At 59.5% G+C, this 57671-nt stretch carries 44 protein-coding genes, 3 tRNA genes and 1 riboswitch (2 of these 48 cut by a window edge); of the genes, 25 read left to right on the top strand and 22 right to left on the bottom strand.

The window, feature by feature from the left end; genetic code table 11:
* The 9 genes from CFBP1590_RS18615 to CFBP1590_RS18575 all read right to left on the bottom strand — a co-directional run.
* Positions 1-804: the 5' portion of an exonuclease SbcCD subunit D C-terminal domain-containing protein gene (locus tag CFBP1590_RS18615; protein ID WP_058430589.1), read on the bottom strand. 441 nt of this gene lie to the left of the window's left edge; the window shows 804 of its 1245 coding nt (coding positions 1-804); its start codon is at positions 802-804; its stop codon lies off the left edge, out of view.
* 39 nt (positions 805-843) lie between these two features.
* A complete protein-coding gene (locus CFBP1590_RS18610; RefSeq protein ID WP_088235704.1) occupies positions 844-2502 on the bottom strand; it encodes a BatD family protein in 1659 nt (552 codons plus the stop codon).
* A complete protein-coding gene (locus CFBP1590_RS18605; protein WP_088235703.1) occupies positions 2499-4217 on the bottom strand; it encodes a VWA domain-containing protein in 1719 nt (572 codons plus the stop codon). Before CFBP1590_RS18605 ends, CFBP1590_RS18610 begins: the two co-directional genes overlap by 4 nt.
* Positions 4214-5272 carry a vWA domain-containing protein gene (locus CFBP1590_RS18600; RefSeq protein ID WP_029243395.1) on the bottom strand — a complete coding sequence of 353 codons (1059 nt, stop codon included), beginning with the start codon at positions 5270-5272 and terminating at the stop codon, positions 4214-4216. Before CFBP1590_RS18600 ends, CFBP1590_RS18605 begins: the two co-directional genes overlap by 4 nt.
* Positions 5265-5759 carry a DUF4381 domain-containing protein gene (locus tag CFBP1590_RS18595; protein ID WP_088235702.1) on the bottom strand — a complete coding sequence of 165 codons (495 nt, stop codon included), beginning with the start codon at positions 5757-5759 and terminating at the stop codon, positions 5265-5267. The genes CFBP1590_RS18600 and CFBP1590_RS18595 overlap by 8 nt, the downstream gene beginning before the upstream one ends.
* Entirely contained in the window at positions 5756-6700 is a 945-nt protein-coding gene (locus tag CFBP1590_RS18590) for a DUF58 domain-containing protein (RefSeq protein WP_004883863.1), read from the bottom strand. The genes CFBP1590_RS18595 and CFBP1590_RS18590 overlap by 4 nt, the downstream gene beginning before the upstream one ends.
* A gap of 4 nt (positions 6701-6704) precedes the next feature.
* Positions 6705-7664 carry an AAA family ATPase gene (locus CFBP1590_RS18585; RefSeq protein ID WP_004883864.1) on the bottom strand — a complete coding sequence of 320 codons (960 nt, stop codon included), beginning with the start codon at positions 7662-7664 and terminating at the stop codon, positions 6705-6707.
* Positions 7665-8081: 417 nt separating this feature from the next.
* On the bottom strand, positions 8082-8843 hold the full coding sequence (locus CFBP1590_RS18580) for an amidohydrolase family protein (RefSeq protein WP_029243394.1): 762 nt from the start codon (positions 8841-8843) through the stop codon (positions 8082-8084).
* A gap of 37 nt (positions 8844-8880) precedes the next feature.
* Positions 8881-9240: a hypothetical protein gene (locus tag CFBP1590_RS18575; RefSeq protein ID WP_004883866.1), complete on the bottom strand. Its 360-nt coding sequence runs from the start codon at positions 9238-9240 to the stop codon at positions 8881-8883.
* Between the two features lie 382 nt (positions 9241-9622).
* Here CFBP1590_RS18575 and CFBP1590_RS18570 point away from each other — a divergent pair, with 382 nt between their 5' ends.
* On the top strand, positions 9623-14479 hold the full coding sequence (locus CFBP1590_RS18570) for an NAD-glutamate dehydrogenase (protein ID WP_088235701.1): 4857 nt from the start codon (positions 9623-9625) through the stop codon (positions 14477-14479).
* Between the two features lie 108 nt (positions 14480-14587).
* On the opposite strand, the gene mntP is transcribed toward CFBP1590_RS18570, so the two are convergent.
* Positions 14588-15154 (bottom strand): manganese efflux pump MntP, encoded by a 567-nt coding sequence (gene mntP / locus CFBP1590_RS18565; protein ID WP_088235700.1) that lies wholly within the window; start codon positions 15152-15154, stop codon positions 14588-14590.
* 4 nt (positions 15155-15158) lie between these two features.
* Positions 15159-15327: riboswitch (yybP-ykoY riboswitch) on the bottom strand.
* A gap of 256 nt (positions 15328-15583) precedes the next feature.
* On the opposite strand from mntP, the gene CFBP1590_RS18560 reads away from it, so the two are divergent.
* The gene (locus tag CFBP1590_RS18560) at positions 15584-16129 is read left to right on the top strand and encodes a DsbA family protein (protein ID WP_088235699.1); all 546 of its coding nucleotides are present in this window, start codon (positions 15584-15586) and stop codon (positions 16127-16129) included.
* An 8-nt stretch (positions 16130-16137) separates the two neighbouring features.
* On the opposite strand, the gene CFBP1590_RS18555 is transcribed toward CFBP1590_RS18560, so the two are convergent.
* Entirely contained in the window at positions 16138-17043 is a 906-nt protein-coding gene (locus CFBP1590_RS18555) for a DMT family transporter (protein WP_029243391.1), read from the bottom strand.
* A 93-nt stretch (positions 17044-17136) separates the two neighbouring features.
* Here CFBP1590_RS18555 and CFBP1590_RS18550 point away from each other — a divergent pair, with 93 nt between their 5' ends.
* A complete protein-coding gene (locus CFBP1590_RS18550) occupies positions 17137-18468 on the top strand; it encodes an aminotransferase-like domain-containing protein (RefSeq protein ID WP_088235698.1) in 1332 nt (443 codons plus the stop codon).
* Between the two features lie 245 nt (positions 18469-18713).
* Here the strand turns inward: CFBP1590_RS18550 and acnB are convergent, their stop codons facing one another.
* On the bottom strand, positions 18714-21314 hold the full coding sequence (acnB, locus tag CFBP1590_RS18545; RefSeq protein WP_004883871.1) for a bifunctional aconitate hydratase 2/2-methylisocitrate dehydratase: 2601 nt from the start codon (positions 21312-21314) through the stop codon (positions 18714-18716).
* Positions 21315-21715: 401 nt separating this feature from the next.
* Here acnB and CFBP1590_RS18540 point away from each other — a divergent pair, with 401 nt between their 5' ends.
* From CFBP1590_RS18540 to CFBP1590_RS18520, 5 genes are all read left to right on the top strand, one after another.
* Positions 21716-22186 carry a DUF1289 domain-containing protein gene (locus tag CFBP1590_RS18540; protein ID WP_004883872.1) on the top strand — a complete coding sequence of 157 codons (471 nt, stop codon included), beginning with the start codon at positions 21716-21718 and terminating at the stop codon, positions 22184-22186.
* Positions 22187-22268: 82 nt separating this feature from the next.
* Entirely contained in the window at positions 22269-22880 is a 612-nt protein-coding gene (locus CFBP1590_RS18535) for a MiaE family protein (protein ID WP_088235697.1), read from the top strand.
* A gap of 158 nt (positions 22881-23038) precedes the next feature.
* The gene (locus tag CFBP1590_RS18530; protein WP_057408000.1) at positions 23039-23524 is read left to right on the top strand and encodes a MarR family winged helix-turn-helix transcriptional regulator; all 486 of its coding nucleotides are present in this window, start codon (positions 23039-23041) and stop codon (positions 23522-23524) included.
* Positions 23525-23599: 75 nt separating this feature from the next.
* Positions 23600-24817, top strand: coding sequence for an HlyD family secretion protein (locus CFBP1590_RS18525; RefSeq protein WP_088235696.1), 1218 nt, complete (start codon positions 23600-23602; stop codon positions 24815-24817).
* 63 nt (positions 24818-24880) lie between these two features.
* On the top strand, positions 24881-26419 hold the full coding sequence (locus tag CFBP1590_RS18520; RefSeq protein ID WP_088235695.1) for a DHA2 family efflux MFS transporter permease subunit: 1539 nt from the start codon (positions 24881-24883) through the stop codon (positions 26417-26419).
* Between the two features lie 140 nt (positions 26420-26559).
* Here CFBP1590_RS18520 and lpxH read toward each other — a convergent pair whose 3' ends face one another.
* Both lpxH and CFBP1590_RS18510 read right to left on the bottom strand, forming a co-directional pair.
* A complete protein-coding gene (gene lpxH / locus CFBP1590_RS18515; protein WP_043302822.1) occupies positions 26560-27321 on the bottom strand; it encodes a UDP-2,3-diacylglucosamine diphosphatase in 762 nt (253 codons plus the stop codon).
* Positions 27318-27821 carry a peptidylprolyl isomerase gene (locus CFBP1590_RS18510; protein WP_025996875.1) on the bottom strand — a complete coding sequence of 168 codons (504 nt, stop codon included), beginning with the start codon at positions 27819-27821 and terminating at the stop codon, positions 27318-27320. The genes lpxH and CFBP1590_RS18510 overlap by 4 nt, the downstream gene beginning before the upstream one ends.
* A gap of 208 nt (positions 27822-28029) precedes the next feature.
* Here CFBP1590_RS18510 and CFBP1590_RS18505 point away from each other — a divergent pair, with 208 nt between their 5' ends.
* Positions 28030-29724: a glutamine--tRNA ligase/YqeY domain fusion protein gene (locus tag CFBP1590_RS18505; RefSeq protein WP_088235694.1), complete on the top strand. Its 1695-nt coding sequence runs from the start codon at positions 28030-28032 to the stop codon at positions 29722-29724.
* Positions 29725-29744: 20 nt separating this feature from the next.
* Complete coding sequence (gene cysS, locus CFBP1590_RS18500; RefSeq protein WP_088235693.1) at positions 29745-31127, top strand: cysteine--tRNA ligase; 1383 nt, start codon at positions 29745-29747, stop codon at positions 31125-31127.
* A 196-nt stretch (positions 31128-31323) separates the two neighbouring features.
* On the opposite strand, the gene CFBP1590_RS18495 is transcribed toward cysS, so the two are convergent.
* Entirely contained in the window at positions 31324-33183 is a 1860-nt protein-coding gene (locus CFBP1590_RS18495) for a sigma-54-dependent Fis family transcriptional regulator (protein WP_029241483.1), read from the bottom strand.
* Between the two features lie 295 nt (positions 33184-33478).
* Between CFBP1590_RS18495 and CFBP1590_RS18490 the strand changes: the two genes are divergently transcribed.
* From CFBP1590_RS18490 to CFBP1590_RS18465, 6 genes are all read left to right on the top strand, one after another.
* The gene (locus CFBP1590_RS18490; RefSeq protein ID WP_004883892.1) at positions 33479-34573 is read left to right on the top strand and encodes an ABC transporter ATP-binding protein; all 1095 of its coding nucleotides are present in this window, start codon (positions 33479-33481) and stop codon (positions 34571-34573) included.
* Positions 34573-35682 carry an ABC transporter ATP-binding protein gene (locus CFBP1590_RS18485; protein WP_029241484.1) on the top strand — a complete coding sequence of 370 codons (1110 nt, stop codon included), beginning with the start codon at positions 34573-34575 and terminating at the stop codon, positions 35680-35682. Before CFBP1590_RS18490 ends, CFBP1590_RS18485 begins: the two co-directional genes overlap by 1 nt.
* On the top strand, positions 35679-36548 hold the full coding sequence (locus CFBP1590_RS18480) for a carbohydrate ABC transporter permease (protein WP_004883896.1): 870 nt from the start codon (positions 35679-35681) through the stop codon (positions 36546-36548). The genes CFBP1590_RS18485 and CFBP1590_RS18480 overlap by 4 nt, the downstream gene beginning before the upstream one ends.
* Before the next feature lie 10 nt (positions 36549-36558).
* The gene (locus CFBP1590_RS18475; RefSeq protein ID WP_004883897.1) at positions 36559-37359 is read left to right on the top strand and encodes a carbohydrate ABC transporter permease; all 801 of its coding nucleotides are present in this window, start codon (positions 36559-36561) and stop codon (positions 37357-37359) included.
* Positions 37360-37370: 11 nt separating this feature from the next.
* Positions 37371-37643, top strand: coding sequence for a DUF2160 domain-containing protein (locus CFBP1590_RS18470; protein WP_004883898.1), 273 nt, complete (start codon positions 37371-37373; stop codon positions 37641-37643).
* Positions 37644-37727: 84 nt separating this feature from the next.
* Positions 37728-39500, top strand: coding sequence for an ABC transporter substrate-binding protein (locus CFBP1590_RS18465; protein WP_029241485.1), 1773 nt, complete (start codon positions 37728-37730; stop codon positions 39498-39500).
* 65 nt (positions 39501-39565) lie between these two features.
* Here CFBP1590_RS18465 and folD read toward each other — a convergent pair whose 3' ends face one another.
* Entirely contained in the window at positions 39566-40420 is an 855-nt protein-coding gene (folD, locus tag CFBP1590_RS18460) for a bifunctional methylenetetrahydrofolate dehydrogenase/methenyltetrahydrofolate cyclohydrolase FolD (RefSeq protein WP_029241486.1), read from the bottom strand.
* 295 nt (positions 40421-40715) lie between these two features.
* On the opposite strand from folD, the gene CFBP1590_RS18455 reads away from it, so the two are divergent.
* The 9 genes from CFBP1590_RS18455 to CFBP1590_RS18415 all read left to right on the top strand — a co-directional run bounded on the left by CFBP1590_RS18455 (position 40716) and on the right by CFBP1590_RS18415 (position 49979).
* Positions 40716-40792: transfer RNA gene (locus CFBP1590_RS18455), tRNA-Arg, on the top strand.
* Between the two features lie 52 nt (positions 40793-40844).
* A tRNA-His gene (locus tag CFBP1590_RS18450) sits at positions 40845-40920 on the top strand.
* A 56-nt stretch (positions 40921-40976) separates the two neighbouring features.
* Positions 40977-41061, top strand: a tRNA-Leu gene (locus CFBP1590_RS18445).
* Positions 41062-41434: 373 nt separating this feature from the next.
* On the top strand, positions 41435-42745 hold the full coding sequence (gene tig, locus CFBP1590_RS18440) for a trigger factor (protein WP_004883903.1): 1311 nt from the start codon (positions 41435-41437) through the stop codon (positions 42743-42745).
* A 91-nt stretch (positions 42746-42836) separates the two neighbouring features.
* Positions 42837-43478 (top strand): ATP-dependent Clp endopeptidase proteolytic subunit ClpP, encoded by a 642-nt coding sequence (clpP, locus tag CFBP1590_RS18435; protein WP_002552734.1) that lies wholly within the window; start codon positions 42837-42839, stop codon positions 43476-43478.
* A gap of 107 nt (positions 43479-43585) precedes the next feature.
* Entirely contained in the window at positions 43586-44869 is a 1284-nt protein-coding gene (gene clpX / locus CFBP1590_RS18430; RefSeq protein WP_088235692.1) for an ATP-dependent Clp protease ATP-binding subunit ClpX, read from the top strand.
* A gap of 207 nt (positions 44870-45076) precedes the next feature.
* Positions 45077-47473 (top strand): endopeptidase La, encoded by a 2397-nt coding sequence (gene lon, locus CFBP1590_RS18425; protein WP_025995947.1) that lies wholly within the window; start codon positions 45077-45079, stop codon positions 47471-47473.
* A gap of 144 nt (positions 47474-47617) precedes the next feature.
* Positions 47618-47890, top strand: a complete 273-nt coding sequence (locus tag CFBP1590_RS18420) for an HU family DNA-binding protein (RefSeq protein ID WP_004883906.1) — start codon at positions 47618-47620, stop codon at positions 47888-47890.
* Between the two features lie 205 nt (positions 47891-48095).
* Positions 48096-49979, top strand: coding sequence for a SurA N-terminal domain-containing protein (locus CFBP1590_RS18415; RefSeq protein WP_088235691.1), 1884 nt, complete (start codon positions 48096-48098; stop codon positions 49977-49979).
* Positions 49980-50110: 131 nt separating this feature from the next.
* Here CFBP1590_RS18415 and fabI read toward each other — a convergent pair whose 3' ends face one another.
* The 6 genes in view from fabI to CFBP1590_RS18385 are tightly spaced (at most 18 nt apart) and all read right to left on the bottom strand, a layout consistent with a single transcriptional unit that may run on beyond the window.
* Entirely contained in the window at positions 50111-50905 is a 795-nt protein-coding gene (gene fabI / locus CFBP1590_RS18410) for an enoyl-ACP reductase FabI (protein WP_024687900.1), read from the bottom strand.
* Between the two features lie 18 nt (positions 50906-50923).
* The gene (locus CFBP1590_RS18405) at positions 50924-52534 is read right to left on the bottom strand and encodes an ABC transporter ATP-binding protein (protein WP_029241488.1); all 1611 of its coding nucleotides are present in this window, start codon (positions 52532-52534) and stop codon (positions 50924-50926) included.
* A 1-nt stretch (position 52535) separates the two neighbouring features.
* Positions 52536-53555, bottom strand: coding sequence for an ABC transporter permease (locus CFBP1590_RS18400; RefSeq protein ID WP_029241489.1), 1020 nt, complete (start codon positions 53553-53555; stop codon positions 52536-52538).
* A 1-nt stretch (position 53556) separates the two neighbouring features.
* Positions 53557-54630: a microcin C ABC transporter permease YejB gene (locus tag CFBP1590_RS18395; protein ID WP_004883916.1), complete on the bottom strand. Its 1074-nt coding sequence runs from the start codon at positions 54628-54630 to the stop codon at positions 53557-53559.
* 1 nt (position 54631) lies between these two features.
* Positions 54632-56488 carry an extracellular solute-binding protein gene (locus CFBP1590_RS18390; RefSeq protein WP_004883917.1) on the bottom strand — a complete coding sequence of 619 codons (1857 nt, stop codon included), beginning with the start codon at positions 56486-56488 and terminating at the stop codon, positions 54632-54634.
* Positions 56485-57671 carry the 3' portion of an extracellular solute-binding protein gene (locus CFBP1590_RS18385; protein WP_088235690.1) on the bottom strand. It continues 643 nt past the right edge of the window, so only the last 1187 of its 1830 coding nucleotides appear in the window; the start codon falls outside the window, past its right edge — the gene reads right to left on this strand; its stop codon occupies positions 56485-56487. Before CFBP1590_RS18385 ends, CFBP1590_RS18390 begins: the two co-directional genes overlap by 4 nt.

The following is a 57671-nucleotide window of genomic DNA, read 5'->3' as shown; positions in this document are numbered from 1 at the left end:
ACCGTCGCAGTTGATTTCCAGAATCTGGTGCTGATAGCCGATTTCCGAGAATGACAATGGGATCGGCGAGCCACTGTAGCGAATGCGCTCTTCACCGTTGACCCGTTGCGGCTTGTGCAGATGGCCGAGGGCGACGTAGGTGATGCTCGGCCCGAACAGGCTGGCGGGCAGGGCTTCGGCGTTGCCGATGATCAGGCTGCGCTCGGAGTCTTCGGACACCGAACCACCGGCCATGTGCGCATGACTCACGGCGATCAGCGCCTGACCTGGCTGGCGTTTGAGGTTGGCGGCTTCGATCAGGCGCTCGTGAACTCTGGCGATACCTTTCAGGTAATCGTCGCCCAGCGTCGGGCCGGTGACTTCGGCGGGGCGCAGGAACGGCAACGCCAGGCACCACGCTCGGACCTGACCTTCCGCATCGGGCAGTGGCAATAGCAGCCGCTCGGCGTCCAGCACGCCTTCATCCAGCCATAACACACGGCCGAGCGCGTGGGTGCGCAGACGACGCATCAGCGGCGCGGGCAGTTCGATGCGCGAGCCTGAGTCGTGGTTTCCGGCGATCATGACGATGGTCAGCAGCGGGTTCTGTTCGTGGGCATTGACGATGAAGTCGTACAGCCGCTCCTGGGCTTTGACCGGCGGGTTGACGGTGTCGAAGATGTCGCCCGCGATCAACAGCACATCAGGCTGGCGCTCGGCCAGACGGGCCAGCAGCCAGGTCAGAAAGCAGGCGTGTTCGAAATCGCGCTCCTGACCGTGAAGGTTCTGACCCAGATGCCAGTCGGAGGTGTGAAACAGACGCATTGAATTACCTTGTCATCAAAAGGGTGGCCGACTGCATCCTCACTTGGGATACAGCGGCGGCAACCCGGCATCGCCTGCCGGGTCCTGAATGTGTTCGGCGGCTGGCAGGGTGCGGATCGCACGCCACAGGTCCTCGCCCAGCCAGAGTTTACCGGTCTCACTGTAGAGTGCGCCGTTCAGGCCATCCAGTGCATCGGACAGCGGCACGAAACGGGCCGCCATGTCGGCCAGGGTTTCCGGTTGTTGGCGCGCCCAGGCATCCAGGGCCTGGCGCGTGGCCTGCGGGTCGTTGGCCAGACAGGCGCGCTTGAGGTCGTCCAGCACAGTACGCGGGCTGGGGCCTGCCTGCACGGTTTTGGCGATTGCCGGCTGGCCGCGCGCGCGCCACCAGAGCAGGCAGGCCAGCAAGGTCGTGAAGGCGAAGAACAGCGTGCTCATCTGCCACGGCCAGACCGGTGGGCCGATGACGGTCAGGCCACTCATTTCGTTGCTGACCGGTGTGTCAACGCCCAGTCCGGGGTTGCCGCTAATCTGCAAGGTGCGGGCGGGCAGGCTTGTGTGCTCCAGGTGGTCTTCACGGGTGTTCCACCAGGTGACTTCCACCGCAGGCAGATCAATTGCGCCGGCACGGGTGGGCACCAGCGCTTCGCGTTCTTCACGGGTGCCGATCAGGCCTCGTTCGCTGGGCAGGTTGCGCAGTTGCGGCTGGTCCGGATAACGGCGCAGGCCGGGTACTTCGGTGGCAGGCAAGGGCGGTAATTGCGCACCGGCCAAACCTTCGGCCTTGAGAATGAGGGTGCGTGTCAGTGAATCGCCGACCTGAGTCTTGCCCGGTTCCGGGCTCCAGCTCTCTTCAAGGCTGACGGTGCGGGCCGGGAGCCATGGCACCTGAGTCGGGTAGTCCGCAGGTACCGCTCTGACGTTCAGCGGGATCTCGGCGGAACTGACGCGCATCACCTTGCCCGGTTGCGGGCCGAACGGGTTGGCGTCCTGATTCGCTGCACTGCTGGCCTGAGGCTGCACCTGCGTCGCGCTGAACACCTGAGGCGGAATGGTCAAGACTCCGCTGTGCTGGGGATAGAGCGCATAGCGCATCTCGATGACCCCGTGGCGCACGCTGTTGATCAGCTTTTCGTAGGTACGCGAATCGCCCAGCTTCTCGATGCGGGCGTCCGGCACCTGCAGCGGGCTGAGGCTGCTGTCGTCGAACAACTGCACGGAGTGGTAGATGCGCAGGGTCAGCACGACCTGAGCCTGAACGTAGACGCTGTCCTGATCCAGCGTCGCCTCGATGAACACCGGTGCCAGTTGCCGATCCTGTTCCCTGGCTTCGTTCTGAATCACTTGCAGAGTCAGTGGCTGGCTTTTCAGGTCGCCCAGTTGCAGGGAAGGAATCGTGACGCTGCCGGTTTGCCGTGGCAGCAGGGTGACGATCCAGCGCGTGGTTGCCTGATTGTTGGTGCCCAGGGTCGTCAGTCGGTTGACCTGACGGGTGTCGCGCACCTCGAAGTCGCTGTCCAGCACGGTCAGGTCGGGCTTGCCGAACTGCGTGACGTCGTCGGTTTCCAGCGTCAGCTCGAAGGTTTCCCCGGCGTTCAGCCGTGTGCGGTCGACGCTGGCCGTCAGTTCGGCCGCGTGTGACGACAGGACAGACAGGCTCAGCAGCAGGCCGGTCAATAAGGGGTACGCGCGACTCATCGGGTCTTTTCCTGATGTTGCTGTTCGTAGCGGAATTTGCGCCGCAGCAGTTCGCCCGGATCGTCCGGAATCTGTCTCAGCCACTGCTCCAGTTCCTGACGTCGTTCGCTGGTGACGGGACGGTCGGCAGGCTGCAGGGGCGGGCGAGTGGTCTGTTCATCGTCTGTCGATGGGCCGGAAGACTGCAGGCCGGACGTGTCCGGAGGCAGGCTTTCGCTGCTGTTGTCCTCACTTGGCCGGGCAGTGTCCTGTTCGGAGGGCGAATGGTTGCTGGTCTGGTCCTGCGTGCCATTCTGGCCTGCTTCATCCTGCTCGGGTTTTTCCGGTTTGTCCTGTTCGGGTTGAGCCGCATTGGCCTGATCCAGAAGATTCTGAACCAGTGCACGGTTGTTCACCGCTGCGGGGAAGTCCGGCTGCCGTTCGAGCGCCTGTTCATAGGCGTCCAGTGCCGCTTCCAGTTCGCCACTGCGGGCCAGCGCATTGCCACGGTTGTAATGATCGGCGGCTGTGTTTCCTTCAGCAAAGCGTTGCGCTGCGCTGGCGTAATCCCCGGCTTCGTAGAAGGCGATACCTTTCCACTGTGGGTCTTCAAAGCGTTGTGCGGCTTCTGCCGGCCGGCGCTGTTCCAGCAGACGCTGACCCTGCTGATCCGGGCGCAGCCACAGGTCCTGAAATTCGAACGCCTGACTGTTCTGCGGAAACATGAACAGCAGCGGCAGGCAGAACAGCCAGCCGCGGCGACCCGCACAGGCGGCGATCAACAGCAGCGGCAGCAGAAACCAGTGACCCTGATCGGCCCAGGTGTCGAGCTGCACGATCTGCCCGTCGCTGCGCAGGCGTTGCGGGCTGGCGAGCAGGCCGAGACTGCGCAGGTCCTCTTCATCAGCCCGCGCCTGACGGTAGCTGCCGCCGACCTGCTCGGCAAAGTCATTGAGGCTGGTGCTGTCCAGACGCGGCACCATGATCGCGCCCTGATCGTCCTTGAGCAGGCTGCCGTTTTCCTGAGTCACTGGAGCACCTTCGGCAGTTCCAATACCCAGTATCAACAAGGGCGGCGACTGGCCGCGCAGGGCCTGACGGATGCCGTCGCGCTCCTGTTCACTCAAGGACGAGCCGATCAGCAGAATCCTGCCCTGGCCCAGCGCACCCTGCTTCAGCAGGTTCAGCGCCTTGACGACCGCCAGATCGGCACGCTGGCCCGGCACCGGCATGATCGACGGCCTGATCGCCTCCAGCAGGTTATGGCTGGTGACCAGATCGTCGGACAGCGGCACCAGCGTGTGGGCGCTGCCCGCGTAGACCACGATGGCGGTCTGTGAGTCGCTGCGCAGTTGCAACAGATCGAGCAGTTTGCGTCGCGCCTGTTCCAGACGTGTCGGGGCAATGTCGGTGGCGAGCATCTGCGGGGTGAGTTCCAGCACCACCACCAGCGGATCGACCGGCTTCTGGCTGATCTGCTCGACACGCTGCCAGCTGGGACCAAGCAGCGCGGCCAGCGCCAGCAGCCAGGCCAGCGCCAGTACCACCCACGGCAGTTTGCTGTTGCTGCCGCGACTGCCGTTCAGCAACACGGCATGAAAGGCGGCGGGCAGGATGATCTGCCAGCGTCCGGCGCGTTTCTGCCGATGCCAGAGTTGCCAGATCAACAGCGCCAGCAAGGGCACGATCAGCAGCCACCATGGACGGAACCAGTGTGGCCAGAGGGAGGCGATCATCGCGACCTCCACAGACGTTCGACGCGCTCACGCCAGCCGAAAGCGCGCAGGCTGACGAGTGCCCGTTGCACGGCGTTGTTGGGCCACAGGCTGCGGATCACCAGCAACACGCTCAGCAGCAGCGCCAATGACAAGGGCCACTGATACAGCACTTGCGCCGGGCGGGCCTGGGTGGGTTGCTGGGCGACCGGTTCGAGCGAGTCGAGGGTGGCGCGGATCTTTTCCAGTTGCTCGCCATCGCGGGCGCGGAAGTATTGGCCGCCGCTAAGGCTGGCAATGTCCTTGAGGGTCGGCTCATCCAGGTCCAGGCTCGGGTTCAGGCCCAGCAGTCCCTGTATGCCGCTCTTGTCAGGGTCTGAGCCGATACCGATGGTGTAGATCCGAACGCCTTCGTTTGCTGCCAGCCGTGCCGCCGTGATCGGGTCGATCTGCCCGCCGTTGTTGGCGCCATCGGTGACCAGCACCAGAACGCGGCTATTGGCCGGACGCAGGCGCAGGCGTTTGAGCGCAAGACCGATGGCGTCGCCGATGGCTGTGTTTTTGCCCGCGATGCCGATTTTCGCCTCGTCCAGCCAGATACGCACGGTGCGGCGGTCGAACGTCAGCGGGGCCTGAACGAAGGCCTGACTGCCGAACAGGATCAGGCCGACCCGATCACCCTGACGGCCCTCGAGAAAATCGCCCAACAGATGCTGAACCAACACCAGTCGGCTGACTTCGTCGCTCTGCCATTGCATGTCCGGGTAATCCATGGAGCCGGAAACATCCACGGCCACCAGCAGGTCGCGGCCGCTGGCAGCCACGGGAAGCGGCTCGCCAAGCCATTGCGGGCGGGCGGCGGCGATCAGCAGAAACAGCCAGATGAGCAGGAACGGCGAGCGCTGTCGCCACGCGGGCAGGTTGGCCTTGGCGCGCCGACCGCTCAAACCTTCGAGTTCGTTGAGGAAGCTGACCTTGAGCGCGGCTTCGCCGCTGTCGGCCATCGGCAACACGAAGCGCATCAGCCAGGGCAGCGGCAGCAGGGCGAAGACCCAGGGCCAGACGAACTCAAACATGTTTGCGAATCCAGATATCGACGGCCTGGGTCAGGCCGCTGATGGCCTTGTCATCGAGTTTGCATTCGGGTTTGTAAGCACCTTCAACAAGGATCATCCAGCGCGTCAGGCCTGCGGCCGGGCAGCGGTTATCGAGAAACGCCAGCCATTTACGACCGTTGAGGGTATGGCTCTGGCTGTGTGGATAGTGGTTGCGGCACAGGCGCTTGAGCAGGCCGTTGATCTGTTGCAGCCAGGCACCGGCGGGGGCGCCGTCATAGGGTTTGGGCAGGCTGGCCAGTTCAGCCAGCGCCGCGACCCGCACGGGATCAAGCGGCTGCTCGCTGCGGCTTTTGCTGACCTTGACCGGCAACAGCGTGCGCAGCCGCCAGATGCCCCAGCCCAGCGCGGGGATCAACAGCAACAGCAGCCACCAACCCGGCGCAGGAGGCCAGAAGCCGATGGTTTCAGGGGCGATCAGGGGTTGCAACTGATCCAGTGGATTCATTTGCGCTTCACCGGACGCTGGGCGTTGAGGTATTCACGCAATTGCTCGACCAGTTCGAACTGGGTGCTCAACGGCATCAGCAGCACGCGCAGTTTCTGCGCAAGCAGTTCCCAGCGCGCCGAGCGCTCCTCACCCTGAACGCGATAGGCGCGACGCAGTTCGGGATCAAGGGTGTCGAGTTCCAGTTGTGCACCGCGCTCGGCAAATCGCAACAGACCTGCCGCAGGCAGCGCGCGGTCCAGCGGGTCGGACAGCGGCAATAACAACAGGTCGCTGTGGCGCGCCAGCAGGGTGAGTTGCTGCTCAGCGGCATCGGACAGGGCACGCTCGTCACAAAGCACGATGACCAGACTGCCGGGACGCAGCACCTCACGGGCACGCCGCAGGGCGGTACCGAACGCATCACGGTCGGCGGGGATTTCGGTGTGCAACGACTGATTGACCCGCACCAGCCGGTTGAGCAGCTGTAAAAGGCTCTGTTTACTGCGCCGGGGTTTGATCTCGTAATGCTCGTTGTCGCCGAACACCAGCCCGCCCACCCGGTCATTGTGTTCCAGTGCGGCCCAGCCGATCAGCGCCGCGGCCTGTGCAGCCAGTACCGACTTGAACATCTGTCCGGAGCCGAAGAACAGGCGACGGCTCTGTTCCACCAGAATGAAAATCGGCCTCTCGCGTTCTTCATGGAAAAGCTTGGTGTGCGGCTCCTGCGTGCGGGCAGTCACGCGCCAGTCGATGCTGCGCACATCGTCGCCTGCCTGATAGACCCGGACCTGATCGAAGTCCACCCCACGGCCACGCAGCTTGGAGTGGTGCAGGCCGATCAGCGGGCTGCGCTGGCTCGGCGTCGAAAAAAGCTGCACTTCCCGCACGCGATGACGCATCTCGATCAGCTCGCTGAGCGTGACGCGAATGCCCGGTTGTGGGATCAGGTAGGGTTGCATGGGGTCAGGCGACGGCCACGACGTCGAGGATCCGCTGAATCACGCGGTCCTGATCGATGCCCGCAGCTTCGGCCTCGAACGACAGGATAATGCGGTGGCGCAGCACGTCGAACAGCACCGCCTGAATGTCCTCGGGGCTGACGAAGTCGCGTCCCGCCAGCCAGGCGTGGGCCCGTGCGCAGCGGTCCAGCGAGATAGAGCCACGCGGGCTGGCGCCATAGGCAATCCACTCGGCCAGTTCCTGATCGAACTTGGCCGGTGTGCGAGTGGCCATGACCAGTTGCACCAGGTATTCCTCAACCGCGTCGGCCATGTACAGACCGAGGATTTCCTTGCGGGCTGCAAAGATCGCCTGCTGGCTGACGCGCCGCTCCGGCTTGGTTTCGCCATTCAGCGCTTCGCCGCGGGCCTGCTGCAGGATCTTGCGTTCGACGGCGGCATCCGGGAAGCCGATCTTGACATGCATCAGGAAGCGGTCGAGCTGTGCTTCGGGCAGGGGATAAGTGCCTTCCTGCTCGATGGGGTTCTGGGTCGCCATGACCAGAAACAGCGGCGAAAGATCATAGGTGCTGCGCCCGACACTGACCTGACGCTCGGCCATGGCCTCGAGCAGAGCCGACTGGACCTTGGCTGGCGCGCGGTTGATTTCGTCCGCAAGCACCAGATTGTGAAAGATCGGACCCTGCTGGAACACGAAACTGCCGGTTTCCGGACGATAGATCTCGGTGCCGGTGATGTCGGCAGGCAACAGGTCGGGGGTGAATTGAATGCGATGAAACTGTGCTTCGATGCCTTCTGCCAGTTCCTTGATGGCCTTGGTCTTGGCAAGGCCCGGTGCGCCTTCGACGAGCATGTGGCCGTCGGCAAGCAGGGCGATGAGCAGGCGTTCGATCAGCTTTTCCTGGCCGAGGATTTGCGTTGAAAGAAATGTTCGCAGCGCAATCAGCGCCTCACGATGTTCCATCGGTGACTGTTCCTGGCAGGGTAATCAGCCGCGTCGGGCGACAGCAGGCTGGGGGCGATACTTTAATTCATTCGGGCAGGTATCGACTAACGACTCTGGGGTTTTTTATGAAGTTTAGAGATAGTTCATACGTTTAGATGGGAATTGTCCTACATGTTTTGTCTGCTCTTTGTAGGAAGTTACAGGCGAGAGCTACTTTCAACAGTAATTGCCTCATGTCTGACCGGCCGCAGACTTGCAGCTGACAAATGACTTTGGGAGGCCTCACTGGTCCTTCGGCGTAGCGCTTTCGCGCAGCAAACACGCACCGTGGGAGGCGGCTTGCCGGCGATGCAGTCGATGCGGTATGTCAGGAAAATCGCGTCATCGTTCATCGCCGGCAAGCCGCCTCCCACGTAAACGTTTTCATTCAGCAGATTACGTATTGTTTGATGACACCCGATAAAACGCCGCAGCATTGCCCCACAACACGTTTTGCGCAGCCGCCTCACCCAGCGCCTCCACTACCAGATCGATATCACCCGGCTCGAACGGCCGGGGTGCGCGGGTCGAGGGCAGGTCGGTGCCGAACATCAGGGCGTCGGGGTTGGCTGCGTGGATGTCCTTCAAAATCGCTGGCACAGCAAAGTCGACCCGCCCGAAGCCGCAGGCCTTGATCCGTACGCCATGCTCGGCCAAACGTAGCAACACAGGCAGGCCTTCGGCACTCAGCCCCAGATGATCGATGCTCACGGCAGGCAGCCTGAGCAGGCGGGTTTCGATGTCGGCCAACTCGCGTGAGTCGATATACAGCTCCGAATGCCAGCCGACCAGATCGTGAACCCTTAGTGCCAGGGCTTCCAGTTGATCGAGCTGTTCAGACCCGCCCCGCTTCAGATTGAAACGCAGGGCCCGTACGCCAGACGCGTTGAGCATTTCCAGCTCTGCATCCGTGACACTGGACGGTAACTGAGTCACGCCTGCGAAATTCGGTCCCAGCCGTTTCAGTGCGGCCAGCAGGTAAGTCTGATCAAAGCCTTGAAACGAGCCCGAAACCACGGCACCACCCCTGACACCCAAGGGTTCGACCTGCGCCAGATAGTCGCTCACCCGGAACGGCTCCGGCAGGAAACCATTGTTGGCCTGAAGCGGATAACCGGGGTCGATGATGTGGCAGTGGGCGTCGAAAATGGCGGGCATGACGGGCTCCTTGTGGTCCGAACGGCAGTAGATGTGATCAGGCGAGTTCGCTTACATAGCTGCCCACGTCTTTCAGAATGATCTGCAGGGTTTCCTCGACTTCGTGCAGTTCGCCTGCCGAGGTGCTGTGCAGGATTTCGTAACGCTCATGGCCGTCCAGTTGCTTGCCGTCCGCGGGATCGATTTCCAGCAGCAGGCGTTCGGCACTAAAGGTCACTTTCAGCGTCGAGACCGTATGCGTCCTGTCGTCCCGAACGGTGATTTCCACTTCGTTTTCATCGGGAAAACGACTCAGCGAGAACAACTCGCCGTTCTCGCTGTGGCAGCAGAGCAGCGCCATGTTGTCGTATTCGTCATCGCAGGGATTGACGATAAGGCTGGCAGTCTTGATGAGCATGTCGGGTTCCGGTTTTTCGAAAGTGGGCGGGCAGGACGGATTTTGCCAGTCCCCGAGACATTTTGTCGGCCATTAATTGGCACTTTCGTGCCGGTTGACCGGCTTGGCGATGACCGAATATGTCGCAGCCTCGTAAGTAGTGTCCGGTCCGCTGTCGTTAAGCTGCACCAAAGACGTGCGCGCACGAAGCCCTCAGGTTTCCTGCTTCTTTTTTTCATGACATGCACTGCGACATTCAAATGTGACTACCCTGACACGACAGGCGTTAGTACTTTAGCTTTACACTCGATCAGGTGGTGTCCATACAACCGGACGCCGGTACACCCGGATCACAACACCTTCTTCAAGCCTCCCCAATAAAAGCCAAAGCGGAGTACCACAGATGGCGTTCTTCACCGCAGCCAGCAAGTCCGATTTCCAGCATCAACTGCAATCGGCACTGGCTCAGCACATCAGCGAGCAGGCACTGCCACAAGTGGCGCTGTTCGCTGAACAGTTCTTCGGCATCATTTCACTGGATGAACTCACACAGCGTCGACTGTCCGACCTCGCGGGCTGCACACTGTCCGCCTGGCGCCTGCTCGAGCGTTTCGAACACGCCCATCCTCAGGTCCGCGTCTACAACCCCGATTACGAGCGTCACGGATGGCAGTCGACTCACAGCGCCGTCGAAGTGCTGCATCATGACCTTCCGTTTCTCGTCGATTCCGTACGCACCGAGCTGAACCGTCGCGGTTACAGCATCCACACCCTGCAAACCACCGTCCTGAGCGTGCGACGCGGCCCGAATGGCCAGTTGCTCGAACTGCTGCCAAAAGGCACCACCGGCGACGACGTATTGCAGGAATCGCTGATGTACCTGGAGATCGACCGCTGCGCCAACGCCAGCGAGTTGAACGTGCTGGCCCGCGAACTGGAGCAGGTGCTCGGCGAAGTCCGCGCCGCTGTCGAAGATTTCGAGCCGATGAAAGCGCGCCTGCGTGACCTGCTTGTCAGCATCGACGCCAACGAATCCAACACCGACGTCGAAGAAAAGGCCGAGATCAAGGTTTTCCTTGAATGGCTGGTGGATAACCATTTCACCTTTCTGGGCTATGAAGAATTCCAGGTCAGCAACGACGCCGATGGCGGGCAACTGATCTACGACGAATCCTCGTTCCTGGGCCTGACCAAGCTGCTGCGTCCGGGCCTGAGCCGCGAAGAACTGCACATCGAAGACTACGCAGTGAAATACCTGCAAGAGCCGATGCTGCTGTCGTTCGCCAAGGCTGCCGTGCCAAGCCGCGTGCATCGTCCGGCCTATCCTGACTTCGTCTCGATCCGTCAGATCGACGCGTCGGGCAAGGTCATCAAGGAATGCCGCTTCATGGGCCTCTACACCTCGTCGGTGTACGGCGAGAGTGTCAGGCAAATTCCTTACATCCGTCGCAAGGTCGCAGAAGTCGAACGTCGTTCAGGTTTCGATGCCAAGGCGCACCTGGGCAAGGAACTGGCGCAGGTGGTCGAAGTGTTGCCCCGCGACGATCTGTTCCAGACGCCGGTCGACGAGCTGTTCAGCACCGTCATGTCCATCGTGCAGATCCAGGAGCGCAACAAGATTCGCGTGTTCCTGCGCAAGGACCCGTACGGCCGTTTCTGCTACTGCCTGGCCTACGTGCCGCGTGACGTGTACTCCACCGAGGTAAGGCAGAAGATCCAGCAGGTGCTGATGGATCGTCTGAAAGCCAGCGATTGCGAATTCTGGACGTTCTTCTCCGAATCCGTGCTGGCCCGCGTACAGCTGATCCTGCGCGTGGACCCGAAGGTCAATCTGGAAATCGACGTCGCCCAGCTGGAAAACGAGGTCATTCAGGCCTGCCGTTCCTGGAAGGACGACTACGCAAGTCTGGTGGTCGAAAGCTTCGGCGAAGCCCACGGCACCAATGTGCTCGCCGACTTCCCGAAAGGCTTCCCGGCAGGCTACCGCGAGCGTTTCGCAGCGCATTCGGCCGTGGTCGACATGCAGCATGTGCTGAGCCTCAGCGAAAGCAATCCGTTGGTGATGAGCTTCTACCAGCCACTGGCCGGTGGTCGTCAGCAACTGCACTGCAAGCTGTACCACGCCGATACGCCGCTGGCGCTGTCTGACGTACTGCCGATTCTGGAGAACCTCGGCCTGCGTGTGCTGGGTGAATTCCCGTATCGCCTGCACCACGCCAACGGTCGCGAATTCTGGATTCACGACTTCGCCTTTACCTACGGCGAAGGCCTGAACCTCGATATTCAGCAGCTCAACGACACGTTGCAGGACGCTTTCGTGCACATCGTCAGCGGCGATGCCGAGAACGATGCGTTCAACCGTCTGGTGCTGACTGCCGGTCTGCCATGGCGCGACGTGGCGCTGCTGCGCGCCTATGCCCGTTACCTGAAGCAGATTCGTCTGGGCTTCGACCTGGGCTACATCGCCAGCACACTGAACAACCACACCGATATCGCCCGCGAGCTGACGCGTCTGTTCAAGACCCGTTTCTATCTGGCGCGCAAACTGGGTTCGGACGATCTGGACGACAAGCAACTGCGTCTGGAACAGGCCATCCTGACCGCGCTGGACGACGTTCAGGTGCTCAACGAAGACCGCATCCTGCGTCGTTACCTGGACCTGATCAAGGCGACCCTGCGGACCAACTTCTACCAGACCGATGCCAACGGCCAGAACAAGAGCTACTTCAGCTTCAAGTTCAACCCGCGTCTGATTCCCGAACTGCCGAAGCCGGTGCCCAAGTTCGAGATTTTCGTTTATTCGCCACGCGTCGAAGGCGTGCACCTGCGGTTCGGCAACGTAGCGCGCGGCGGCCTGCGCTGGTCGGATCGTGAAGAAGACTTCCGGACCGAAGTGCTGGGTCTGGTAAAAGCTCAGCAGGTGAAGAACTCGGTCATCGTGCCGGTCGGTGCCAAGGGCGGTTTCGTGCCGCGCCGTCTGCCGACCACCGGCAATCGCGACGAAGTGCAGGCTGAGGCAATCGCCTGCTATCGCATCTTCATTTCGGGTCTGCTGGACATCACCGACAACCTCAAGGAAGGCGTGCTGGTGCCACCGGTCAACGTGGTTCGCCACGATGACGACGACCCGTACCTGGTCGTTGCCGCCGACAAAGGCACCGCGACCTTCTCCGACATCGCCAACGGCATCGCCATCGACTACGGCTTCTGGCTGGGCGACGCGTTTGCGTCCGGCGGTTCGGCCGGTTACGACCACAAGAAGATGGGCATCACTGCCAAGGGCGCGTGGGTTGGCGTGCAGCGTCACTTCCGTGAGCGTGATATCAACGTTCAGCAGGACAGCATCAGCGTGATCGGCATCGGCGACATGGCCGGTGACGTATTCGGTAACGGCCTGTTGATGTCCGACAAGCTGCAACTGGTCGCAGCCTTCAACCACCTGCACATTTTCATCGACCCGAATCCGGACCCGGCCACCAGCTTCGTCGAGCGTCAGCGTCTGTTCGACCTGCCGCGTTCGGCCTGGACCGACTACGACACCAGCATCATGTCTGCGGGCGGCGGTATTTTCCCGCGCAGCGCCAAGAGCATCGCCATCACCGAACAGATGAAGGCACGCTTTGACATCAAAGCCGACAAGCTGACCCCGACCGAACTGCTGCATGCGCTGCTCAAGGCGCCTGTGGACCTGTTGTGGAACGGCGGCATCGGCACGTACGTGAAGTCCAGCGAAGAGTCCCATGCGGACGTGGGCGACAAGGCCAACGACGCACTGCGTGTCGACGGCAACGAGCTGCGCTGCAAGGTGGTGGGCGAGGGCGGCAACCTGGGCATGACCCAGCTGGGCCGTGTCGAGTTCGGCCTCAATTGCGGCGCGACCAACACCGACTTCATCGACAACGCCGGTGGCGTGGACTGCTCCGACCACGAAGTGAACATCAAGATCCTGCTCAACGAAGTGGTGCAGGCTGGCGACATGACCGAGAAGCAGCGCAACCAGCTGCTTGAAAGCATGACCGACGAAGTCGGCCACCTGGTGCTGGGCAACAACTACAAGCAGACGCAGGCACTGTCGCTGGCCGCTCGCCGTGCCTACGACCGCATCGCTGAATACAAGCGTCTGATGAACGACCTGGAAGCCCGTGGCAAGCTGGACCGTGCCATCGAGTTCCTGCCGGCCGAAGACCAGATCGTCGAGCGCGTATCGGCCGGTCATGGCCTGAGCCGTGCCGAACTGTCGGTGCTGATCTCCTACAGCAAGATCGACCTCAAGGAAGCGTTGCTGGAATCCCGTGTCCCGGATGACGACTACCTGGCACGTGACATGGAAACCGCGTTCCCGCCATCGCTGAGCGCCAAGTTCTCCGTGGCCATGCGCGGTCACCGTCTGAAGCGCGAAATCGTCAGCACCCAGATCGCCAACGATCTGGTCAACCACATGGGTATCACGTTCGTGCAGCGACTCAAAGAGTCGACCGGCATGAGCGCTGCCAACGTGGCCGGTGCCTACGTGATCGTGCGTGACATCTTCCACCTCCCGCACTGGTTCCGTCAGATCGAAGCGCTGGACTACAAGGTGTCGGCAGAAATCCAGCTGTCGCTGATGGATGAGCTGATGCGTCTGGGCCGTCGTGCCACACGCTGGTTCCTGCGCAGCCGTCGCAACGAACTGGACGCCGGTCGTGACGTGGCGCACTTCGGTCCGCACATCGCCGCACTGGGTCTCAAGCTCGACGAGCTGCTGGAAGGTCCGACCCGTGAAGTCTGGCAGGCGCGTTATCAGGCCTATGTCGAAGCCGGTGTGCCGGAATTGCTGGCGCGCATGGTGGCAGGCACCACGCACTTGTACACGCTGCTGCCGATCATCGAAGCCTCCGACGTCACCGGGCAGAACGCTGCCGACGTGGCCAAGGTGTACTTCGCCGTAGGCAGTGCGCTGGACGTGACCTGGTACCTGCAGCAGATCAGCAGCCTGCCGGTGGAAAACAACTGGCAGGCCCTGGCCCGCGAAGCGTTCCGCGACGACATCGACTGGCAACAGCGGGCGATCACCGTATCGGTCCTGCAGATGCCGGATGGTCCATCGGACGTGGAAGAGCGCCTGGCGCTTTGGCTCGAACAGCACGCCCTCATGGTCGAGCGCTGGCGCGCCATGCTGGTCGAACTGCGTGCCGCCAGCGGCACCGACTACGCCATGTACGCCGTCGCCAACCGCGAGTTGCTGGACCTGGCCATGAGCGGACAAGCCATCACGGTGTGATGGTTTGACCGGCCGTTAACAAAAAACCCGCCTTGAGAGAGGCGGGTTTTTTGTATGGGTCTGAAACACGTTGTCGCAGCCGGGCGTGTTGTTCGCCCGTTCAGTTGATCAAGCGGCGGACAAGTGTTCGTAGAGGATGGTCGCGCCGACGAGCATCAGCACCACACCACCGACGATTTCGGCGCGCTTGCCGACAACCGTTCCCAGCGCACGACCCAGCATCACGCCAATGGTGACCATCACGGTTGTTGCCAGGCCTATCGCGGCAGCAGCTACCAGAATATTGACGTCCACGAATGCCAGGCCCACGCCGACTGCCAAGGCATCGATACTGGTTGCGAAAGCGGTGACTGCCAGGATCAGAAACGAGTGCTGACCGGGTTTTTCCTCTTCTTCATCGTCGTGTTTGAGCCCGTTGTAGATCATGTGCAAGCCCAGCGCGAGCAGCAGGGCAAAGGCGATCCAGTGATCCCAGCTTTCCACGAACCGGGTTGCAACCTGTCCGATGCTCCAGCCGATGATTGGCGTAATGGCCTCGATAACGCCGAAGATCAATCCTGTTCGCACGGCTTCGATAAAACGAGGCTTGTGAAGGCTGGCACCTTTACCCAAGGCAGCCGCAAAAGCGTCCGTCGACATGGCAAGAGCGAGGAAAATGAGGGAGATGGGATTCACGGTCAACATCCAGTCGGGCTATGAGTCAACGACGCGTCCACACGCCCGACTTTAGGCATGGATGCATCGTTGGTCTCGCCAACCAGAAGGTGTTCGCACCACGGCATGTTGCCGAGAATGTTGACGCGAACGCTCCATGACCGAAGTCCAGAGCAGGCTACTCCCCAACAAGGGAGGCCACTATAGACACATGAATGTGAAAAAGATATTAAACGGCAACGCGCTATTCAAGTGCTGACAGGCAAGCTGTGCCAGTTCGTAACAGGTCTTGACGGAACTCATGGGCGCCACTGACGTTCAGTTGCAAAGGCTGCTGTTGGTCGTTCGTGATGTTGGCGCCTATCCCGACCGGCAGAGCATTGTTATGTCGGCCGCTCGGTCTTTAAAGCCATGACGCCTCGACAGTCATTCAAAAGAGAGCAACTCATCATGCAGGCAGACGCACTTACCTGGGGTCAAGGCCCTCGCATTCTTGAAGTATTCCTTGAGCCCACGTGCCCGTTTTCGGTCAAGGCTTTTCGCAAGCTCGACAAGCTGCTGGAACAGGCTGGCGAGGACCGCCTCACGATCAAAATTCGTCTCCAGTCCCAACCGTGGCACATGTTTTCCGGCGTCATCGTGCGCTGCATCCTGGCCGCTTCGACCCTTGAAGGCGGCAAGAATAAGGCCAAGGCCGTGATGGCAGCCGTTGCTGCGCATCGCGCCGAATTCGAATTCGAGCACCACGCCAGCGGACCCAATCTCGACGCCACACCGAACGACATCATTGCCCGGCTGGAAGGCTACAGCGGCGTCCAGCTGGTCGAAGCGTTCGCGCAGCCCGAGCTTGAGCACGTCATCAAATGGCATTGCAAATACGCCCGGCAGAATGGCATTCATGTGTCCCCGACCTTTATGGTCGACGGTCTGGTGCAGCCTGCCATGAGCAGTGGCGATGCGATGGAGCAGTGGCTTTCGCAGCTTCAGCTCGATTGAAAGGCGCTTCATCGGGGTTTATTGGAAAAACTCTTGGCCCCAGCGACGCAACCGATCACTGCAACCGTGACGCCCAGCATGCCCAGGCTGACAGGTTCATCGAGCAATAGGGCGGCCAACGCCAGGCCGAAGAACGGTTGCAGCAGTTGAAGCTGACCGACCGCGGCAATGCCGCCCTGTGCCAGCCCTCGATACCAGAAAACGAAGCCGATCAGCATGCTGAAAACCGAGACGTAGAACAGGCTGCTCCAGGCCCCGACAGTTATTCCTGACAGCGAAGAGGGCGCTCTGATCAACGCCAGTGGCAACATCACGGGAAGGGCGATCACCAGTGCCCAACAAATGACCTGCCAGCCGCCCAAGTCTCTCGACAGTCTGGCACCTTCTGCATAACCCAGCCCGCAGACGATAATAGCCAGCAGCATCAGGCCGTCTCCTGTTGCTGATGTGCTGATGCCTTGAGACAGCGCAAACCCCACCACCATAGCGCTGCCCAGAATCGAGAACAGCCAGAACGCACGACCGGGGCGTTCACCGCCGCGCAGCACGCCGAAGACGGCGGTCGCCAATGGCAACAGACCAATGAAGACGATGGAGTGCGCCGAGGTGACGTGCTTCAGCGCCAGTGCGGTCAGCAACGGAAAACCCAGCACCACGCCAGTGGCGACGATGCACAGCGAAAACAGCTGATGCTTTGCCGGACGTTTTTCCCTGAGTGCCACAAGCATGCCGATTGCCAGCGCTGCTGCAATGGTCGCGCGGGCAAAGGTCAGGAACAGCGGATCGAATTCCATGACGGCAACTCGTGTGGCAGGTAACGAGCCGCTGAAGATCAACACACCGATCAGGCCGCTCAGCCATCCGCTGCCTTTTGTATGAGCGGTCTTATGGAGTGGGTTCAAAGCCTGTTCCATGGGTTCTTCTCACGGCTGTTCAATCGGTGGGGATTGAGTCATCGTAGGGCTGTGATTCAATACAATCAAAAAATCGTCATGGATACATTTACGATGCCTGTCGCGCGTTACAAATCGGTAGTCGATCAGCTGGCAGCGGATATTCGTGGCGGAAGACTGCTGCCGGGCACGCGTCTGTCTACCCATCGCAAGTTGGCGGCAGACCATGGGTTGGCGTTGGCGACAGCCACGCGAGTTTATGCTGAGCTCGAAGTCATGGGTTTGGTCAGCGGTGAGGTCGGGCGTGGCACCTTCGTGCGCGAAACTGCGCTTTCACCGGGGCTTGGCATTGATCAGAAGGCCGTAGCCGTCGGCATGATCGACTTCAATTTCAATTACCCGTCACTGCCCGGTCAGGCTGAGCTATTGCGAATGGCATTACGGCAGCTGGCTTTGTCAGGTGATCTGGATTCGTTGTTGCGTTATCAGCCTCATGCCGGACGTACGCATGAACGTGCCGCGGTTGCGCGACATTTGAGCGTACGGGGGCTGACGGTAGAATCCGAGCAGGTGCTGATCGTCAACGGCGCGCAACAGGGGCTCGCAGTTGCGTTGATGGCTTCGCTCAAGCCGGGTGATGTAATCGCTGCCGATGCGCTCACTTACTCCGGATTCAAGGTGCTGGCGCAGGCGCTGCATTTGGAAGTCGTGCCGATTCCTGCGGGGGTTGAAGGGCCTGATCTGGAGGCATTGGAATATTTGTGTAAGAGTCGTCGGATAAAGGCGCTGTACATGATGCCGACGCTGCACAATCCGCTCGGCTGGGTGATGAGTCTCGAGGTACGTGAACAGTTGGTGGTTTTAGCGAGAAAACACGACCTGCTGATCGTTGAAGACGCGGCGTATGCGTTCCTGGCTGACAACCCTCCAGTACCGCTGGCACAGCTTGCTCCAGAGCGGACGGTCTATGTGTCAGGGCTTTCCAAGAGCGTCGCTACCGGGTTGCGGGTAGGGTTCGTCGCCGCGCCTCTCGACAAAGTGTCCGCGATGGAGCGAACCATTCGTGCGACCACCTGGAACACGCCAGGCGTGCTGACAGCCATTGCGACCGGCTGGCTTGAAGACGGCACCGTCCTGAAACTCGAGGCAGAGAAACGACTCGACGCCGAGGCCCGACAAGCAGCGGCTCGCGAGGTGCTTGAAGGCATTGAGTTCGTCGGCCACCCCTCGTCCTATTTTCTCTGGCTCCCATTACCAGAGGATGCCCGCGCCGACCAGATCGCCTTGGCCTTGTTGCAGGAAAAGGTCGCTGTATCGACCGCCGAGCCTTTCTCGATATCCACCAGCACGCCGCATGCACTGCGACTGGCGCTGGGGTCGGTGAGCATGGATGAACTACGGGACGGGCTGGGTAGGGTGAAGCGAATTATCGAGGTTTATCTGTAGCCTTTATTATTTTGAGCATTCAGCCAATTCGTGTTTCGCGTCTGAGTCCCATGTGACGCGGAGCATCACGTGCTGCATGTCCACGCGGAGCGTTGGCACGATCAGTCTCAACCCATCACCGATCGTTCCTCACGCTCCAGCGTGGGAATGCCTCTCTGGACGCTCTGCGTCCGCTTTTTCTGCTTTATCGAAGGTATAAAAAAACCCCGCACAAGGCGGGGTTCTTTCAACGCTGTGTTTCGCTATTACGCTTGAACAACCGGGATGTTGGCGTTCGCTGCGGCTTCACGGAACTCGGCGATCTGATCGAAGCTCAGGTAGCGGTAAACGTCCGCTGCCATGGTGTCGATCTGTTGCGCGTAGCCCATGTACTCCTCGACGGTCGGCAGGCGACCCAGGATCGATGCGACGGACGCCAGCTCGGCCGAGGCCAGGTAGACGTTCGCGCCGTCACCCAGACGGTTCGGGAAGTTACGGGTCGACGTCGATACCACTGTCGAGTTCGGCTCTACGCGTGCCTGGTTACCCATGCACAGCGAGCAGCCCGGCATTTCCATGCGCGCGCCAGCCTTGCCGTAGATGCCGTAGTAGCCTTCTTCGGTCAACTGGTGAGCGTCCATCTTGGTCGGCGGCGAGAGCCACAGGCGTGTCGGCAACTGGCCCTTGACCTGATCCAGCAACTTGCCCGCAGCGCGGAAGTGGCCGATGTTGGTCATGCAGGAACCGATGAACACTTCGTCGATCTTCTCGCCCTGTACCGAAGACAGCAGGCGGGCATCGTCCGGGTCGTTCGGCGCGCAGAGCACAGGCTCTTTGACGTCGGCCAGATCGATCTCGATGATTTCAGCGTACTCGGCGTCCTTGTCGGCTTCCAGCAGCTCTGGGTTGGCAACCCAGGCTTCCATCGCCTGAGCACGACGCTCCAGGGTGCGCGGATCACCGTAACCCTGTTCGATCATCCAGCGCAGCAGCGTGATGTTCGAGTTCAGGTATTCGATGATCGGCTCTTTGGCCAGCTTGATGGTGCAACCGGCAGCCGAACGTTCGGCCGACGCGTCGGACAGCTCGAAAGCCTGCTCGATGCTCAGGTTGTCCAGACCTTCGATTTCCAGAATGCGGCCAGAGAACGCGTTCTTCTTGCCTTTCTTCTCTACGGTCAGCAGGCCAGCCTGAATTGCGTAGTAAGGAATGGCGTGAACCAGGTCGCGCAGGGTGATGCCAGGCTGCATCTTGCCCTTGAAGCGAACCAGGATCGACTCAGGCATGTCCAGCGGCATGACGCCAGTGGCGGCAGCAAACGCAACCAGACCGGAACCGGCCGGGAAGGAGATACCGATCGGGAAGCGGGTGTGCGAGTCACCACCGGTGCCGACGGTGTCCGGCAGCAGCATGCGGTTCAGCCAGCTGTGGATGATGCCGTCGCCCGGACGCAGGGAAACGCCGCCACGGGTCATGATGAAGTCAGGCAGCGTGTGGTGCGTCTTGACGTCGATCGGCTTCGGATAGGCCGCGGTGTGGCAGAAGGACTGCATGACCAGATCGGTCGAGAAGCCCAGGCAGGCCAGGTCTTTCAGCTCGTCGCGGGTCATCGGGCCAGTGGTGTCCTGGGAGCCGACGGTGGTCATTTTCGGTTCGCAGTAGGTGCCCGGACGGATACCTTCCACGCCGCACGCCTTGCCGACCATCTTCTGCGCCAGGGTGAAACCCTTGGTGCTTTCGGCTGGCTGGTCAGGCGTCTTGAACAAGTCGAAGGCTGGCAGGCCCAGTTCGGCACGTGCCTTGCTGGTCAGGCCGCGGCCGATGATCAGCGGGATACGGCCGCCGGCGCGGACTTCGTCCAACAGCACCGGGGTCTTCATTTCGAAGGTGGTGATGACTTCGTCGCTGTCGTGCTTGCAGACTTTGCCAGCGTACGGGTAAACGTCGATCACATCGCCCATGTTGATGTTCGAGACATCGAATTCGATCGGCAGGGCGCCTGCGTCTTCCATGGTGTTGTAGAAGATAGGAGCGATCTTGCTGCCGAAGCAGAAGCCGCCGGCACGCTTGTTCGGCACGTAAGGAACGTCGTCGCCGAAGAACCACAGTACCGAGTTGGTCGCCGATTTACGCGAGGAGCCGGTACCGACCACGTCACCGACGTAGGCGATAGGGAAGCCCTGGCCGCGCATTTCTTCGATCTGCTTCATCGGACCGATGGAGCCCTGTACGTCCGGAACGATGCCTTCACGGGCCATTTTCAACATGGCCAGAGCGTGCAGCGGGATGTCTGGACGCGACCAGGCATCAGGCGCTGGCGACAGGTCGTCGGTGTTGGTTTCGCCGGTGACCTTGAAGACGCGCAGGCTGATCTTGTCGGCCAGCGTCGGGCGCTTCTTGAACCACTCGCCGTCGGCCCAGGACTGAACGACTGCCTTGGCGTGAGCGTTGCCGCTCTTGGCTTTTTCGGCCACGTCGTGGAAGGCGTCGAACATCAGCAGCGTGTGCTTGAGCTGTTCGGCAGCGACCGGCGCCAGAGTAGCGTCGTCGAGCAGGTCAACCAGCGTGACGATGTTGTAGCCGCCCTGCATGGTGCCCAGCAGTTCGGTTGCACGTTTTTTGTCGATCAGGGGAGAAGTGGCTTCGCCCTTGGCCAGGGCAGACAGGAAACCGGCCTTGACGTAGGCAGCCTCGTCAACGCCTGGTGGAACGCGATTGGTGATCAGATCGACAAGGAAAGCTTCTTCGCCAGCCGGGGGATTTTTCAGCAGCTCAATAAGGCCTGCGGTTTGTTCGGCGTTAAGCGGCTGGGGCACGATACCCTGGGCGGCACGCTCTTCGATGTGTTTACGGTAGGCTTCAAGCACAGTATTACCCTCATCAGTGGTCCCAAATGGGTGTCCGGGACGCTCATCCAGAAATTGTCCGTACCCACGCAAGACTTTGGAGCCTTGTTGGCAGGGTGTCGGCAATTCCTAACAGAAGCTGTTTTCAAAGTTTTACGCCTGCAGGACGGGGAGGAGAGGCGGTCGACACGGCCATCCGTGATGAGGGGATGGCCTGTCGACGCCGCACTGCGGGATTAACTTGACTGTGCTCGTGACGCTTTGAAAACAGCTTCCAACGGACATTGGCGCCTTAAAAGGCTCGCTGATTCTACGGCAAATCTGAACTAAAGGTAAGTTAGCCCCTACATGTTCGGGGGTGAAAGTGCTTAGACAAAGGACTAATATGGGCCCTTGTTTCGCCTGCCCAAGCCCCGCCAGCCATGCCTGATCACATCATCAAAACACCCTGCGTCGGCCTTTGCTCCACTGTTTACGGGGATTTGGTGTGCCGTGGCTGCAAACGCTTCCACCATGAAGTCATCCACTGGAACGGTTACAACGAAGACGAAAAAAGAGCCGTCTGGTTGCGTCTGGAACAGTTGCTGGTTCAGGTCATGACCGCCAAGCTCGAAATCTTCGATGCCGACAAACTGCGGCTGCAGCTTGTCCAGCGCAAGATTCGCTTCGTGCCGCACCAGTCCGAATATTGCTGGGCCTATCAATTGATCGCTCGCGGTGCGCGGGTCATCAGTCAGGTGGAAGCCTACGGTTTCGTGTTGTTACCCGAATTTCGTAATTGGTCGCTGCCTGAGTTACGTGATGCGATCGACCGCGAGTTCTTTTTGCTCTCCGAGGCGCATTACCAGCGTTATATAGCGCCGGGCTTTCTCAAGGATGCCTTCGGCGCCTGATCCGCCGCCGCGCTTTTGTCTCGCGGGACGTCGATAGCCCTCGTATAATGCCGCGCTTTGCCTTTGCGCCATGTGTGAGCCTATGTACCCGATCCCTGAAATCGAAGCCTTTCTGCTTTGCCGTACGCCCGACAGCTGGGTTCAGGCTGCATTGCGCAACCTCGACATCCTGCTGATCGACCACGCGAACAATGAGAAGAAGGCGGCAGGGGCGGCGTTCCAGTTCATGTTCCAGTACAACGACAAGTTCGACCTGCTGGCCAAGATGTCGCGCCTGGCCCGTGAAGAGCTGCGTCATTTCGAGCAGGTGATCAGCATCATCCGCAAGCGCCAGATTCCGATGGCCAACATAAGCTCGGCGCGTTATGCCGGGGCGTTGCGCAAGCTGGTGCGTAATCACAACCCCTACCGCCTGACCGATGCGCTGGTGGTGGGTGCCATCGTCGAAGCCCGTTCCTGTGAGCGTTTCGCCGCGCTGGTGCCGCACCTGGATGAGGACCTGGCCAAGTTCTACGGCAGTCTGCTCAAGTCCGAAGCGCGGCATTTTCAGGATTACCTGAAGCTGGCTTACACCTATGGCGACAAGGCAGACGTGGACGTCAAGATCGAAGAGATTCGTCTGGCCGAGCGCGAGCTGATCGAAAGCCCTGACGAGGAATTTCGTTTTCACAGTGGCGTACCTGTCGCCGCCTGATCCGGCGCGCCATTTCGGCCAGCGACAAAAAACGACCGTCTTACCAGCGGTCGTTTTTTTATGCTTTTTTAGTAAGCAAGCTAACAAATACTTTGACAATAGCTGTCTAGGCAGTAATATTTTGTAATCACTGCCTAGGCAGCTTTCCGGGTGATTCCTTGAAACATTTCAGTCCTGAAAATTTTGATTCCAGCCTGATCGGGCTGCTGGTCGGGCGTACCAACGCGCTGAAAGACCGCATGCTGGACAAGTACCTGCTGCCGTACGACGTCACGTTCGCGCAGTTCAAGGTGCTGATCATCATTGCCCAGTTTTCGACGGATACGCCGGTGGAATTGTGTCGGCACCTGTCGCTGGACAGCGGTTCGATGACTCGCATGCTGGACCGTCTGGAACAGAAGGGGTTGATCGTCCGCACCCGTTCGGAAACCGATCGTCGTCAGGTGCGTGTCGCCCTGACGTCTCAGGGACAAGCGCTATCCGACCTGCTGCCGCAGATCGGTGCCGATGCCATGAACGACACCTTCGCTGCCCTCGACGCTGAGGAAGTGGAAGTGCTGCGCCGGATTCTGACCAAGGTGCTGGTCGCCGCCGACGACCATATCGCCCTGACTCGCCTGAGCTTCAACGCCAAAGGCAAATAAATACGAATAGCCCGAAGTTGAGGGCGGCCGGTCTGGCCGGATCTCAGCCGTTCTGCCGACTTGAAGGTAATTGCCATGGCCACTGCCGCCGCTGAAAACACGTCTGCCCCTGAACAGAAACAGCCAAACGCCCCGAAATCCGGCAAGCGCAAATTCCTGCTGGCCGGTCTCGCCATCATCGTCGTTCTCTGTGGACTGGCGATATGGGGCTGGTATGAGTTTTACGGTCAATGGAGCGAAGAGACCGATGACGCCTACGTGAGTGGCAACGTGGTGGAAATCACGCCGCTGGTCACCGGCACGGTTATCAGTATTGCCGCAGACGACGGTGATCTGGTCCGCGAAGGTCAGGTCCTGCTGCGTTTCGATCCAAGCGATGCCGAAGTCGGGCTGCAGAGCGCCGAAGCCAATCTGGGCAAGGTCGTGCGTCAGGTTCGCGGCCTGTACAGCAACGTCGATGGCATGAAGGCTCAACTGGCCGCGCAACGTGCGGCAGTGCAGACGGCTCAGGATAACTACAGCCGTCGTCGCAGTCTGGCGGCCGGTGGCGCAATCTCCCAGGAAGAGCTGTCCCATGCCCGGGACCAACTGACCAGCGCACAAAGTGCCCTGAACAACATCCAGCAACAGTTGAGTACCAGTGTGGCGCTGGTTGATGACACCGTCGTGTCTTCCCACCCGGACGTGAAGGCGGCGGCTGCGCAGTTGCGTCAGGCCTATCTCGCCAATGCGCGGACAACCCTGGTCGCACCGGTGACCGGTTACGTTGCCAAGCGCAGCGTACAACTGGGCCAGCGTGTCCAGCCTGGCACCGCGACCATGGCCGTGATTCCACTGGATCAGCTGTGGATCGATGCCAACTTCAAGGAAACTCAGCTGGGCAAGATGCGTATCGGTCAGCCGGTGGAAATCAGCTCCGACCTGTATGGCAGCGACGTGAAGTACAGCGGCACCATCGACAGCCTGGGCGCGGGGACCGGCAGCGCGTTCGCGCTGTTGCCAGCCCAGAACGCGACCGGCAACTGGATCAAGATCGTCCAGCGTGTGCCGGTCCGGGTCCACATCAACCCTGAAGAGCTGGCGCAACACCCGCTGCGCATTGGTCTGTCGACCACCGTTGAAGTCAATCTGCACGACCAGAGTGGTCCGATCCTGGCGCAGCAGCCTCCGAAGCAGGCTGCGTTCACTACCCAGGTCTACACCGAACAGCTGGCTGATGCCGATGCCTTGATCGCGCGCCTGATCCATGAAAACAGCGCGGCCAGCGACAAAAGCAAGACCGCCCAGCGCTGATCCGCCCATCCGCCTGCCCCGGTCTTTCGGCCGGGGTGTCGCCCACGTTTTCAGGGATTCGCGATGAGCACCAACGCCCCCGCTTCCTTTACGCCTCCCAGCCTGTTGCTCTGCACCATTGGCCTGTCGCTGGCGACCTTCATGCAAGTGCTCGATACCACCATCGCCAACGTGGCCCTGCCGACCATCGCAGGCAACCTGGGTGTCAGCTCGGAGCAGAGCACCTGGGTCATCACCTCGTTTGCCGTCAGTAACGCCATCGCGCTGCCCCTGACCGGCTGGCTGAGCCGTCGCTTCGGTGAGGTCAAACTGTTCCTGTGGGCGACCCTGCTGTTTGTGCTGGCTTCGTTTATGTGCGGGATATCCACGTCGATGCCCGAGCTTGTAGGCTTTCGGGCCTTGCAGGGCATCGTTGCCGGGCCGCTTTATCCCATGAGCCAGACCTTGCTGCTGGCGGTCTATCCGCCTGCGAAACGGGGCATGGCGCTGGCCTTGCTGGCGATGGTCACGGTGGTCGCGCCCATTGTCGGGCCGATTCTGGGCGGCTGGATTACCGACAGTTACAGTTGGCCCTGGATCTTCTTCATCAATATTCCGATCGGCCTGTTCGCAGCCTTGGTGGTGCGCACGCAGATGGCCAAGCGTCCGGTCAACACCCAGCAACAGCCGCTGGATTACGTCGGGCTGATATCCCTGATCATCGGCGTCGGTGCGCTGCAGGTCGTGCTGGACAAAGGCAATAACCTGGACTGGTTCGAGTCGAATTTCATCGTCATCGGCGCACTGATTTCGCTGGTAGCGCTGTCGGTATTCGTGATCTGGGAAATGACCGATAAACATCCCATCGTCAATCTGCGGCTGTTCGCCTATCGAAATTTTCGGGTCGGTACACTGGCGATGATTGGCGGGTATTCAGGGTTTTTCGGCGTCAACCTGCTGTTGCCACAATGGTTGCAGACGCAGATGGGCTACACCGCGACCTGGGCCGGACTGGCGTTGGCGCCGATTGGTATCCTGCCGGTGTTGATGTCACCCTTCGTTGGCAAGTACGCGCACAAGTTCGACCTGCGCCTGCTGGCCAGCCTGGCGTTCCTGGCCATGGGCCTGAGCTGTTTCATGCGTGCAGACTTCACCAATCAGGTGGATTTCCAGCACATCGCCATGGTGCAGTTGTTCATGGGGATAGGCGTCGCGCTGTTCTTCATGCCGACCCTGAGCATTCTGCTATCGGACCTGCCACCCAACCAGATTGCCGATGGTTCAGGCCTCGCCACCTTCCTGCGTACGCTGGGCGGCAGCTTCGCGGCATCGCTGACGACCTGGATCTGGATTCGCCGTGCCGAGCAGCATCATGCGTACCTGAGCGAAAACATTAGCACCTATGACCCGGCCACACGGCATGCGCTCGACACGCTGGGCGGTGCCGGTCCGCAGGACTACGCGCAGCTGGAGCAGACGCTCAACAGTCAGGCGTACATGATGTCGACGGTGGATTACTTCTACATGCTGGGCTGGTTGTTCGCGGGGTTGATTTTGCTGGTCTGGTTCGCCAAACCACCGTTCGCCGCCAAAGCAGGACCGGCGGCCGGAGGAGGGCATTGATAGCGGGTTTGGCTGGGTAAACATAGACCGACGCCGCTGTATGATCGTGCCCATCGCTCTGCGTGGGCATGCCGCCTGTGACGCTCCGCGTCACAAATGGCACAGACTGCAGGTTCAGTAAGGGAGACAGCTGCCTTTATTTACAACGAAGGCGGCAACGCCAGCGTGCGATTCTCTTCCGGCACAAAATCGAACGAACCCAGGCTGAAACCCTGTTCGTCCACCTGCAGCGCCCAGCCCTGACGATCCCAGTCGCCCAGCACGATACGTCTGGCGGCCACGTCGCCGAGCTGCAGTTTATGTATGGCAGGGCGATGCGTGTGGCCGTGGATCAGCGTGTGCACACCGAATTGCTGCATGATTCGCGGCACTTCTTCAGGCGTCACATCGACAATGTCGTTGGCTTTCATGCGGGTCTTTGCGCGACTTTCATTGCGCAGCTTGCGCGCCAGTTTGTGGCGGGTCTTCAAGGGCAGGTGACGCAGAATGAACAGCGTCAGCGGATGGCGCAGGTAGCGGCGCATCCTGATGTAGCCCACATCACGCGTGCACAGGCTGTCGCCGTGCATCAGCAGCACCGGCTCACCGTTCAACTGCACCACGGTCGGGTCGGCCAGCAGCGTACAACCCGCTGCCTTGCAGAAACCCTTGCCGATCATGAAGTCGCGGTTGCCGTGCATCAGAAAAATTCGGGTACCACTGTCGCTCAGTTCGCGCAGGGCCTTGCAGATCGAAAGCTGGAACGGCGACATGGCGTCGTCACCGATCCAGGCTTCGAAGAAATCCCCGAGGATATACAGCGACTCGGCTGTGCGAGCCCGGCCTGCGAGTAAATCCAGAAACGCCCGGGTAATATCCGGGCGTTCTTGCTCAAGATGCAAATCGGAGATCAGCAGTATCACTCAACGATCTCTGCTTTTTCGATGATCACGTCTTCGACAGGAACGTCCTGGTGGCCGGCCTTGCTGCTGGTGGCAACGCCCTTGATCTTGTCGACAACGTCAGTGCCTTCGATCACTTCACCGAACACGGCATAGCCCCAGCCCTGAACGGTCTTGGCGCTGTGGTTCAGGAAGGCGTTGTCAGCCACGTTGATGAAGAACTGCGCGGAAGCCGAATGCGGCTCCATGGTGCGGGCCATGGCGACTGTGTACTTCTTGTTCGGCAAGCCGTTATCGGCTTCGTTCTGGATGCTCGGACGCTTGTCTTTCTTTTCCTTCATGCCTGGCTCGAAACCACCGCCCTGGACCATGAAGTTGCCGATCACACGGTGGAAAACGGTATTTTCATAGTGGCCAGCGTTGACGTATTCGATGAAGTTGGCAACGGTCAGCGGTGCTTTTTCTGCGTTCAATTGCAGAACGATGTCACCGTGGTTGGTAGTCAGTTTTACTTTGGACATAGGAGAGTCGATCTCTTGGCGTTCATGAAGGGGCGCAATATCACCCTGACGTGCAGTTTACAGGCGAGGTTACATTTTTCGCGCTTTTTGCCGCTTTTCTGCCTGCAACCCTGCACTCTGTTGTCAGGGACTTGACAGCTTCGGCTATGATAAGCGCTTTGATTTAGTCGGCCTACCCTGGCCGCGCACAAGTATGTCCAAGGATCCTATGAGCAAGCCCACTCCAGAACCCGCTGCGAATACAAAGGCAGGCCCTGTCGTACCGACCAACTTCCTGCGTCCGATCGTGCAGGCTGACCTGGATTCGGGCAAACACACCCGGATCGTGACCCGCTTCCCGCCAGAACCGAACGGCTATCTGCACATCGGTCACGCCAAGTCGATCTGCGTGAACTTCGGTCTGGCCAACGAGTTTGGTGGCGCGACGCACCTGCGTTTCGACGACACCAACCCGGCCAAGGAAGACCAGGAATACATCGACGCCATCATGAGCGACGTGAAGTGGCTCGGCTTCGAGTGGGCGGGCGAAGTGCGTTACGCCTCGCAATACTTCGATCAACTGCACGACTGGGCCGTTGAGCTGATCAAGTCCGGCAAGGCTTATGTGGACGACCTGACCCCCGAGCAGGCACGCGAATACCGTGGCACCCTGACCGAGCCTGGCAAGAACAGCCCGTTCCGTGAGCGCAGCGTCGAGGAAAACCTGGACCTGTTCACCCGCATGAAAGCCGGTGAGTTCGAAGACGGTGCTCGCGTACTGCGCGCCAAGATCGACATGGCGTCGCCGAACATGAACCTGCGTGATCCGATCCTGTACCGCATTCGTCACGCGCACCATCACCAGACCGGTGACAAATGGTGCATCTACCCGATCTATGACTTCACCCACGGTCAGTCAGACGCCATCGAAGGCATTACCCATTCGATCTGCACGCTGGAGTTCGAAAGCCATCGTCCGTTGTACGACTGGTTCCTGGACAACCTGCCGGTGCCGTGCAAGCCGCGCCAGTACGAATTCTCGCGCCTGAATCTGAGCTACACCGTGACCAGCAAGCGCAAGCTCAAGCAACTGGTTGACGAGAAGCACGTCAACGGTTGGGATGATCCGCGCATGTCCACGCTGTCCGGCTTCCGTCGTCGTGGCTACACGCCGGCTTCGATCCGCAACTTCTGCGAAATGGTTGGCACCAACCGTTCCGACGGCGTGGTGGATTTCGGCATGCTCGAATTCAGCATCCGTGATGACCTGGATCGCAATGCGCCACGCGCCATGTGCGTGCTGCGTCCGTTGAAAGTCGTGATCACCAATTACCCGGAAGGCCAGGTCGAGAAGCTCGAACTGCCGCGTCACCCCAAGGAAGACCTGGGCGTGCGCGAACTGCCGTTTGCTCGCGAGATCTACATTGATCGCGACGACTACATGGAAGAGCCGCCGAAAGGCTACAAGCGCCTTGAGCCGAACGGCGAAGTGCGTCTGCGTGGCAGCTACGTGATCCGTGCCGACGAGGCCATCAAGGACGCCGACGGCAACATCGTCGAGCTGCGCTGCTCCTACGACCCTGACACCCTGGGCAAGAACCCTGAAGGCCGCAAGGTCAAGGGCGTTATCCACTGGGTTCCGGCCGAAGCCAGCGTGGAATGCGAAGTGCGTCTCTACGACCGTCTGTTCCGTTCCCCTTCGCCCGACAAGGCCGAAGATGGCGCTACGTTCCTGGAAAACATCAACCCTGATTCCCTGCAGGTCCTGACAGGTTGTCGTGCTGAACCATCGCTGGCTAATGCACAGCCGGAAGACCGGTTCCAGTTCGAACGCGAAGGCTACTTCTGCGCCGACATCAAGGATACGAAACCTGGTCGTCCGGTCTTCAACCGCACAGTGACACTGCGCGATTCCTGGAGCTGATGTACCACGGGGGTAGGAAAGTGCTTTCCATCTACAACACGCTCACCAAGAGCAAAGAAGTTTTCAAGCCGCTGGATGGCAACAAGGTGCGCATGTACGTCTGCGGGATGACCGTGTACGACTACTGCCACCTGGGCCACGGCCGCAGCATGGTCGCGTTCGATCTGGTGACGCGCTGGTTGCGGTTCAGCGGCTATGAACTGACGTATGTGCGCAACATCACCGACATTGACGACAAGATCATCAACCGTGCGCGTGACAACGGCGAGTCGTTCGACGCGCTGACTGCGCGCATGATTGACGCCATGCACGAGGACGAGGCTCGCCTCAATATCCTCAAGCCGGACATGGAACCGCGTGCCACCGATCACATCGCCGGCATGCACGCCATGATCCAGACCCTGATCGACAAGGGTTACGCTTACGCGCCGGGCAATGGCGATGTGTACTACCGCGTCGGCAAGTTTGTCGGCTACGGCAAGCTGTCGCGCAAGAAAATCGAAGACCTGCGCATCGGTGCGCGAATCGAAGTGGACGAGTCCAAGGACGATCCGCTGGACTTCGTGCTCTGGAAGGGCGTCAAGCCGGGCGAGCCGAGCTGGGATTCGCCATGGGGTCCGGGTCGTCCGGGCTGGCATATCGAGTGCTCGGTGATGTCGACCTGCTGCCTGGGTGACACCTTCGACATTCATGGCGGCGGCAGTGACCTCGAGTTTCCGCACCATGAAAACGAGATCGCCCAGAGCGAAGCGGCGACCGGCAAGACGTACGCCAATGCGTGGTTGCACTGCGGCATGATCCGCATCAATGGCGAGAAGATGTCCAAGTCCTTGAACAACTTCTTCACCATTCGCGACGTGCTGGAGAAATACCACCCGGAAGTGGTGCGTTACCTGCTGGTATCGAGTCACTACCGGAGCGCGATCAATTATTCCGAGGACAGCCTGCGCGAGTCCAAGGCAGCGCTGGAGCGCTTCTATCACGCGCTCAAGGGCCTGCCGGTCTCCGAGTCTGTCGGCGGCGAAGCGTTCGTCGAGCGCTTTACTGCTGCAATGAACGACGACTTCGGCACGCCCGAAGCCTGTGCCGTGCTGTTTGAAATGGTGCGCGAGATCAACCGTCTGCGTGAGACCGATCCTGCAGCAGCAGCGGGTCTTGCGGCGCGTCTCAAGCAACTGGCCAGCGTGCTGGGTGTGTTGCAGCTGGAGGCTGACGACTTTCTACGCGCAGGTGCAGAAGGTCGTGTCGATGCCGCTGAAGTGGAAGCGCTGATTCAGGCGCGTCTGGCAGCGCGTGCTGCCAAGGACTGGGCCGAATCCGACCGCATCCGCGACCAGATCACCGCCATGGGCGTTGTGCTGGAAGACGGCAAGGGCGGAACGACCTGGCGTCTGGCGGACTGAAGTCGAAACGAGAGTGTCTGGCTGGATGCATAACGACTGGGAGGCGGCTTGCCGGCGATGGCGTCAGTTCATTCACTGATCTGATCGTTCCCACGCTCTGCGCTCATCGTTATACACAAGTCCGCCTCGACACTGATCGTGCCCACGCGGAGCGATGGGCACGATCAGTGTCGAGGCGGGCACTGCCTGACGTCGATCAGGTTTCGCCGCCTTGCTGTTCCCGTAAGCGTTTGTACAAGGTGTTGCGGCTTACCCCGAGTCGCTTCGCCAGCTGCGAAATATTCCCTCCGGCTGCCTGAAGCAGATCATTCAGGTCGTCGGTGTTTTGCAGGCGATCCTGGACATCCCCGGCTGTCTGTCTGTCACTGCGCTGCTCACCCATTCCTGCATCCAGAAAGAAGTCTTCCGGCAAATGATCGGTGGTGATCGGCTGATCGTCGGCCAGTGCCAGCGCCACCTGAATCACGCTGTTGAGCTGGCGGATATTGCCCGGCCATGGGTGATGCTCGAACAGCTCAAGCACTTCCCGTGAAAAACCGGCCCGCTGGTGCGGGTCCCGATGCCGTTCCCAGATGCGTTGCACCAGCGTGTGCTTGTCGGTTCTTTCGCGCAGCGGCGGCAGCTCGATGTTCAGGCCGCTGATCCGGTAATACAGGTCCTGACGAAAATGCCCGGCCTGCACCTGATCGCGCAACGTGCGGTTGGTGGCCGATACCAGGCGGATATCCACTGAATACAACTCGCCACCACCCAGCGGCTGAACACAACGCTCTTGAAGGACCCGCAGCAGACGCGCCTGCACCGACATCGGCATGTCACCGATTTCGTCCAGAAACAGTGTGCCCTTGTCGGCCTTGCGAATCAGCCCGATGCTGCCTTTCTGGCTGGCACCCGTGAACGCGCCCTTGGCGTAGCCGAACAGCTCAGCTTCCACCAGATCGGCCGGAATCGCCGCGCAATTGACCGCGATCAGCGGCTGACTGGCCCGCGAGCTGGCCTGATGCAGCGCCTTGACGAACACTTCCTTGCCGACCCCGGTCTCACCATGGATCAACAGCGGAATGTCTTTTTCCAGCAGACGCTGCGCCTGGATAACAGCCTTCTCGACGCGGGCATCGCCCAGGCTGATGGCTTGCAGATCCAGGCTTCGGGCGACCATCGGAGCAGGAGTGGCTGTCGTAACCGCATGCAGTTGCAATGGCTTGCGTCTTGGACGCTTGATCAGGCACTGGAAACGGTTGTTGCCGAATGCCTGCAGTGCAAAAGGCCGGGCTTCGGGCTCGCTGAGCAGTTGCAGGATCGGGCATTTGAACAGCGTCTCGATGCTGACGCCGGCGAGCCTGACGCCCAGCAGGGTATCGGCACGGCGATTGGCGCAGAGAATCTGGCCGCTCTCGTCGAAAATCAGCAGTCCGGCCCACTGGCTGTCGAGGTTGTTCAGGCCTGTATTGAAGATCAGCTGGAAATGCGTGTCGCGAAACTGGTCGAGGATCAGCCGGTTTTCCACCGACTGGCTCATCATCTTGACCATGCCCAGGGTGTGGGAGGGCGGCAGGAAGCTGTCACTTGAGACATCCAGTACCGCAATGATGCGCCGGTCGGCGTCGAATATAGGCGAGGCCGAGCCGGTCATGAAGCGGTTGGCCTTGAGGAAGTGTTCGTCAGGCTCGATATGGATGGCCTGTTCACAGGCCAGCGCGGTGCCGATGGCGTTGGTGCCGGTGCCTCGTTCACTCCAGCTGGCTCCCGCCAGAAAGCCCTGATGCGATGAATCGCCGAACCGCTGAGTGCCCCATGACTTGAGCAACTGGCCCTGGGGATCGGCCAACAGGATCAGGCAATTGGAATTGCTCAGGATGTTTTCATAGACCGGCAGTACTTCCTGATGGGTCGTCTGCACCAGCGCGTTGTGGCGTTCCAGCAGCTGTGAGACTTCCGACCCGGGCAACTGGCCGAACGACGGACGCGTCTGATGGCTGAGACCGAAGTCCCGGCAGCGTGTCCATGAATCGCGAATGATGATGTCGTGCGCAAGCGAAGTGCTGGATTGAGCCATGGCAAAACCTGCAAGGATGACGTGTTGTTTTTATTTTCAGGTTTCGTCGCGTGTCCATCCTGGCGTGCAACGTCCATCCAGTGTCGTTCAGATGTGTTCAAAGTCAACGTTCATTTTGTTCAGTTGTTCAGCGTTTACTGTTCATTTTTGTTCAGCTATGAAGCGGCTTTCGCTCAATGAATACGGGCGAGTGCTCTGGGACGGGCCTTGGCGGGGTATCGGCAGAACTGGCACGAATGTCGCTATCTGCACACCAGTCACGCATTACCCTTAAAAAAACAACAAAGGGCACGCCATGTCTCTCACGCTGGAGCACGTCAGTCGCGCAGTCGATGGCCAAATATGGATCGACGACGCGTCCCTGAGCTTTGAGCCAGGATCCTTCAACGTTCTGCTGGGGCGAACCCTGTCAGGCAAAACCAGCCTGATGCGCCTGATGGCCGGGCTGGACAAACCCGACAGCGGGCGAGTGCTGATGAACGGGGTCGATGTCACCCATCGTCCGGTTCGCCTGCGCAACGTCTCGATGGTTTACCAGCAGTTCATCAATTACCCGAGCATGACGGTATTCGAAAACATCGCCTCGCCGCTGCGTCAGGCGGGCATGTCCAAGGACGTTATCCACAGCCGCGTCCACGAAACCGCGAAAATGCTGCGCATCGAGAAGTTTCTGCAGCGCCATCCCCTTGAACTGTCCGGCGGCCAGCAGCAGCGCACCGCGATGGCCCGGGCGCTGGTCAAGGATGCCGAACTGATCCTGTTCGACGAGCCGCTGGTCAACCTCGACTACAAGCTGCGCGAAGAGCTGCGTCAGGAGATGCGCGAGCTTTTCGCCGCTCGCCATACCATCGCCATCTACGCCACCACCGAACCCAACGAAGCGCTGGCGCTGGGCGGTACGACCACCATCCTGCATGAAGGTCGGGTGGTGCAGAGCGGCAAGACCCCTGAGGTCTATCACAAGCCCGCCACCGTGCTGGCTGCCGAGCTGTTCTCGGAACCGCCGATCAACCTCATGCCGGGGCGCATCGATGGTAACGAGGTGAGCTTCGCCAACTTCGTGCATTTCCCGCTCAACGTCGACCTGCGCGCCATCGGTGATGGTGAGTACCGCTTTGGCGTGCGGCCCAGCCACCTCAGTCTGGTGCCGTCCAACGACGATGACCTCGAGCTGGCCGTGACCGTGGAGCTGGCCGAAATCAGCGGCTCGGAAACCTTCCTGCACGTGCGCAACGAGCTGTTCTCGCTGGTGCTGCATCTGCCGGGCGTTCACGCCTACGACGTCGATGCGCCGATCCGGGTGTACATCCCGACCCACAAACTTTTCGTGTTCGATCAGCAGGGCGGCCTTATCCAGGCGCCGGGCCTGCGCATGTCGAGGGTTGCCTGATGGCCGAGATCCGATTGCAGAACCTGGCGCACAGTTACAGCGCCAACCCTGGGCCTGATGATTACGCGATTCGCGAGATGAGCCATATCTGGGAGCAGGGCGGGGCGTATGCGCTGCTCGGGCCTTCCGGCTGCGGCAAGTCGACCTTGCTCAACATTATTTCCGGCCTGCTGAGCCCGTCGCAGGGGCAGGTGCTGTTCGACTCCAAAGTGGTCAACGAACTGCCGCCCGAACACCGCAACATCGCTCAGGTTTTCCAGTTTCCGGTGATCTACGACACCATGACCGTGTTCGATAACCTGGCCTTTCCATTGCGCAACCAGGGCATGGACAAGGCGCGCATTCTCGCCAAGGTCAATGAAATCGCCGAAGTGCTGGATCTGCAGCCATTGCTGAAAAAGAAGGCGCGCAACCTGACGGCGGATGAAAAACAGAAAGTGTCCATGGGGCGCGGGCTGGTACGTGATGACGTTTCGGCCATCCTGTTCGACGAGCCGCTGACGGTCATCGACCCGCACCTGAAATGGAAGCTGCGCCGCAAGCTCAAGCAGATTCACGAGCAGTTCAACATCACCATGGTCTACGTCACCCACGACCAGTTGGAGGCCTCGACCTTCGCCGACAAGATCGCGGTGATGTACGGCGGCCAGATCGTCCAGTTCGGCACCCCGCGTGAACTGTTCGAGAAGCCCCGGCACACCTTTGTCGGCTATTTCATCGGCAGTCCCGGCATGAACCTCATCGACGTGCAGCCACAGGGTGACGGCGTCGGTTTTGGCGACGTTCACGTGCCGCTGTCCGGCCTGTTGCAGCAGCAGATCGCACGGACCTCGTTTACCAGTCTGAAAATCGGCATTCGCCCCGAGTTCGTGCACGTCTGGGACGGCCCCTACGAGGAAGCGATGTGCGCCGAGGTGGTCTACGTCGAGGATCTGGGCACTTACAAGATTCTGACCCTGTCGCTGGCCGGGCAGAAGATCAAGGTGCGCATGCCCGAAGACAAGCCGGTGCCGCAAGGTCAGGCGTGGATCAGTTTTCCGGCGCAGTGGCTGATGGTGTACGCCGATGACTTCCTGCTTGAGCCCACTCCAGAGCGAGACCTGCCATGAATAACAAGGTCCAGAACAACAAGGCCTGGTGGCTGGTGCTGCCGGTGTTCCTGCTGGTGGCCTTCAGCGCCATCATTCCGATGATGACCGTGGTCAACTACTCGGTGCAGGACATCTTCGACCAGTCCAGCCGTTACTTTGTCGGCACCGACTGGTTCAGGCAGGTCCTGCAGGACCCGCGTCTGCACGACTCGCTGCTGCGTCAGTTCATTTACTCGGGCAGCGTGCTGCTGATCGAGATTCCGCTCGGCATCGCGGTCGCGCTGTGCATGCCGACCAAGGGGCGCTGGTCGACGGTCTGCCTGATCCTGATGACCATCCCGCTGCTGATTCCCTGGAACGTGGTCGGCACCATCTGGCAGATCTTCGGCCGTGGTGACATTGGTCTGCTGGGTTATACGCTGAACAACATTCTGCACATCAACTACAACTACGCGGCCAATGCGTCGGATGCCTGGGTCACGGTGCTGGTCATCGATGTCTGGCACTGGACATCCCTGGTGGCGTTGCTGAGCTACTCGGGTTTGCGGGCCATTCCGGACGTCTACTATCAGGCGGCGCGGATCGACCGGGCGTCGAGCTGGGCAATCTTCCGGCACATTCAACTGCCGAAGATGAAAAGTGTGCTGCTGATCGCCGTGATGCTGCGGTTCATGGACAGCTTCATGATCTACACCGAGCCGTTCGTGCTCACCGGCGGCGGTCCGGGCAACTCCACCACCTTCCTCAGCCAGACCCTAACGACCATGGCGCTCGGGCAGTTCGACCTGGGTCCGGCGGCCGCTTTCTCGCTGGTGTATTTCCTGATCATTCTGCTGGTGTCATGGGTGTTCTACACCGCCATGACCCACAGTGAAAAGAATTGAGGGCCGGGTCATGAGTCTGCGCAAAGCCATACCGATGCTGATTTATCTGCTCTTTCTGCTGGTGCCGATCTACTGGCTGGTCAACATGTCGTTCAAGACCAACACCGAGATCCTCGGCGGTCTGACCCTGTGGCCGCAGGATTTCACCCTGGCCAACTACAAGGTGATCTTCACCGACGAGAGCTGGTACAGCGGCTACATCAACTCGCTGTACTACGTGTGCCTGAATACCGTGATATCGCTGAGTGTCGCGTTGCCAGCGGCCTACGCGTTTTCACGCTATCGTTTCCTCGGCGACAAGCACCTGTTCTTCTGGCTGCTGACCAACCGCATGGCGCCACCAGCGGTGTTTCTGCTGCCGTTTTTCCAGCTGTATTCCTCTATCGGTCTGTTCGACACGCACATCGCTGTGGCTCTGGCGCATTGCCTGTTCAACGTGCCGTTGGCGGTATGGATTCTGGAAGGCTTCATGTCGGGGGTTCCGAAGGAGATCGATGAAACCGCCTACATCGACGGTTACAGCTTTCCCAAGTTCTTCGGCAAGATTTTCATCCCGCTGATTGGTTCGGGGATTGGTGTCACGGCGTTCTTCTGCTTCATGTTTTCCTGGGTCGAGCTGCTGCTGGCGCGCACCCTGACCTCGGTCAATGCCAAGCCGATTGCTGCGGTCATGACACGTACGGTCTCGGCGTCCGGTATCGATTGGGGCGTGCTGGCTGCGGCCGGTGTGCTGACCATTCTGCCGGGCATGCTGGTGATCTGGTTTGTTCGCAACCACGTGGTCAAGGGCTTTGCCCTTGGCCGTGTCTGAGGAGACGAAAAATGGAGTGGATGTCCTGGACACTGCCCACCGCGGCCTTCTTCGGCAGTATCGCGTTGCTGTTGGTGGGAATGACGGTATGGGAGCTGCGCTCGGCCAGTATCGAGCGTCGCGGATTTCTGCCGATTGCCACCACACGTGGCGACCGGCTGTTCATCGGGCTGTTGGGCAGTGCTTATCTGCATCTGATGGTGATCGGCGCGACCGACTGGAGTATCTGGGTCGCTTCGGGGGCCTCTCTGGTGTGGCTGTTGGTGGTGATGCGTTGGGGTTAGCAGGCGGGCGGGCGTGATTGTCCGCATGACGGCTGGCGGTATTCGAAAAGCGGGACTACATAAGAAGCAACTCTTGAGGTGTCTATGTTCAATAAGAAAAACAAGCTGCAACATAGCGTGACGTTGGCAACCATGATCATGCTCAGCGGGCTGAGCGTTTCAGCCTGGGCGGATCAATACGAGGATGCGGCAAAGAAGTGGGCGGCCAGCGAATTCAAGCCGACCACGCTTTCCGATGCCGAGCAGTTGAAAGAGCTTGAGTGGTTCATCAAGGCTGCCGAGCCGTTCCGTGGCATGGACATCAAAGTGGTGTCGGAAACCCTGACCACCCACGAATATGAATCCAAGACCCTGGCCAAGGCATTTACCGAAATTACCGGGATCAAGGTCACTCACGACCTGCTTCAGGAAGGCGACGTCATCGAGAAGCTGCAGACCGCCATGCAGTCTGACAAAAGCATCTATGACGGCTGGGTCAACGACTCTGACCTGATCGGTACGCACTTCCGTTACGGTAAAGCGCTGTCTCTGACCGACCTGATGGCCAGTGCCGAGGGTGCGAAAGTCACTTCTCCTACGCTGGACCTGAAGGACTTCATCGGCACTTCCTTCACCACCGCACCGGACGGCAAGCTGTATCAGCTGCCCGACCAGCAATTTGCCAACCTTTACTGGTTCCGCGCCGACTGGTTCGATCGCGCAGACCTGAAAAAGCAGTTCAAGGACAAATACGGCTACGAGCTGGGCGTTCCGGTGAACTGGTCGGCCTATGAAGACATCGCCAAGTTCTTCAGCGAAGACGTGAAAACCATCGACGGCAAGCGGGTCTATGGCCACATGGATTACGGCAAGAAAGATCCATCGCTGGGCTGGCGCTTCACCGATGCCTGGTTCTCCATGGCTGGCAGTGGCGACAAGGGTCTGCCCAACGGCTTGCCTGTGGATGAGTGGGGTATTCGCGTTGAAGCCTGTCACCCGGTTGGCTCCAGCATCACCCGTGGTGGCGACACCAACGGTCCGGCGGCTGTCTTCGCCACCCAGAAATACATCGACTGGCTGAAAGCCTATGCACCGCCGCAAGCGGCAGGCATGACCTTCTCCGAGTCGGGGCCTGTTCCATCGCAGGGCGAGGTTGCGCAGCAGATCTTCTGGTACACCGCATTCACTGCCGACATGACCAAGCCTGGCCTGCCGGTAATGAACGCCGATGGCACTCCGAAATGGCGCATGGCGCCTTCGCCCAAGGGCCCGTACTGGAAAGAAGGCATGAAGCTGGGCTACCAGGACGTGGGTTCATGGACTTTCCTCAAGGCCACCGAAGAGAAAAAGCGTAACGCAGCCTGGCTCTATGCGCAGTTCGTGACCTCCAAGTCGGTGTCGCTGAAGAAAACCATCGTCGGCCTGACGCCGATTCGTGAATCGGACATCAACTCCAAGGAAATGACTGCGCTGGCACCCAAGCTGGGTGGTCTGGTCGAGTTCTACCGCAGCCCGGCCCGCGTGCAGTGGTCGCCAACCGGCACCAACGTTCCGGACTATCCGAAGCTGGCCCAGTTGTGGTGGAGCCATGTGGCTGAAGCTGTGACGGGTGAGAAGACCGCTCAGGCAGCGCTGGACGGACTGGCCAAGGATCAGGATGCGATCATGACGCGCATCGAACGCTCCAAGGTTCAGGATGCCAGCGGTTGTGCGCCGAAGATGAACCCGGAAACCACGGCTGAAGAGTGGTACAGCAAGGCCGAGAACAGCGGCGGCAAGTTCCTCGCACCTCAGCGCAAGCTGGCCAACGAGAAACCGAAAGGCGAAACCATTGCCTACTCCGACCTGCTGAAAAGCTGGGAAGCCGGGAAAAAATAAGCGTTCTTGAAGTACAAAAAACGGCACCCTCGGGTGCCGTTTTTTTTTGCTGCTGAAAAGCGGTATCAGCTGTGCAGCGTCTCGGCGGCGTACAGGGTGTTTTCCAGCAGGCAGGCGCGGGTCATGGGGCCGACGCCGCCCGGCACAGGCGTGATCCAGCCGGCGCGGGGCAGGGCGGTTTCATAGACCACGTCGCCGACCAGCTTGCCATCGGCCTGGCGGTTGATGCCGACGTCGATCACGATGGCGCCAGGCTTGATCCACTCGCCTTTCACAAGACCGGGCTTGCCAGCGGCGACCACGACCAGATCGGCGCGACCGACATGGCCAGCCAGATCCTTGGTGAAACGGTGAGTCACAGTGACGGTGCAGCCACCCAGCAGCAACTCCATCGCCATCGGACGACCGACGATATTGGAAGCGCCCACGACGACCGCGTCCATGCCGTACAGATCAACGCCGGTACTTTCCAGCAGGGTCATGATGCCTTTTGGCGTACACGGGCGCAGCAGGGGAATGCGCTGAGCCAGACGGCCGACGTTATAAGGATGGAAACCATCCACGTCCTTGTCGGGGCGGATGCGCTCCAACAGCAGCGAAGCGTCCAGATGCTCGGGCAGGGGCAGTTGCAGAAGGATGCCGTCGACGGCAGCGTCTTCATTGAGGCGATCGATCAGCTCGGTGAGCGCAACCTGGGTGGTGTCTGCGGGCAGGTCGTAGGCCTGGGAGATGAAGCCGACTTCTTCACAGTCCTTGCGCTTGTGGGAGACATACACCTGGGAGGCGGGGTCGCTGCCCACCAGAATCACCGCGAGGCCCGGCGTACGCAGGCCTTGCTGGCTACGTTCGGCGACACGTTTGGCGATCTGCTGGCGCAGGCTGGCGGCGATCGCTTTGCCGTCGATTAGTTTTGCAGTCATGACGCGTGATTAACCATCGAGAGGAAATAAAATGAGCGCGCATTCTCGCATGACATGGCGCGAGGGCAAAGTCGCTTGGTCAGCATATTCCGCTAACCCCTTTATCTAACTGAATTTTTTTCAAAAAAGAGTTGACGACCTTTGGGGGCGTCTATAAGATTCGTCGCACTTGCCGGGCAGAGCCCAGCACTGGTTAAGCTAGCACTGGTTGATTAGGTCAGGCAGAGTTGCAAATCAGCTCGGTGTGATTGAAAGCCTTTTAATTTGTGATCGTAAAAGAATACAGATTATATAAGTGCCCGTAGCTCAGCTGGATAGAGCATCCGCCTTCTAAGCGGATGGTCGCAGGTTCGAGTCCTGCCGGGTGCGCCATTCAAGGCAGCTTTGGCACAGCAAGTAAGATGTACTGGTCACATGCAATATGGTGGGCGTAGCTCAGTTGGTAGAGCACAGGATTGTGACTCCTGTTGTCGAGGGTTCGATCCCCTTCGTCCACCCCATATTAAGAAAGGCGCCAGATTTATAATCTGGCGCCTTTGCTTTAAAAGCTTGTAGCGCGGATGTGGTGGAATTGGTAGACACACTGGATTTAGGTTCCAGCGCCGAAAGGTGTGAGAGTTCGAGTCTCTCCGTCCGCACCAAGATACAAACAGCCTGAGTGGAAACGCTTCGGTTGCAACAAAAAAGCCGCCTAGTGCGGCTTTTTTTGTTTCAGCGTATTGGTTTTACCGTCTCGCTGGTCGAAGGCCTGCTGCCGTCGGTCGAGCGAGGCGCGCTACGCGGATGGAGTCGGTAGTGATCCGGTACACAGGCTTCCTTATATAGAAGGCCGTGCCAGACGCATCGCCTGCAGTGCGAGGCCTTTGTGGTTCGTGCTCGTCGGCGGTCCGATTCCTTCCTCTTAAACCGCCCTTTTTCAGTAGGGTGACTTCTTGAGTTTGACCCACTAGAATGCATGCCCTTGATTCTGGGGTCGGAAACGGCCGGCTAACGTCTGTGCAACGAGGAATATCCATGCAAGTTTCTGTTGAAAATACTTCCGCTCTTGAGCGCCGCATGACCATTGGCGTGCCTGCCGAACGCATCGAGACTGAAGTCAACAAGCGTCTGCAGCAGACCGCACGTAAAGCCAAGATCCCGGGCTTCCGCCCTGGCAAAGTGCCTATGAGCGTGATCCGCCAGCGTTACGAAGACGGCGCGCGTCAGGAAGCGCTGGGCGATCTGATTCAGGCTACTTTCTACGAAGCTGTCGTTGAGCAGAAGCTCAACCCGGCTGGCGCACCTGCTGTAGAGCCGAAATCCTTCGAAAAAGGCAAGGATCTGGAATACGTGGCGACTTTCGAAGTCTTCCCGGAATTCACCGTTGCCGGTTTCGACAGCATCGCTGTAGAGCGTCTGTCCGCCGACGTGGCCGACAGCGATCTGGACAACATGCTGGAAGTGCTGCGCAAGCAGAACGTTCGTTTTGAAGAGACCGATCGTGCCGCTCAGAACGAAGATCAGCTGAACATCGATTTCGTGGGCAAGGTCGACGGCGAAGCATTCGCCGGCGGTTCTGCCACTGGCACCCAGCTGGTTCTGGGTTCCGGCCGCATGATCCCTGGCTTCGAAGACGGTCTGGTTGGCGCCAAGGCCGGTGAAGAGCGCGTTCTGAACGTGACCTTCCCTGAGGATTACCAGAACCTGGAGTTGGCTGGTAAGGCTGCCGAGTTCACTGTGACCGTCAACACCGTTTCCGAGCCAAAGCTGCCTGAGCTGAACGAAGAGTTCTTCAAGCAGTTCGGTATCAAGGAAACCGGCATCGACGGTTTCCGCGCCGAAGTTCGCAAGAACATGGAGCGTGAGCTGCGTCAGGCCATCAAATCCAAGGTCAAGAATCAGGTAATGGACGGTCTGCTGGCCTCCAACCCGATCGAAGTGCCTAAAGCGCTGCTGGAAAACGAAGTCAACCGTCTGCGCGTTCAAGCGGTTCAGCAGTTTGGTGGCAACATCAAGCCTGACCAGCTGCCGGCCGAGCTGTTCGAAGAGCAGGCCAAGCGCCGCGTCGAGCTGGGTCTGATCGTTGCTGAAGTGGTCAAGCAGTTCGACCTCAAGCCTGACGATGCCCGCGTTCGTGATCTGATCCAGGAAATGGCCTCGGCCTACCAGGAGCCAGAGCAGGTTGTGGCCTGGTACTACAAGAACGAGCAGCAAATGAACGAAGTACGTTCTGTTGTGCTTGAAGAGCAAGTTGTAGATACTGTTTTGCAGAAAGCTAGCGTGACCGACAAATCGGTCTCCTACGAAGAAGCTGTCAAGCCGGTGGAAGCTCCAAAAGCCGACTGATTTCTCTTTTCGTTCGAAAACACCCACAAGCCAGCCTTCGCGCTGGCTTGTGCGTATTCAAGACTCGACTATTTGGGAGTGAATGCAGGACATGTCCCGCAATTCTTATATTCAGCAGAACTCTGACATCCAGGCCGCTGGCGGCCTGGTCCCGATGGTTATCGAGCAGTCCGCCCGTGGCGAACGCGCCTATGACATCTATTCGCGCCTTCTCAAGGAGCGGGTGATCTTTATGGTTGGTCCGGTAGAGGACTACATGGCCAACCTTATCGCGGCGCAACTGCTCTTCCTTGAAGCGGAAAACCCGGACAAGGATATCCATCTCTACATCAACTCACCGGGCGGTTCGGTGACTGCGGGCATGTCGATCTACGACACCATGCAGTTCATCAAGCCTGACGTGTCGACCATCTGTATCGGTCAGGCGTGCAGCATGGGTGCGTTCCTGCTGGCTGGCGGTGCCGAGGGCAAGCGTCACTGCCTGCCGAACTCGCGCATGATGATTCACCAGCCATTGGGCGGTTTCCAGGGTCAGGCGTCGGACATCGACATCCATGCCAAGGAAATCCTGCACATTCGTCACCGCCTGAACTCGTTGCTGGCGCATCACACCGGCCAGAGCCTCGAGACCATCGAGCGCGATACCGAGCGTGACAACTTCATGAGCGCAGAGCGTGCGGCCGAATACGGCCTGATCGACTCGGTGATCAACAAGCGTCAAATGCCTGCCTAAGCACCTCAAAATGTAGGGGGTCGGTGCAACCGACCGCCTGCGGACTTGAAAAAGCCCGCAATAGCCTTCATCTTGTGTTGCAAGCCTATCGGATTTGGATCGATCGAATGACTGACACCCGCAACGGCGAGGACAACGGCAAACTGCTCTATTGCTCCTTCTGTGGCAAAAGCCAGCATGAAGTGCGCAAATTGATTGCCGGCCCCTCGGTCTTTATCTGCGACGAGTGCGTCGACCTGTGCAATGACATCATCCGCGAGGAGGTGCAGGAAGCACAGGCCGAAAGCAGCGCGCATAAATTGCCTTCGCCCAAAGAAATCAGCGGCATCCTTGACCAGTACGTGATTGGTCAGGAACGTGCCAAAAAGGTTCTCGCGGTAGCGGTTTACAACCACTACAAGCGTCTGAACCAGCGCGACAAGAAAAATGACGATGTGGAACTGGGCAAGAGCAACATCCTGCTGATCGGCCCTACGGGTTCCGGCAAGACGCTGCTGGCTGAAACACTGGCCCGTCTGCTCAATGTACCGTTCACCATCGCCGACGCCACCACCCTGACCGAAGCCGGTTATGTGGGTGAGGACGTGGAAAACATTATTCAGAAGCTGTTGCAGAAATGTGATTACGACGTAGAGAAGGCCCAGATGGGTATCGTCTACATCGATGAAATCGACAAGATTTCGCGCAAATCCGACAACCCTTCGATTACGCGTGACGTTTCGGGCGAAGGCGTGCAGCAAGCCTTGCTGAAACTGATCGAAGGCACGGTGGCTTCGGTTCCGCCTCAGGGTGGCCGCAAGCATCCACAGCAGGAATTCCTGCAGGTGGACACGCGCAACATTCTGTTTATCTGTGGTGGCGCCTTCTCGGGCCTGGAAAAGGTCATTCAGAACCGCTCCACGCGCGGCGGCATCGGTTTCAACGCCGAAGTCCGCAGCAAGGAAGAGGGCAAGAAGGTTGGCGAATCCCTGCGTGAAGTCGAGCCTGACGATCTGGTCAAGTTCGGTCTGATCCCTGAATTCGTGGGCCGTCTGCCGGTTCTGGCAACGCTGGACGAGCTGGGCGAGGCTGCGTTGATGCAGATTCTCACCGAGCCGAAGAACGCGCTGACCAAGCAGTACGCCAAGCTGTTCGAGATGGAAGGTGTGGACCTCGAATTCCGCACCGATGCGCTGAAATCGGTTGCCCGTCGTGCGCTGGAGCGCAAGACCGGTGCCCGTGGCCTGCGCTCTATTCTGGAAGGCGTGTTGCTCGACACCATGTACGAGATCCCGTCGCAGAGCGACGTTAGCAAGGTGGTGATCGACGAAAGCGTGATCGATGGCTCGTCCAAGCCGCTGCTGATCTACGAAAACAGCGAGCCGCCTGCAAAGGTCGCTCCTGACGCGTAACGGCACTGTCGTTACACGTGAAGAGACATGAAAGGGGGCCCTCAGGGTCCCCTTTTGCATTTCCGGCACTCCCGTTCGTCTTGTAGAAGAGGGCGAACCTGAGAGGGCCGCAGCCCATGGGGCTTGTTTTTTTCGAACGCTACCCCCATCTTGGCTTCAAGCTAATTCCATCTGTCCCGGCCGTTTGGCCGCTGTAGAGGCGAAATCATGAAGACCACCATCGAATTGCCTCTTTTGCCATTGCGTGATGTCGTGGTTTATCCGCACATGGTTATCCCGCTGTTCGTGGGGCGCGAGAAGTCTATCGAAGCCCTTGAGGCAGCGATGACGGGTGATAAACAGATCCTGTTGCTCGCGCAAAGAAACCCTGCTGACGATGATCCTGATGAGCAGGCTCTTTATAGCGTCGGCACCATTGCAACCGTATTGCAGTTGCTCAAATTGCCCGATGGCACCGTCAAGGTGCTGGTCGAGGGTGAGCAACGTGGTTCTGTCGAGCGTTTCATCGAGGTCGACGGTCATTACCGCGCCGAAGTCGCGCTGATCGACGAAGTAGACGCCCCGGATCGTGAATCCGAAGTCTTTGTCCGCAGCCTGCTGGCTCAGTTCGAGCAGTACGTGCAACTGGGCAAGAAAGTCCCTGCAGAAGTCCTGTCGTCGCTCAACAGCATCGATGAGCCTGGCCGTCTGGTAGACACCATGGCAGCCCATATGGCGCTCAAGATCGAGCAGAAGCAGGACATCCTCGAGATTATCGACCTGTCGGCCCGTGTCGAACACGTGCTGGCGCTGCTGGACGCTGAAATCGACCTGTTGCAGGTCGAGAAGCGCATCCGCGGTCGCGTCAAGAAACAAATGGAGCGCAGCCAGCGCGAGTACTACCTGAATGAGCAGATGAAGGCCATTCAGAAAGAACTGGGTGATGGCGATGAAGGCCACAACGAAATCGAAGAGCTGAAAAAGCGTATCGATGCCGCGGGCCTGCCAAAGGATGCGCTGACCAAGGCCACTGCCGAGCTGAACAAGCTGAAGCAGATGTCGCCGATGTCTGCCGAGGCCACCGTCGTGCGTTCCTACATCGACTGGCTGGTTCAGGTGCCGTGGAAGGCCCAGAGCAAGGTGCGTCTGGATCTGGCCCGTGCCGAAGCCATTCTGGATGCCGACCACTACGGTCTGGATGAGGTCAAGGAGCGCATCCTTGAGTACCTCGCCGTGCAGAAGCGCGTGAAGAAGATTCGCGGTCCTGTGTTGTGCCTGGTAGGTCCACCGGGTGTGGGTAAAACCTCGCTCGCCGAGTCGATTGCCAACGCAACCAATCGCAAGTTCGTGCGTATGGCCCTGGGTGGTGTGCGTGACGAGGCTGAAATTCGTGGTCATCGCCGGACTTATATCGGTTCGATGCCAGGAAGATTGATACAAAAGATGACGAAGGTTGGCGTGCGCAACCCACTGTTCCTTCTCGATGAAATCGACAAGATGGGCAGTGACATGCGTGGCGATCCGGCGTCGGCTTTGCTGGAGGTCCTGGACCCCGAGCAGAACCACAACTTCAACGACCACTACCTTGAGGTCGATTACGACCTGTCGGACGTGATGTTCCTGTGCACCTCGAACTCAATGAACATCCCGCCAGCGCTGCTGGACCGGATGGAAGTCATTCGTTTGCCGGGCTACACCGAAGACGAGAAGATCAACATTGCCGTCAAATACCTCTCGCCGAAGCAGATTCAGGCAAACGGTCTGAAGAAGGGCGAGATCGAATTCGACGAGGAAGCGATCCGCGACATCATCCGTTACTACACCCGTGAAGCGGGCGTGCGCGGGCTGGAACGCCAGATTGCCAAGGTCTGCCGCAAGGCGGTCAAAGAGCATGCACTGGAAAAACGCTTTGCCGTTCACGTCACTGCCGACATGCTCGAGCACTTCCTGGGCGTGCGCAAGTTCCGTTATGGCCTTGCCGAGCAGCAGGATCAGATCGGTCAGGTAACGGGCCTTGCCTGGACTCAGGTAGGCGGTGAGCTGTTGACCATTGAGGCGGCTGTCGTACCCGGCAAGGGTCAGTTGATCAAGACCGGTTCGCTGGGAGATGTGATGGTCGAATCCATCACGGCAGCCCAGACCGTCGTGCGCAGCCGTGCTCGCAGCCTGGGCATTTCTGCGGACTTCCACGAGAAGCACGACACGCATATCCACATGCCTGAGGGTGCTACGCCTAAAGACGGCCCAAGCGCGGGTGTAGGCATGTGCACGGCGCTAGTGTCGGCATTGACCCAGATTCCGGTGCGTGCCGATGTGGCAATGACGGGTGAAATTACCCTGCGGGGTCAGGTGCTTGCCATCGGTGGTCTGAAGGAAAAACTTCTGGCTGCGCACCGTGGTGGAATCAAGACCGTGATCATTCCTGAAGAAAATGTACGCGATTTGAAGGAAATTCCTGACAATATCAAACAGGATCTTCAGATAAAGCCGGTTAAATGGATTGACGAAGTCCTGCAAATTGCGCTGCAATACGCCCCGGAGCCCTTGCCGGATGTGGCTCCTGATCTCGTTGCAAAGGATGAAAAACGCGAGTCTGACTCTAAGGAAAGAATTAGCACGCATTAAGTCTGGCAGGCTTCCTTGACAGCTTTTTAGAGCCCTTGTTATAAAGCGGCTCTTTGAAGCAAGTCCGGCAGGCCTTCCAGCGCTCGTTTTGCTTAACACCTAAAACTTAGAAACATACTCAAAATAGAGATAAGGGGACTTAGAGTGAACAAGTCGGAACTGATTGATGCTATCGCTGCATCTGCTGATATCCCGAAAGCTGCTGCTGGCCGTGCGCTGGACGCAGTGATCGAATCCGTCACTGGCGCTCTGAAGGCTGGCGACTCGGTTGTTTTGGTTGGCTTTGGTACGTTCTCCGTTACAGATCGTCCTGCGCGCACCGGTCGTAATCCTCAGACTGGCAAGACGCTGGAAATCGCTGCTGCTAAGAAACCAGGTTTCAAAGCCGGTAAAGCCCTGAAAGAAGCTGTCAACTAAGCCTCTTTATGCCTTTGCCCGCTGGATCGGTGTTGTTCTGATCCAGTAGCGGAGCGGTGGTGCAGTCGGTTGCAACGCCGAAGGGTTCGAGCCCTTCCGCTCCGTCAGTTACGAGAAGGCGCATCCTCGGATGCGCCTTTCTTCTATCCGCTTTCTACCCACGCTCCGCGGTTGGTTAGTCGGTTCAACCGTTTTGGGGGACGCAATGCTGCAGAACATCAGGGACAATTCACAGGGCTGGATTGCCAAGACAATCATCGGAATCATCGTCGCATTGATGGCCTTCACCGGCATCGAGGCAATGTTTACCGCTACCAGCAACAAGCAGAACGCTGCCGAGGTCAATGGCGAGGACATCTCTCAGAACGAGCTGAGCCAGGCCGTGGACATGCAACGCCGTCAGTTGGCCCAGCAACTCTCTCAACAGCTGGGCAAGGATTTCGATCCTGCAATGCTGGACGAGAAGCTGCTGCGCGAGTCCGCTCTCAAAGGGCTGATCGACCGCAAGCTGCTGCTGCAGGGCGCAGCCGACTCCAAATTCTCCTTTTCCGATGCGGCACTGGATCAGCAGCTTTTGCAGACGCCTGAATTTCAGGTTGATGGCAAATTCAGCGCAGACCGTTTCGATCAGGTGATTCGTCAGCTGGGCTACAGCCGCATGCAATTCCGCCAGATGCTGGGTCAGGAAATGCTCATCGGTCAGGTCCGTGCCGGTGTCGCAGGCAGTGCGTTCGTGACCGACGCTCAGGTCGATGCCTTTGCCCGTCTGGAAAAACAGACCCGTGATTTCGCTTCGTTGACCCTGCCGGCCGATCCTTCGGCAGTCAAAGTCACCGACGACGAGGTCAAGGCTCACTACGACGAGCACGCCAAAGAGTTCATGAGTCCCGAGCAGGTCGTGCTCGACTACATCGAATTGAAGAAGTCTGCCTTCTTCGACAAGGTGCAGGTCAAGGATGAAGACTTGCAGGCGGCCTATCAGAAAGAGATCGCCAACCTCGCCGAGCAGCGTCGCGCTGCACACATCCTGATCGAAGTGAACGACAAGCTCAGCGATGAGCAGGCCAAGGCGAAGATTGAAGAAATTCAGCAGCGTCTGGCCAAGGGTGAGGACTTTGCCGCGCTGGCCAAGGAGTTCTCGCAGGATCCGGGTTCGTCGAGCAAGGGTGGTGATCTGGGCTATGCAGGCAAGGGCGTTTACGACCCTGCATTCGAAGACGCATTGTACGGCTTGAACAAGGACCAGGTTTCGCAACCTGTGCGCACCGACTTCGGCTGGCACCTGATCAAGCTGCTGGGTGTTGAAGCGCCTTCGGTGCCGACCTTCGCGAGCCTGAAAGACAAGCTGACCAACGACCTCAAGTCGCAGCAGGTCGAGCAGAAGTTCGTCGAAGTGACCAAGCAACTGGAAGATTCGGCGTTCGAATCGTCTGATCTGACCCAGCCGGCTCAGGATCTGGGCCTCAAGGTTCAGACTACCGCGCCATTCGGTCGTGAAGGCGGCGAAGGTCTGACGGCCAACCGTGCGGTCATCCAGGCTGCGTTCAGCCCGGAAGTACTGGAAGAAGGTTCCAACAGCAACACGCTGGAGCTGGATCCCGAGACTGTCGTGGTGGTGCGTGCCAAGGAGCATCTGCAACCACAGCAGCTGCCGCTTGAAAGTGTTGCCAGTGCCATTCGTGCCCAGTTGGTCAAGGAGCACGCAAGTGCTGCGGCCAAGGCTAAGGGCGAGGCTCTGCTGGCCGGTCTGCGTGATGGCAAGATCCCGCTGGCGGCGAAGCAGGAAGGCCATGAGTGGAAAGTCATGGAGGCGGTCACCCGCAGTCAGGAAGGTGTCGATCCTGCCGTGCTGCAGGCGCTGTTCCGCATGCCCAAGCCGACTGGCAAGGACAAGCCGGAATACACCAGCCAGACCGCAGCCGATGGCAGCTTTGTGATCGTGCGTCTCAATGGTGTGAATCAGGCGGCTGCACCGACTGACGCGGAAAAGGCGCAATACCGCCGCTTCCTCGCATCGCGTGCCGGTCAGCAGGATTTCGCAGCGTTCCGTGCGCAGCTGGAAAGCAAGGCGAAGATCGAGAAGTTCTAAGCCCGGTGTCATGCAGGGTCATGTCGGAAACGGCCTGACCCTTTGCAGAAGCCAAAAAAGAAGGCCGCTCACTGAGCGGCCTTCTTTTTGTGTCCCGGAAAGTGCCGCTCGCAATGAGCGGCACCCGCCTGTCACTCTTCGATGTTGCCCATCGCGGTGGTGTTGAAGCCGCCGTCGACGTACATGATCTCACCGCTGATACCCGAGGCCAGATCGGAGCACAGGAACGCGCCTGCGTTGCCGACTTCGTCGATGGTCACGTTGCGACGCAGAGGGGTCTGCGCTTCGTTGGCGGCCAGCATCTTGCGGAAGTTCTTGATGCCCGAGGCTGCCAGGGTACGGATCGGACCTGCCGAAACCGCGTTGACGCGCGTGCCTTCAGGACCGAGGCTGCCAGCCAGGTAACGAACACCGGCTTCCAGACTCGCCTTGGCCATGCCCATCACGTTGTAGTTAGGCATGGTGCGCTCTGCGCCCAGGTACGACAGGGTCAGCAGGCTGCCATTGCGGCCTTTCATCATTTCGCGGCCGGCCTTGGCCAGTGCCACGAAGCTGTAGGCGCTGATGTCGTGAGCGATGCGGAAGCCCTCACGGGTGGTGGCTTCGGTGAAGTCGCCATCGAGCTGGTCGCCCGGCGCGAAACCTACCGAGTGGACGATCACGTCCAGGCCGTCCCACTTCTTGCTCAGCTCTTCGAAGACCTTGTTGATCTCTTCGTCGCTGGCCACGTCGCAAGGGAAGCACAGTTCAGGGCCCGAGCCCCAGCCTGCGGCGAACTCTTCGACACGACCCTTGAGTTTGTCGTTCTGGTAGGTGAAAGCAAGCTCTGCACCTTCACGATGCATGGCGGCAGCGATGCCGGATGCGATGGACAGTTTACTGGCGACACCGACGATCAGGACGCGCTTACCGGCGAGAAAACCCATGTGTTGTTCCTCTTCAGGTTAATCGACAGCGACTGGTGCCAAAAAGGCGGCTTCCAGAAGCTGCTGTGTATAAGGATGTTGCGGTGCGGCAAAAATAGCCTGCGCCGCACCCTGTTCGACCACTTGGCCTTGCTTGACCACCATCAGTTGGTGGCTCAGCGCTTTGACGACAGCCAGGTCATGGCTGATGAACAAATAAGTCAGGTTGTACTTGGTTTGCAGCGAGCGAAGCAGCTCGACCACCTGGCGCTGCACTGTCCGGTCGAGCGCCGAAGTCGGCTCATCCAGCAGTATCAGTGCCGGCTTGAGCACCAGGGCCCGGGCAATGGCGATCCTCTGTCGCTGACCACCAGAGAACTCGTGAGGGTAGCGGTGCCGGGTTTCCGGATCCAGACCTACTTCCCTGAGTGCTTCGATGATCGCCGTTTCCTGCTCGGCGGCCGTCCCCATGTTGTGAATGCGCAGGCCTTCGCCAACGATATCACTCACCGACATGCGTGGGCTCAGGCTGCCAAACGGGTCTTGGAACACCACCTGCATCTGTCTGCGCAACGGACGGACCTGTTGCTGCGACAGGGAGTCTAGCGGTTTGCCCCTGAAACGTATGGTGCCTTCGCTACCGATGAGCCTTAGAATCGCCAGGCCCAGCGTCGATTTGCCCGATCCGCTTTCACCCACGATCCCCAGTGTTTGCCCTTCCGGCAGGCTGAAACGGATACCGTCGACCGCCTTGACGTGATCGACGGTGCGCTTGAGCAGGCCTTTCTTGATCGGAAACCAGACTTTCAGGTCTTCGACCTCGAGCAGCGGAGCACCTGCGGGGTTGGTTGAAGGACCGCCGCTGGGCTCTGCGCTGAGCAACACTTTGGTGTACGGGTGCTGCGGTGAACGGAACAGCTCTTCGCACGATGCCTGTTCGACGATGCAACCGCGCTGCATGACACATACTCGGTTGGCTATTTGCCTCACAACGTTCAAATCGTGGCTGATCAGCAGCAGCGCCATGCCCAGCCGCGCCTGCAAATGCTTGAGCAATTCGAGGATTTTCAGCTGCACGGTCACATCAAGCGCGGTGGTCGGCTCGTCGGCAATCAGCAGCTCAGGCTCGTTGGCCAGGGCCATGGCGATCATGACACGCTGGCGCTGGCCGCCTGACAGCTCGTGTGGAAGCGCTTTGAGGCGTTTGCGCGGCTCCGGTATGCCAACCAGATCCAGCAGCTCCAGCGTACGCTCAGTGGCCGCCTTGCCGGTAAGGCCCTTGTGCAGGCCCAAGACTTCGTTGATTTGTTTCTCCACTGAATGCAGCGGGTTCAGCGAGGTCATCGGCTCCTGGAAAATCATGGCGATGCGGTTGCCGCGGATCGAACGCAGTTTTTTTTCTTCGACCTTCAACAGGTCGTCGCCCGCATAACGGATGGTGCCGCTGGGATGGCTGGCGATGGGGTAGGGCAGCAGGCGCAGGATCGAGTGCGCCGTCACGGACTTGCCCGAGCCACTTTCACCGACCAGGGCAAGGGTTTCGCCGCGACGGATATCGAAACTGATGTTCTCGACCACCCGTTGCCGCGAGTCGCCCGTCACGAACTCGACCGCCAGATCGCGGATTTCGATCAGATTGTCATTGTTCATCTTATTTCCTTGGGTCGAAAGCATCGCGGGCGGATTCGCCGATGAACACCAGCAGGCTCAGCATCAGGGCCAGCACCGCAAAGGCGCTGATCCCCAGCCAGGGTGCCTGCAGGTTGGATTTGCCCTGCGCGACCAGTTCGCCCAGCGAAGGCGATCCGGCAGGCAGGCCGAAGCCCAGGAAGTCCAGTGCTGTCAGGGTGCCGATCGCACCCGTGAGAATGAACGGCATGAAGGTCATGGTCGATACCATGGCGTTGGGCAGGATGTGACGGAACATGATCGCGCCATTCTCCATGCCCAGTGCGCGGGCGGCACGCACGTATTCCAGGTTGCGGCCCCGTAGGAACTCTGCACGCACCACGTCCACCAGACCCATCCAGGAGAACAGCAGCATGATGCCCAGCAGCCACCAGAAGTTGGGCTGCACGAAACTGGCCAGAATGATCAGCAGGTAGAGTACCGGCAGCCCGGACCAGACTTCCAGAAACCGCTGGCCCAGCAGATCGACCCAGCCGCCATAGAAGCCCTGCAGCGCACCGGCCACCACCCCAATGATCGAGCTGAGTATGGTCAGGGTCAGGGCGAACAGTACCGAGATTCTGAAACCGTAGATCACCCGTGCCAGCACATCACGGCCCTGGTCGTCAGTGCCCAGCAGGTTTTCCCGCGACGGCGGGGCGGGAGCGGGGACTTTCAAGTCATAGTTGATGCTCTGGTAGCTGAACGGGATCGGCGCCCACAGGGTCCAGCCGTCCTTGGCCGCCAGCAGCTCCTTGATGTAGGGGCTTTTGTAGTTGGCTTCCAGCGGGAACTCACCGCCGAAGGTGGTTTCCGGATAACGCTCCAGCACCGGGAAATACCATTCGCCGTCGTAGCGCACGGCCAGCGGCTTGTCGTTGGCGATCAGTTCGGCGCCAAGGCTCAGGCCGAACAGCAGCAGGAACAGCCACAGGGACCACCAGCCGCGTTTGTTGGCCTTGAAACGTTCGAAGCGGCGGCGATTGAGAGGAGACAGCTTCATATCAATGCTTCCTGCTTTCAAAGTCGATGCGCGGGTCTACCAGCGTATAAGTGATGTCGCCAATCAGCTTCACCACCAGACCCAGCAGGGTGAAAATGAACAGCGTGCCAAACACCACGGGGTAATCGCGGTTGATGGCCGCTTCAAAACTCATCAGGCCCAGACCGTCCAGGGAGAAGATCACTTCCACCAGCAGCGAGCCGGTGAAGAAGATGCCCATGAAGGCGGCCGGGAAACCGGCAATCACCAGTAGCATTGCGTTGCGGAACACATGGCCGTACAGCACCTTGTGATTGCTCAGGCCCTTGGCCTTGGCGGTGGTGACGTACTGTTTGCTGATCTCGTCGAGAAAGCTGTTCTTGGTCAGCAGGGTCATGGTCGCGAAGTTGCCGATCACCAGCGCAGTGACCGGCAGCACCAGATGCCAGAAGTAATCGAGAATCTTGCCCGCCGTGCTCAGCTCCTCGAAGTTGTTCGAGGTCAGCCCGCGCAAGGGGAACCAGTTGAAGTAACTGCCGCCGGAAAACACCACGATCAACAGAATCGCGAACAGGAAGGCCGGTATCGCGTAGCCGACGATGATTGCCGAGCTGGTCCAGACGTCGAAGTGGCTGCCGTGGCGGGTTGCCTTGGCGATACCCAGCGGGATCGACACCAGATACATGATCAGGGTGCTCCATAGCCCGAGGGAAATGGACACCGGCATCTTCTCGACGATCAGGTCGATCACCTTGGCGTCCCTGAAGAAGCTGTCACCGAAATCCAGCGTGGTGTAGTTCTTGATCATGATCCACAGGCGTTCCGGTGCAGACTTGTCGAAGCCGTACATGCGCTCGATTTCCTTGACCAGCGCCGGATCCAGACCCTGCGCGCCCCGGTAGTTCGAACCCGCTACCGAAACCTCCGCGCCACCGCCGGCAATGCGGCTGGTGGCACCGTCGAAGCCTTCGATCTTGGCGATCATCTGCTCCACAGGTCCGCCGGGCGCGGCCTGAATGATGATGAAGTTGATGATCAGGATCCCGAACAGGGTCGGAATGATCAGCAGCAGCCTTCGCAGAATATAGGCCAGCATGTTATTGCTCCGTGCTCGCGGGGGCGGTCTGGTCAGGGGGGGATGAGGCTGGAACTGCCGGTTGTGCATCCGGCTTGGCCCACCACGTCATCAGGCCGATATCCGACAAGGCTTTGGCTTTCGGGTGGTCAAGGTGATTCCAGTAGGCGACGCGCCAGGTCTTGATGTGCCAGTTGGGCACAACGTAGAACCCCCACAGCAATACTCTGTCCAGCGCCTTGGTGTAAGTGATCAGGCTTTGTCTGGAATCGGCGTTGATCAGACCGCTTACCAGAGTGTCGATTGCCGGATCCTTGAGGCCTATGACATTTCGGCTGCCAGGGTTGTCAGCGCTGGACGAGTCGAAGTACACCCGCTGCTCGTTACCGGGTGAACTGGACTGCGGAAAGCTGCTGACGATCATGTCGTAGTCACGTGAACGCAGGCGGTTGATGTATTGCGACACGTCGGCGCGGCGGATCACCAGTTCGATACCTAGATCGCTCAGGTTGCGTTTGTAGGGCAGCAGAATGCGTTCGAACTCGGTCTGTGCGATCAGGAACTCCAGTTTGACCGGGTTACCCTGAGTGTCGACCATCTTGTCATCAACGATTTTCCAGCCAGCTTCCTGCAGCAGTTGAAAGGCGCGACGCTGCTGCGGACGGATCATGCCGCTGCCATCGGTGACCGGCAGCGTGAACGCTTCGGTGAACACCCGGTCCGGAATCTTGCCGCGCAGGGGCTCCAGAATTTTCAACTCTTCGGGGGAGGGTAGCCCGCTGGAGGCCATTTCCGAATTGTCGAAATAGCTCTTCGTGCGGCTGTAGGAGCCGTTGAACAATTGCTTGTTGGTCCATTCGAAATCCAGCAACAGCGTCAATGCCTCGCGCACGCGAGCGTCCTGAAACACCGGTTTGCGCAGGTTGAGCACGAAGCCCTGCATGCCGGTCGGGTTGCCGTTCGGAAGTTCTTCCTGGATGAGTCGTCCAGCCTTGACCGCAGGTGTGTTGTACGCCGTGGCCCAGTTCTTGGCGCTGGTTTCTATCCAGTAATCGAATTGGCCGGCTTTACCCGCTTCCAGCGCCACGGTGTTGTCGCGATAGTAATCGGTGGTCAACACGTCGAAGTTGTAAAAGCCCTTGTTTATCGGCAGGTCCTTGGCCCAGTAGTCCTTGACTCGCTCGTAGCGCACTGAACGCCCGGCTTTTACATCGACGACCTTATAGGGCCCGCTGCCCAGCGGGAAATCCAGATTGCCCTTGCTGAAATCCCGTGTGGCCCAGAAATGCTTGGGCAATACCGGTAGTTGTCCAAGGATCAGCGGCATCTCGCGGCTGCCCTTGTGCTTGAACTTGAACAGTACGCGCAGCGGGTCTTCAACGACGACCTGGTCGACATCGGCGTAGTAGCCTTTGTACATGGGCGAGCCATGCTCCATCAGTGTCTTGAAGCTGAACTCCACGTCTTCGGCACGGACAGGGTGACCGTCGTGGAAGCGTGCCTCGGGACGCAGATAGAAACGCACCCAGCTGTTGTCGGGAGCCTTCTCGATCTTGCCAGCGATCAGTCCGTATTCACTGAACGGCTCGTCAAGGCTGGCGCGGGCCAGGGTGTCGTAGATCAGACCGATATCATCTGCAGGCACCCCCTTGTTGATGAACGGGTTCAGGCTGTCAAACCCGCCGAAACCGGCTTGGCGGAGCGTGCCACCTTTCGGGGCATCCGGGTTCACATAGTCGAAGTGTTTGAAATCGGCTGGATATTTGGGCGCTTCGTCGTACAGCGTCACGGCGTGCTGAGGCGCAGCCTGTACCGAGCAGGCTAGGCTTGCCAACAGCAGAGCGGCTGTTCGCAGGCGCAGGGAATGCAAAGGGTTCATCGGGGCTTCTCCAGAGACTTGAGCCACCACGCACGCAGCCCCAGGGTGTAGGGCGGGGTGGTGACCATGGCGAATCGATTGCGATACGCAAGGCGATGATTGTTCAGGTACCAGTTCGGAATGCTGTAGTGCTGGGACAGCAGGACGCGATCCAGCGCGCGGGCGGTGGCCACCTGATCATCGCGGGTCTGGGCGGCCAGCAGTTTGTTGAGCAGAGCATCGACCACCGGGTTGGCGACACCTGCGTAGTTCTTGCTGCCGTGGATGGACGCCTGGCTCGAATGAAAGTACTGCCACTGCTCCAGGCCTGGGCTGAGCGTCTGCTGCAGGGTCATGAGGATCATGTCGAAGTCGAAGCGATCCAGGCGCTGCTTGTACTGTGCGCGGTCCACGGTGCGTAGGCCCGCATTGATGCCCAGGCGGCGCAGGTCTTCGATGTAGGGCAGCAGAATGCGTTCCAGACTGGGATTGACCAGCAGGATCTCGAAACGCAGCGGCTGGTTGTCGGCGTTGAGCAGGCCCCTGTCGGTGAGCTTCCAGCCTGCGCTGCCCAGCAGGCTCAATGCCTTGCGAAGGGTTTCACGCGGGATGCCGCCGCCATCGGTTTTCGAGGGCATGAATGGTTGAGTAAAGAGGCTGGGCGGCAGTTGGTCCCGATAGGGCGCCAGCGCAAGCCACTCACCACCTGTTGGCAGCCCGGTCGCGGAAAACTCACTGTTCGGGTAGTAGCTGGTCGAACGGGCGTAGGCATCGCTGAATAGGGTACGGTTGGTCCATTCGAAGTTGAACAGCAGCCCCAGCGCTTCCCGAACCCGGACATCGGCGAACGCCGCGCGGCGAGTGTTCATGAACAACCCCTGGGTCTGGGTCGGGATCCGGTGCGGTATCTGCGCCTTGATCACGTCCCCGTTGACAACCGCCGGAAAGTTGTAGCCGTTGGCCCAGTTTTTCGCCTGATGCTCGATATAGATATCGAACTCGCCGCCCTTGAACGCCTCGAAGGCCACATCGTTGTCGCGGTAGAACTCCACTTCAACGCGGTCGAAATTGTACTTGCCGCGGTTGACCGGCAGGTCCTTGCCCCAGTAATCCTTGACCCGTTCGAAGATCAACTGGCGCCCCGGTTGCACACGAGTGATGCGATAGGGGCCGCTGCCCAGTGGCGGCTCGAAGGTGGTGGCCT

The organism is Pseudomonas viridiflava (assembly GCF_900184295.1).
GTDB lineage: Bacteria > Pseudomonadota > Gammaproteobacteria > Pseudomonadales > Pseudomonadaceae > Aquipseudomonas > Aquipseudomonas viridiflava.
The sequence above is the reverse complement of the archived record's forward strand: the minus strand, read 5'-3'. Positions and strand labels throughout refer to the sequence as shown.

What these genes read in the sequence shown, in the direction of transcription:
- CFBP1590_RS18610 (WP_088235704.1), bottom strand. Translation starts at nt 2,502, where the DNA reads ATGAGTCGCGCGTACCCCTTATTGACCGGCCTGCTGCTGAGCCTGTCT.
- CFBP1590_RS18605 (WP_088235703.1), bottom strand. Translation starts at nt 4,217, where the DNA reads ATGATCGCCTCCCTCTGGCCACACTGGTTCCGTCCATGGTGGCTGCTG.
- CFBP1590_RS18600 (WP_029243395.1), bottom strand. Translation starts at nt 5,272, where the DNA reads ATGTTTGAGTTCGTCTGGCCCTGGGTCTTCGCCCTGCTGCCGCTGCCC.
- CFBP1590_RS18595 (WP_088235702.1), bottom strand. Translation starts at nt 5,759, where the DNA reads ATGAATCCACTGGATCAGTTGCAACCCCTGATCGCCCCTGAAACCATC.
- CFBP1590_RS18590 (WP_004883863.1), bottom strand. Translation starts at nt 6,700, where the DNA reads ATGCAACCCTACCTGATCCCACAACCGGGCATTCGCGTCACGCTCAGC.
- CFBP1590_RS18585 (WP_004883864.1), bottom strand. Translation starts at nt 7,664, where the DNA reads ATGGAACATCGTGAGGCGCTGATTGCGCTGCGAACATTTCTTTCAACG.
- CFBP1590_RS18580 (WP_029243394.1), bottom strand. Translation starts at nt 8,843, where the DNA reads ATGCCCGCCATTTTCGACGCCCACTGCCACATCATCGACCCCGGTTAT.
- CFBP1590_RS18575 (WP_004883866.1), bottom strand. Translation starts at nt 9,240, where the DNA reads ATGCTCATCAAGACTGCCAGCCTTATCGTCAATCCCTGCGATGACGAA.
- CFBP1590_RS18570 (WP_088235701.1), top strand. Translation starts at nt 9,623, where the DNA reads ATGGCGTTCTTCACCGCAGCCAGCAAGTCCGATTTCCAGCATCAACTG.
- CFBP1590_RS18560 (WP_088235699.1), top strand. Translation starts at nt 15,584, where the DNA reads ATGCAGGCAGACGCACTTACCTGGGGTCAAGGCCCTCGCATTCTTGAA.
- CFBP1590_RS18555 (WP_029243391.1), bottom strand. Translation starts at nt 17,043, where the DNA reads ATGGAACAGGCTTTGAACCCACTCCATAAGACCGCTCATACAAAAGGC.
- CFBP1590_RS18550 (WP_088235698.1), top strand. Translation starts at nt 17,137, where the DNA reads ATGCCTGTCGCGCGTTACAAATCGGTAGTCGATCAGCTGGCAGCGGAT.
- CFBP1590_RS18540 (WP_004883872.1), top strand. Translation starts at nt 21,716, where the DNA reads ATGCCTGATCACATCATCAAAACACCCTGCGTCGGCCTTTGCTCCACT.
- CFBP1590_RS18535 (WP_088235697.1), top strand. Translation starts at nt 22,269, where the DNA reads ATGTACCCGATCCCTGAAATCGAAGCCTTTCTGCTTTGCCGTACGCCC.
- CFBP1590_RS18525 (WP_088235696.1), top strand. Translation starts at nt 23,600, where the DNA reads ATGGCCACTGCCGCCGCTGAAAACACGTCTGCCCCTGAACAGAAACAG.
- CFBP1590_RS18520 (WP_088235695.1), top strand. Translation starts at nt 24,881, where the DNA reads ATGAGCACCAACGCCCCCGCTTCCTTTACGCCTCCCAGCCTGTTGCTC.
- CFBP1590_RS18510 (WP_025996875.1), bottom strand. Translation starts at nt 27,821, where the DNA reads ATGTCCAAAGTAAAACTGACTACCAACCACGGTGACATCGTTCTGCAA.
- CFBP1590_RS18505 (WP_088235694.1), top strand. Translation starts at nt 28,030, where the DNA reads ATGAGCAAGCCCACTCCAGAACCCGCTGCGAATACAAAGGCAGGCCCT.
- CFBP1590_RS18495 (WP_029241483.1), bottom strand. Translation starts at nt 33,183, where the DNA reads ATGGCTCAATCCAGCACTTCGCTTGCGCACGACATCATCATTCGCGAT.
- CFBP1590_RS18490 (WP_004883892.1), top strand. Translation starts at nt 33,479, where the DNA reads ATGTCTCTCACGCTGGAGCACGTCAGTCGCGCAGTCGATGGCCAAATA.
- CFBP1590_RS18485 (WP_029241484.1), top strand. Translation starts at nt 34,573, where the DNA reads ATGGCCGAGATCCGATTGCAGAACCTGGCGCACAGTTACAGCGCCAAC.
- CFBP1590_RS18480 (WP_004883896.1), top strand. Translation starts at nt 35,679, where the DNA reads ATGAATAACAAGGTCCAGAACAACAAGGCCTGGTGGCTGGTGCTGCCG.
- CFBP1590_RS18475 (WP_004883897.1), top strand. Translation starts at nt 36,559, where the DNA reads ATGAGTCTGCGCAAAGCCATACCGATGCTGATTTATCTGCTCTTTCTG.
- CFBP1590_RS18470 (WP_004883898.1), top strand. Translation starts at nt 37,371, where the DNA reads ATGGAGTGGATGTCCTGGACACTGCCCACCGCGGCCTTCTTCGGCAGT.
- CFBP1590_RS18465 (WP_029241485.1), top strand. Translation starts at nt 37,728, where the DNA reads ATGTTCAATAAGAAAAACAAGCTGCAACATAGCGTGACGTTGGCAACC.
- folD (WP_029241486.1), bottom strand. Translation starts at nt 40,420, where the DNA reads ATGACTGCAAAACTAATCGACGGCAAAGCGATCGCCGCCAGCCTGCGC.
- tig (WP_004883903.1), top strand. Translation starts at nt 41,435, where the DNA reads ATGCAAGTTTCTGTTGAAAATACTTCCGCTCTTGAGCGCCGCATGACC.
- clpP (WP_002552734.1), top strand. Translation starts at nt 42,837, where the DNA reads ATGTCCCGCAATTCTTATATTCAGCAGAACTCTGACATCCAGGCCGCT.
- clpX (WP_088235692.1), top strand. Translation starts at nt 43,586, where the DNA reads ATGACTGACACCCGCAACGGCGAGGACAACGGCAAACTGCTCTATTGC.
- lon (WP_025995947.1), top strand. Translation starts at nt 45,077, where the DNA reads ATGAAGACCACCATCGAATTGCCTCTTTTGCCATTGCGTGATGTCGTG.
- CFBP1590_RS18415 (WP_088235691.1), top strand. Translation starts at nt 48,096, where the DNA reads ATGCTGCAGAACATCAGGGACAATTCACAGGGCTGGATTGCCAAGACA.
- fabI (WP_024687900.1), bottom strand. Translation starts at nt 50,905, where the DNA reads ATGGGTTTTCTCGCCGGTAAGCGCGTCCTGATCGTCGGTGTCGCCAGT.
- CFBP1590_RS18405 (WP_029241488.1), bottom strand. Translation starts at nt 52,534, where the DNA reads ATGAACAATGACAATCTGATCGAAATCCGCGATCTGGCGGTCGAGTTC.
- CFBP1590_RS18400 (WP_029241489.1), bottom strand. Translation starts at nt 53,555, where the DNA reads ATGAAGCTGTCTCCTCTCAATCGCCGCCGCTTCGAACGTTTCAAGGCC.
- CFBP1590_RS18395 (WP_004883916.1), bottom strand. Translation starts at nt 54,630, where the DNA reads ATGCTGGCCTATATTCTGCGAAGGCTGCTGCTGATCATTCCGACCCTG.
- CFBP1590_RS18390 (WP_004883917.1), bottom strand. Translation starts at nt 56,488, where the DNA reads ATGAACCCTTTGCATTCCCTGCGCCTGCGAACAGCCGCTCTGCTGTTG.